The 54,791-nt window shown below is 74.2% G+C and carries 58 protein-coding genes (2 of these 58 running past the window's edge); 25 read left to right on the top strand and 33 right to left on the bottom strand.

Annotated features, from left to right (window positions below):
* The 4 genes from CLV72_RS22965 to CLV72_RS22950 form a co-directional block, all read left to right on the top strand.
* On the top strand, positions 1-522 hold the end of the coding sequence (locus tag CLV72_RS22965; protein WP_106250082.1) for a sensor histidine kinase. It extends 615 nt beyond the left edge of the window; only the last 522 of its 1,137 coding nucleotides appear in the window; its start codon lies off the left edge, out of view; it ends in the stop codon at positions 520-522.
* Positions 519-1,175, top strand: coding sequence for a response regulator (locus CLV72_RS22960; RefSeq protein WP_106250080.1), 657 nt, complete (start codon positions 519-521; stop codon positions 1,173-1,175). The genes CLV72_RS22965 and CLV72_RS22960 overlap by 4 nt, the downstream gene beginning before the upstream one ends.
* A gap of 119 nt (positions 1,176-1,294) precedes the next feature.
* Complete coding sequence (locus CLV72_RS22955) at positions 1,295-2,011, top strand: DUF2306 domain-containing protein (protein WP_106250078.1); 717 nt, start codon at positions 1,295-1,297, stop codon at positions 2,009-2,011.
* Positions 2,008-2,991 (top strand): NAD(P)-dependent alcohol dehydrogenase, encoded by a 984-nt coding sequence (locus CLV72_RS22950; RefSeq protein ID WP_106250076.1) that lies wholly within the window; start codon positions 2,008-2,010, stop codon positions 2,989-2,991. The genes CLV72_RS22955 and CLV72_RS22950 overlap by 4 nt, the downstream gene beginning before the upstream one ends.
* 115 nt (positions 2,992-3,106) lie before the next feature.
* Here CLV72_RS22950 and CLV72_RS32350 read toward each other — a convergent pair whose 3' ends face one another.
* From CLV72_RS32350 to CLV72_RS22925, 6 genes are all read right to left on the bottom strand, one after another.
* Positions 3,107-3,271 carry a hypothetical protein gene (locus CLV72_RS32350; protein ID WP_170141081.1) on the bottom strand — a complete coding sequence of 55 codons (165 nt, stop codon included), beginning with the start codon at positions 3,269-3,271 and terminating at the stop codon, positions 3,107-3,109.
* A gap of 282 nt (positions 3,272-3,553) precedes the next feature.
* Positions 3,554-3,928: a BldC family transcriptional regulator gene (locus CLV72_RS33990; protein ID WP_425428106.1), complete on the bottom strand. Its 375-nt coding sequence runs from the start codon at positions 3,926-3,928 to the stop codon at positions 3,554-3,556.
* A 226-nt stretch (positions 3,929-4,154) separates the two neighbouring features.
* Positions 4,155-4,646: an ATP-binding protein gene (locus CLV72_RS22940; protein WP_106250074.1), complete on the bottom strand. Its 492-nt coding sequence runs from the start codon at positions 4,644-4,646 to the stop codon at positions 4,155-4,157.
* A 163-nt stretch (positions 4,647-4,809) separates the two neighbouring features.
* The gene (locus CLV72_RS22935; RefSeq protein ID WP_106250072.1) at positions 4,810-5,661 is read right to left on the bottom strand and encodes a helix-turn-helix domain-containing protein; all 852 of its coding nucleotides are present in this window, start codon (positions 5,659-5,661) and stop codon (positions 4,810-4,812) included.
* A 3-nt stretch (positions 5,662-5,664) separates the two neighbouring features.
* Positions 5,665-6,192: a DUF6879 family protein gene (locus CLV72_RS22930; protein ID WP_106250070.1), complete on the bottom strand. Its 528-nt coding sequence runs from the start codon at positions 6,190-6,192 to the stop codon at positions 5,665-5,667.
* Entirely contained in the window at positions 6,189-6,578 is a 390-nt protein-coding gene (locus CLV72_RS22925; protein WP_211303050.1) for a hypothetical protein, read from the bottom strand. The genes CLV72_RS22930 and CLV72_RS22925 overlap by 4 nt, the downstream gene beginning before the upstream one ends.
* Before the next feature lie 225 nt (positions 6,579-6,803).
* Between CLV72_RS22925 and CLV72_RS22920 the strand changes: the two genes are divergently transcribed.
* The 4 genes from CLV72_RS22920 (at position 6,804) to CLV72_RS31860 (ending at position 8,347) form a co-directional block, all read left to right on the top strand.
* Positions 6,804-6,980 (top strand): DUF397 domain-containing protein, encoded by a 177-nt coding sequence (locus CLV72_RS22920; protein ID WP_106250066.1) that lies wholly within the window; start codon positions 6,804-6,806, stop codon positions 6,978-6,980.
* A 22-nt stretch (positions 6,981-7,002) separates the two neighbouring features.
* Positions 7,003-7,500 (top strand): hypothetical protein, encoded by a 498-nt coding sequence (locus CLV72_RS22915; RefSeq protein ID WP_211303049.1) that lies wholly within the window; start codon positions 7,003-7,005, stop codon positions 7,498-7,500.
* Positions 7,501-7,794: 294 nt separating this feature from the next.
* Positions 7,795-7,977, top strand: coding sequence for a DUF397 domain-containing protein (locus CLV72_RS22910; protein ID WP_106250064.1), 183 nt, complete (start codon positions 7,795-7,797; stop codon positions 7,975-7,977).
* Positions 7,978-8,101: 124 nt separating this feature from the next.
* Positions 8,102-8,347 carry an N-acetyltransferase gene (locus CLV72_RS31860; RefSeq protein WP_146159534.1) on the top strand — a complete coding sequence of 82 codons (246 nt, stop codon included), beginning with the start codon at positions 8,102-8,104 and terminating at the stop codon, positions 8,345-8,347.
* A gap of 132 nt (positions 8,348-8,479) precedes the next feature.
* On the opposite strand, the gene CLV72_RS22905 is transcribed toward CLV72_RS31860, so the two are convergent.
* From CLV72_RS22905 to CLV72_RS22875, 7 genes are all read right to left on the bottom strand, one after another.
* Positions 8,480-8,971, bottom strand: coding sequence for an SRPBCC family protein (locus CLV72_RS22905; protein ID WP_106250061.1), 492 nt, complete (start codon positions 8,969-8,971; stop codon positions 8,480-8,482).
* Positions 8,968-9,624 carry an SRPBCC domain-containing protein gene (locus tag CLV72_RS22900; RefSeq protein WP_106250058.1) on the bottom strand — a complete coding sequence of 219 codons (657 nt, stop codon included), beginning with the start codon at positions 9,622-9,624 and terminating at the stop codon, positions 8,968-8,970. Before CLV72_RS22900 ends, CLV72_RS22905 begins: the two co-directional genes overlap by 4 nt.
* 28 nt (positions 9,625-9,652) lie before the next feature.
* Positions 9,653-10,030, bottom strand: a complete 378-nt coding sequence (locus CLV72_RS22895; RefSeq protein ID WP_106250055.1) for an ArsR/SmtB family transcription factor — start codon at positions 10,028-10,030, stop codon at positions 9,653-9,655.
* A 466-nt stretch (positions 10,031-10,496) separates the two neighbouring features.
* Complete coding sequence (locus CLV72_RS22890) at positions 10,497-10,745, bottom strand: hypothetical protein (protein ID WP_146159533.1); 249 nt, start codon at positions 10,743-10,745, stop codon at positions 10,497-10,499.
* Between the two features lie 52 nt (positions 10,746-10,797).
* A complete protein-coding gene (locus CLV72_RS22885; RefSeq protein ID WP_106250050.1) occupies positions 10,798-11,763 on the bottom strand; it encodes a threo-3-hydroxy-L-aspartate ammonia-lyase in 966 nt (321 codons plus the stop codon).
* 177 nt (positions 11,764-11,940) lie between these two features.
* Positions 11,941-12,465, bottom strand: a complete 525-nt coding sequence (locus CLV72_RS22880) for a DinB family protein (protein ID WP_245930386.1) — start codon at positions 12,463-12,465, stop codon at positions 11,941-11,943.
* A gap of 175 nt (positions 12,466-12,640) precedes the next feature.
* A complete protein-coding gene (locus CLV72_RS22875) occupies positions 12,641-13,213 on the bottom strand; it encodes a TetR/AcrR family transcriptional regulator (RefSeq protein WP_106250044.1) in 573 nt (190 codons plus the stop codon).
* Between the two features lie 84 nt (positions 13,214-13,297).
* Here CLV72_RS22875 and CLV72_RS22870 point away from each other — a divergent pair, with 84 nt between their 5' ends.
* Positions 13,298-14,248 carry an NADP-dependent oxidoreductase gene (locus CLV72_RS22870; RefSeq protein WP_106250041.1) on the top strand — a complete coding sequence of 317 codons (951 nt, stop codon included), beginning with the start codon at positions 13,298-13,300 and terminating at the stop codon, positions 14,246-14,248.
* 210 nt (positions 14,249-14,458) lie between these two features.
* Here CLV72_RS22870 and CLV72_RS22865 read toward each other — a convergent pair whose 3' ends face one another.
* Together CLV72_RS22865 and CLV72_RS22860 are read right to left on the bottom strand one after the other, a co-directional pair.
* The gene (locus CLV72_RS22865) at positions 14,459-15,040 is read right to left on the bottom strand and encodes a dihydrofolate reductase family protein (RefSeq protein ID WP_106250039.1); all 582 of its coding nucleotides are present in this window, start codon (positions 15,038-15,040) and stop codon (positions 14,459-14,461) included.
* 65 nt (positions 15,041-15,105) lie between these two features.
* Complete coding sequence (locus CLV72_RS22860; RefSeq protein ID WP_211303048.1) at positions 15,106-15,939, bottom strand: helix-turn-helix domain-containing protein; 834 nt, start codon at positions 15,937-15,939, stop codon at positions 15,106-15,108.
* A 204-nt stretch (positions 15,940-16,143) separates the two neighbouring features.
* On the opposite strand from CLV72_RS22860, the gene CLV72_RS22855 reads away from it, so the two are divergent.
* Both CLV72_RS22855 and CLV72_RS22850 read left to right on the top strand, forming a co-directional pair.
* Positions 16,144-16,590, top strand: a complete 447-nt coding sequence (locus CLV72_RS22855) for an Rrf2 family transcriptional regulator (RefSeq protein WP_106250033.1) — start codon at positions 16,144-16,146, stop codon at positions 16,588-16,590.
* Positions 16,591-16,682: 92 nt separating this feature from the next.
* Positions 16,683-18,161 (top strand): MFS transporter, encoded by a 1,479-nt coding sequence (locus CLV72_RS22850; RefSeq protein ID WP_106250031.1) that lies wholly within the window; start codon positions 16,683-16,685, stop codon positions 18,159-18,161.
* A gap of 12 nt (positions 18,162-18,173) precedes the next feature.
* Here the strand turns inward: CLV72_RS22850 and CLV72_RS22845 are convergent, their stop codons facing one another.
* Entirely contained in the window at positions 18,174-19,061 is an 888-nt protein-coding gene (locus CLV72_RS22845) for a TIGR03620 family F420-dependent LLM class oxidoreductase (protein WP_211303047.1), read from the bottom strand.
* Between the two features lie 100 nt (positions 19,062-19,161).
* Here CLV72_RS22845 and CLV72_RS22840 point away from each other — a divergent pair, with 100 nt between their 5' ends.
* On the top strand, positions 19,162-19,734 hold the full coding sequence (locus CLV72_RS22840) for a TetR/AcrR family transcriptional regulator (RefSeq protein ID WP_106250028.1): 573 nt from the start codon (positions 19,162-19,164) through the stop codon (positions 19,732-19,734).
* A 9-nt stretch (positions 19,735-19,743) separates the two neighbouring features.
* On the opposite strand, the gene CLV72_RS22835 is transcribed toward CLV72_RS22840, so the two are convergent.
* Positions 19,744-20,625: an SDR family oxidoreductase gene (locus CLV72_RS22835; protein WP_106250026.1), complete on the bottom strand. Its 882-nt coding sequence runs from the start codon at positions 20,623-20,625 to the stop codon at positions 19,744-19,746.
* A gap of 76 nt (positions 20,626-20,701) precedes the next feature.
* Between CLV72_RS22835 and CLV72_RS22830 the strand changes: the two genes are divergently transcribed.
* A complete protein-coding gene (locus CLV72_RS22830) occupies positions 20,702-21,292 on the top strand; it encodes a TetR/AcrR family transcriptional regulator (protein ID WP_106250023.1) in 591 nt (196 codons plus the stop codon).
* 30 nt (positions 21,293-21,322) lie between these two features.
* On the opposite strand, the gene CLV72_RS22825 is transcribed toward CLV72_RS22830, so the two are convergent.
* On the bottom strand, positions 21,323-22,120 hold the full coding sequence (locus CLV72_RS22825) for a siderophore-interacting protein (protein WP_106250021.1): 798 nt from the start codon (positions 22,118-22,120) through the stop codon (positions 21,323-21,325).
* Positions 22,121-22,289: 169 nt separating this feature from the next.
* Here CLV72_RS22825 and CLV72_RS22820 point away from each other — a divergent pair, with 169 nt between their 5' ends.
* From CLV72_RS22820 to CLV72_RS22805, 4 genes are all read left to right on the top strand, one after another.
* Positions 22,290-22,988 carry a FadR/GntR family transcriptional regulator gene (locus tag CLV72_RS22820; protein ID WP_106250019.1) on the top strand — a complete coding sequence of 233 codons (699 nt, stop codon included), beginning with the start codon at positions 22,290-22,292 and terminating at the stop codon, positions 22,986-22,988.
* Positions 22,985-23,758, top strand: a complete 774-nt coding sequence (locus CLV72_RS22815) for a creatininase family protein (RefSeq protein ID WP_245930385.1) — start codon at positions 22,985-22,987, stop codon at positions 23,756-23,758. The genes CLV72_RS22820 and CLV72_RS22815 overlap by 4 nt, the downstream gene beginning before the upstream one ends.
* A 145-nt stretch (positions 23,759-23,903) precedes the next feature.
* Positions 23,904-24,887 carry a CE1 family esterase gene (locus CLV72_RS22810; RefSeq protein WP_106250016.1) on the top strand — a complete coding sequence of 328 codons (984 nt, stop codon included), beginning with the start codon at positions 23,904-23,906 and terminating at the stop codon, positions 24,885-24,887.
* A 27-nt stretch (positions 24,888-24,914) separates the two neighbouring features.
* Positions 24,915-26,471: an AbgT family transporter gene (locus CLV72_RS22805; RefSeq protein WP_106250014.1), complete on the top strand. Its 1,557-nt coding sequence runs from the start codon at positions 24,915-24,917 to the stop codon at positions 26,469-26,471.
* Positions 26,472-26,527: 56 nt separating this feature from the next.
* Here the strand turns inward: CLV72_RS22805 and CLV72_RS22800 are convergent, their stop codons facing one another.
* Positions 26,528-27,523: a zinc-dependent alcohol dehydrogenase family protein gene (locus tag CLV72_RS22800; protein WP_106250011.1), complete on the bottom strand. Its 996-nt coding sequence runs from the start codon at positions 27,521-27,523 to the stop codon at positions 26,528-26,530.
* A gap of 210 nt (positions 27,524-27,733) precedes the next feature.
* On the opposite strand from CLV72_RS22800, the gene CLV72_RS22795 reads away from it, so the two are divergent.
* Positions 27,734-28,657, top strand: coding sequence for an AraC family transcriptional regulator (locus CLV72_RS22795; RefSeq protein WP_106250009.1), 924 nt, complete (start codon positions 27,734-27,736; stop codon positions 28,655-28,657).
* Here the strand turns inward: CLV72_RS22795 and CLV72_RS22790 are convergent.
* The 3 genes from CLV72_RS22790 to CLV72_RS22780 form a co-directional block, all read right to left on the bottom strand.
* Complete coding sequence (locus CLV72_RS22790) at positions 28,615-29,160, bottom strand: GNAT family N-acetyltransferase (protein WP_106250006.1); 546 nt, start codon at positions 29,158-29,160, stop codon at positions 28,615-28,617. The two genes, CLV72_RS22795 and CLV72_RS22790, sit on opposite strands and share 43 nt — an antisense overlap.
* Positions 29,161-29,174: 14 nt before the next feature.
* On the bottom strand, positions 29,175-30,215 hold the full coding sequence (locus CLV72_RS22785) for a cytochrome P450 (RefSeq protein WP_146159532.1): 1,041 nt from the start codon (positions 30,213-30,215) through the stop codon (positions 29,175-29,177).
* Between the two features lie 670 nt (positions 30,216-30,885).
* The gene (locus CLV72_RS22780; protein WP_106250000.1) at positions 30,886-33,597 is read right to left on the bottom strand and encodes a helix-turn-helix transcriptional regulator; all 2,712 of its coding nucleotides are present in this window, start codon (positions 33,595-33,597) and stop codon (positions 30,886-30,888) included.
* Between the two features lie 156 nt (positions 33,598-33,753).
* On the opposite strand from CLV72_RS22780, the gene CLV72_RS22775 reads away from it, so the two are divergent.
* Positions 33,754-34,542: a DUF2306 domain-containing protein gene (locus CLV72_RS22775; RefSeq protein WP_106249998.1), complete on the top strand. Its 789-nt coding sequence runs from the start codon at positions 33,754-33,756 to the stop codon at positions 34,540-34,542.
* A gap of 9 nt (positions 34,543-34,551) precedes the next feature.
* Here CLV72_RS22775 and CLV72_RS22770 read toward each other — a convergent pair whose 3' ends face one another.
* The 4 genes from CLV72_RS22770 to CLV72_RS22755 form a co-directional block, all read right to left on the bottom strand.
* On the bottom strand, positions 34,552-36,408 hold the full coding sequence (locus CLV72_RS22770) for a helix-turn-helix domain-containing protein (RefSeq protein ID WP_106249996.1): 1,857 nt from the start codon (positions 36,406-36,408) through the stop codon (positions 34,552-34,554).
* 11 nt (positions 36,409-36,419) lie between these two features.
* Positions 36,420-37,751, bottom strand: coding sequence for an MFS transporter (locus CLV72_RS22765; protein WP_106249994.1), 1,332 nt, complete (start codon positions 37,749-37,751; stop codon positions 36,420-36,422).
* Positions 37,752-37,849: 98 nt separating this feature from the next.
* A complete protein-coding gene (locus CLV72_RS22760; RefSeq protein WP_106249991.1) occupies positions 37,850-38,635 on the bottom strand; it encodes a 3-hydroxybutyrate dehydrogenase in 786 nt (261 codons plus the stop codon).
* A gap of 144 nt (positions 38,636-38,779) precedes the next feature.
* A complete protein-coding gene (locus CLV72_RS22755; protein ID WP_106249988.1) occupies positions 38,780-39,163 on the bottom strand; it encodes a winged helix-turn-helix transcriptional regulator in 384 nt (127 codons plus the stop codon).
* 101 nt (positions 39,164-39,264) lie between these two features.
* Here CLV72_RS22755 and CLV72_RS22750 point away from each other — a divergent pair, with 101 nt between their 5' ends.
* Positions 39,265-39,666 (top strand): RidA family protein, encoded by a 402-nt coding sequence (locus CLV72_RS22750; protein WP_106249985.1) that lies wholly within the window; start codon positions 39,265-39,267, stop codon positions 39,664-39,666.
* Positions 39,667-39,669: 3 nt separating this feature from the next.
* Here the strand turns inward: CLV72_RS22750 and CLV72_RS22745 are convergent, their stop codons facing one another.
* Positions 39,670-40,923 carry an MFS transporter gene (locus CLV72_RS22745; RefSeq protein ID WP_170141080.1) on the bottom strand — a complete coding sequence of 418 codons (1,254 nt, stop codon included), beginning with the start codon at positions 40,921-40,923 and terminating at the stop codon, positions 39,670-39,672.
* A 142-nt stretch (positions 40,924-41,065) separates the two neighbouring features.
* Complete coding sequence (locus CLV72_RS22740) at positions 41,066-41,539, bottom strand: nuclear transport factor 2 family protein (RefSeq protein ID WP_106249983.1); 474 nt, start codon at positions 41,537-41,539, stop codon at positions 41,066-41,068.
* Here CLV72_RS22740 and CLV72_RS31855 point away from each other — a divergent pair.
* Entirely contained in the window at positions 41,538-41,720 is a 183-nt protein-coding gene (locus tag CLV72_RS31855; RefSeq protein WP_146159530.1) for a hypothetical protein, read from the top strand. The genes CLV72_RS22740 and CLV72_RS31855 overlap by 2 nt on opposite strands.
* A gap of 22 nt (positions 41,721-41,742) precedes the next feature.
* Here CLV72_RS31855 and CLV72_RS22735 read toward each other — a convergent pair whose 3' ends face one another.
* Positions 41,743-43,134 carry a glutamine synthetase family protein gene (locus tag CLV72_RS22735; protein ID WP_106249981.1) on the bottom strand — a complete coding sequence of 464 codons (1,392 nt, stop codon included), beginning with the start codon at positions 43,132-43,134 and terminating at the stop codon, positions 41,743-41,745.
* A 317-nt stretch (positions 43,135-43,451) separates the two neighbouring features.
* Between CLV72_RS22735 and CLV72_RS22730 the strand changes: the two genes are divergently transcribed.
* The 3 genes from CLV72_RS22730 (at position 43,452) to CLV72_RS22720 (ending at position 49,196) form a co-directional block, all read left to right on the top strand.
* Positions 43,452-46,988 carry an aminotransferase class I/II-fold pyridoxal phosphate-dependent enzyme gene (locus CLV72_RS22730; protein WP_245930384.1) on the top strand — a complete coding sequence of 1,179 codons (3,537 nt, stop codon included), beginning with the start codon at positions 43,452-43,454 and terminating at the stop codon, positions 46,986-46,988.
* A gap of 2 nt (positions 46,989-46,990) precedes the next feature.
* Positions 46,991-47,752, top strand: a complete 762-nt coding sequence (locus CLV72_RS22725) for an SDR family NAD(P)-dependent oxidoreductase (protein WP_106249979.1) — start codon at positions 46,991-46,993, stop codon at positions 47,750-47,752.
* 61 nt (positions 47,753-47,813) lie between these two features.
* Positions 47,814-49,196 (top strand): flavin monoamine oxidase family protein, encoded by a 1,383-nt coding sequence (locus tag CLV72_RS22720; protein WP_245930383.1) that lies wholly within the window; start codon positions 47,814-47,816, stop codon positions 49,194-49,196.
* Between the two features lie 76 nt (positions 49,197-49,272).
* Here CLV72_RS22720 and CLV72_RS22715 read toward each other — a convergent pair whose 3' ends face one another.
* From CLV72_RS22715 to CLV72_RS22700, 4 genes are all read right to left on the bottom strand, one after another.
* The gene (locus CLV72_RS22715; protein ID WP_106249977.1) at positions 49,273-51,162 is read right to left on the bottom strand and encodes a calcineurin-like phosphoesterase C-terminal domain-containing protein; all 1,890 of its coding nucleotides are present in this window, start codon (positions 51,160-51,162) and stop codon (positions 49,273-49,275) included.
* Between the two features lie 151 nt (positions 51,163-51,313).
* Complete coding sequence (locus CLV72_RS22710; protein ID WP_245930382.1) at positions 51,314-52,600, bottom strand: RNA polymerase sigma factor; 1,287 nt, start codon at positions 52,598-52,600, stop codon at positions 51,314-51,316.
* Positions 52,601-52,984 carry a YciI family protein gene (locus tag CLV72_RS22705; RefSeq protein ID WP_106249974.1) on the bottom strand — a complete coding sequence of 128 codons (384 nt, stop codon included), beginning with the start codon at positions 52,982-52,984 and terminating at the stop codon, positions 52,601-52,603.
* A gap of 74 nt (positions 52,985-53,058) precedes the next feature.
* Positions 53,059-53,772, bottom strand: coding sequence for a DUF998 domain-containing protein (locus tag CLV72_RS22700; RefSeq protein WP_106249972.1), 714 nt, complete (start codon positions 53,770-53,772; stop codon positions 53,059-53,061).
* A gap of 289 nt (positions 53,773-54,061) precedes the next feature.
* Here CLV72_RS22700 and CLV72_RS22695 point away from each other — a divergent pair, with 289 nt between their 5' ends.
* A protein-coding gene (locus tag CLV72_RS22695; protein WP_170141079.1) for a sugar phosphate isomerase/epimerase family protein crosses the window boundary here: on the top strand, positions 54,062-54,791 show its 5' portion. The gene runs 8 nt beyond the window's last position; the window shows 730 of its 738 coding nt (coding positions 1-730); the start codon lies at positions 54,062-54,064; the stop codon falls past the right edge of the window.

Genomic DNA, 54,791 nt, shown 5'->3' with positions numbered 1-54,791 from the left:
CCCGCGCGGCCCGAGGCCGCCGTCGAGGCGCTGCGGGTGATCGAGGCCGAGGCGTCGCGCACCCTCACCGAGATGCGCGCGCTGGTGCGGGTGCTGCGCAAGGACGAGCCGGCCGAGCTGGAGCCCGGCCGGGGCCTCGCCGACCTCCAGCGGCTCGCGAGCCGCGCCGGCGCCGGCCCTGCCGTCGACGTGGAGGTCTCCGGCGACCTCGACGGGCTGCCGCCGCCGGTCGGGGCGGCCGTCTACCGCGTCGCCCAGGAGGCGGTCACCAACGCGCGGCGGCACGCCAGGCACGCCACCCGGATCCAGGTCCGGGTGGCCGCCGACGACAGCTCCGTGCGGCTGAGCGTCAGCGACGACGGCGAGACCGGCACCGCCCGCCCGGCCGCCGCGCCGGGCTACGGGATCATCGGCATGATGGAGCGCGCGGGGCTGCTCGGTGGCAGCTGCGAGGCCGGGCCCGGCCCCGACCGGGGCTGGACCGTGACCGCCGTGCTGCCCAGGAACGGGACGGCGGCGTGAGCATTCGGGTGGTCGTCGCCGACGACCAGGAGATCGCCCGCACCGGCCTGGCGATGATCCTGGACGCGCAGCCCGATATCGAGGTCGTCGGCCAGGCGGCCGACGGGCGGCGGGCCGTCGAACTCGCCCGGCGGCTGCGCCCGGACGTGTGCCTGTTCGACATCCGGATGCCCGTCCTGGACGGCATAGCGGCCACCCGCGCCCTGGCGGGGCCGGGCGTGGCCGACCCGCTGGCCGTCGTCGTCATCACCACCTTCGACCTGGACGACTACGTCTACGCCGCCCTGCGGGCCGGTGCCCGGGGCTTCCTGCTCAAGGACGCGGGTCCCGCGCTGCTCTCCCAGGCGGTGCACGCCGCGGCCACCGGCGACGCGCTCATCGCCCCCAGCGTCACCGCGCGGCTGCTCGGCGCCTTCGCCGCCGCTTGGCCCGCCGCGCCGCCGGCCCGGCCCGTCGAAGCGCTCACCGAGCGCGAGGAGCAGGTGCTGCGGACCGTGGCGCGGGGGAGGACCAACAGCGAGATCGCCCGCGACCTGCACATCTCGCTGAGCACCGTCAAGGCCCACATCGCCAACCTGATGGCCAAGCTGGGCGCCCGCAACCGGGTCGAGATCGCCATGTGGGCCTACGAGACGGGGCGCGTCCGCGACTGACGGCACCCGCCGGGCGGCGGCACCGGCCGAAAGTACGAGCCGGCCGTCGGCCTAAGGTCCGCTCCGGGTCGCGCCTTTCCACCGATGGGCCGCGCCGCTCCGGCGAGCATGCTCGGAGCATGACCGAAGAGAGAACGTCGGCGGGCCGGCGGCCACCCGGCCGGGCCGGGCGGCGCGGCCGCACCACCCCGGCGGACTGGCTGATACCCGCCGGGCTGCTCCTGCTCAGCGCCGTGCCGGCGGCCGGCGGCGTCCTCCGGCTGACCGACCTGGCCGGCGGAGAACTGACCCCGGAGAACGCGCGCTTCGTCACCGCGCCGCTGCCCGTGGTGGTGCACGCCGTCAGCGCCACCGTCTACTGCGTCCTGGGCGCCTTCCAGTTCGTCCCCGCCATCCGGCGCCGCCGGCCCGGATGGCACCGCGCGGCCGGGCGGCTGCTGGTGCCGTGCGGGCTCGCCGCGGCGCTCACCGGGCTGTGGATGACGCTGACCTACAGCTTTCCCGCCATCGACGGCGAGCTGCTGGCGGCCTTCCGGCTGCTGTTCGGCTCGGCCATGGCCCTGTTCATCGTCCTCGGCCTCGCCGCGGTCCGGCGGCGCGACTTCGCCCGGCACCGGGCCTGGATGATCCGCGGCTACGCGATCGGCCTGGGCGCCGGCACCCAGGCGTTCACGCCGATCCCGTGGCTCCTGCTCGTGGGCCCGCCCGGCGAGACCGGCAAGGCGCTGCTGATGGCGGCGGCCTGGGTCATCAACCTCGCGGTGGCCGAACTGATCATCCGGTGGCCGTCCCGGCCGCACCACCTCTCCGCACCAGACATGAGGAGACCCCGATGAAGGCGTATGTACAGCGTTCCTATGGCTCACCCGACTCCCTGCGACTCGAGGACGTCCCCAGGCCGGTCCCCGGCGACGACGAGGTCCTGGTGCGGGTGCACGCCACCTCCGTGAACCCCTACGACTGGCACAACATGCGCGGCGAGCCGCGCGTCGCCCGCGTCCTGGGCGAGCTGGGGCTGCGGCGGCCCAAGATCCCCGTCCTGGGCGCCGACCTGGCGGGGACGGTGGCGGAGGCCGGCGCGAAGGTGACGGAGTTCGCCCCCGGCGACGAGGTCTTCGCGATGGTGGAGGGGGGCGGCTTCGCCGAGTACGCGTGCGTCCGGGCGGAGCTGCTGGCCCGCAAGCCGCGGAACCTGTCCTTCGAGCAGGCGGCGGCGGTGCCGCTGGCCGCCAACACCGCCCTGGTCGCCGTGCGCGACGACGGCGGCGTCCGGTCCGGGCACCGGGTGCTGGTCAACGGCGCCTCGGGCGGGGTGGGCACCTTCGCCGTCCAGATCGCCCGGGCGCTCGGCGCGAGCGTCACCGGCGTGTGCGGCCCCCGCAACGTCACGATGGTCAAGTCGATCGGCGCCGACGATGTCGTGGACTACACCGTCGCCGACTTCACCCGCACCGGCCGGCACCACGACCTGGTGGTGGACATCGCGGGCAGCCGCTCCATGCCCGCCTGCCGCCGGGCGCTCGCCCCGAAGGGCGGCTACGTCGTCGTCGGCGGGCCGCCCGGCCGCTGGGTGCAGCCGATGGGCCACGTCATGGCCGGCCTCGCGCTCGCCCCGCTGCTGTCCCAGCGCGCCGCCCTGACCAATGTGCTCAGCCGCACCGACAAGAAGGCCATGCTGGAGACCCTGACCGGGCTCATCGAGTCCGGCGAGGTCACCCCGGTGATCGACCGCACCTACCCCTTCGACAAGATCCCCGCCGCCGTCGGCTACCTGGAGCAGGGGCACGCCTCCGGGAAGGTCGTCGTCACGGTGTGAGCCGGTGGGTGCGGAGCGGCACCCGGTTGCCGTCCCGCCCCCGGCCGCCGCACCCCACGGTGCGGCGGCCGAACGGTGCCGCGGGCGGCCCGGTGGCTGCCGCCCGCGGCACCGTTCATTCGGCGACGCAGCCGTTGAGGGTCGAGTCGCCGCCCAGCATGCCGCAGATGAGGTGCGAGGCGGTGATGTCGACCAGTTCCCCGGCGGCGGCCGGGGCGGCGGTGAGCGCGGCCAGCGCGCAGGCGGCGAGCAGAGCGAGGGCCGCGGCGCAGCGGTTCATACGGTGTCCCTTCGGACGGACGGGTACGGGAGCGCGCCGCCCGCGTGCGGCCGGCGCCTCGCCAAGCGTGCGCCGCGACGCGCCCCCCGAACCGGCGGCCGCGCGGCGCCTTGGCCGAGTCTTGGCCGGACCATGGCGCGGTCGGGCGGTTGGGCTGGTCAGGGCGTCAGCCGGCGGGGTCGTCGGTTAGTCGGGGGATGGCGAGGGTGAGGGTGAGGTGCTGGAGGGTGGTGGCGAGTGCTCCGTGGGGGTGGACGGCGTGCAGGGGGCGGGGTTCTTGGATCATGATCGGCCTTCTTCCTCGGTGTGGTGTTGTTGGTTGAGGAGGTGGTGGACGTCGTCGGCGGTGTAGCGGCGGTGTCCGCCGAGGGTGCGGATGTAGGTGAGCTTGCCTTGGCGGGCCCAGCTGGAGACGGTCTTGGGGTGGACGCGGAACAGGTGCGCCACTTCTTGGGCGGTCATCAGCTCGGGCAGCTCGCCCTGGAGCTCTTCGGGCAAGGCAGGTCGCTCGGGCAGGCGGTCGGGGTCGAAGTAGTAGTGGCCGCTGACGTGCACGGCGAAGACCTCACCGGCCTCGGCCATCTCCTTGATCGCCTGCGGCGTGCGTCCGGTCAGGCGAGCGGCCTCTCCCAGCGGCACCAAGTCGGGAACGGGCATACGGGTTTCCTCAGGGACTCGGGCATGGGTGGGCATGCCGGAAGTGGACGGATCGTGGGTGTGGTGGTCCCGGTCGCGGGGGAGCCTCCCCCTCGGGCCGCGCCGCCCCCGTTCTGGGGCAGGACAGGGGGCGGGCGGCCGCTCGACCCCCGCGACCGGGACGATTACGGGGCCGCGCCATGCGTGACGGCAGCGGCGGATCATCGAGAGACCGGTCAAGGACCGGTCAGACGGCGCCGGTCAGGGATACCGGGCGGATGGTGCCGGTGGCGGTCAGTTGGGCCGGTGCACGGGGAAGTGGTCGGGGTCGCAGCCCTCCCAGTCCAACTCGAAGTAGACCGTGGTCCCTGAGGAATCGAAGTGGTAGCCGTGCGCGGTCGACATGCACGACCTTGGGCAGGTACCCGTCTGCGGGCCCTTCGTCCTTCACCGCCACCCGCACCCGGCTGCGCTCACGCTCCACATGCACCGCGAACATCCCGCCGGTGCGGAAACTGTCACTGTGCTGGACGGCATTCGCGGCCAGTTCCGCCACCAGCAGGACGCCGAGATGCACCACATCCACCGGCACCGCCGACAATCCCGCCCGCTCCGCGACCAGCTCCCGCTGCACCCAGGCCCGAACCAGACCCACCGACTCGGGGTCGCCCGGGAATTCGCACACCGATTCCACGGCCGCCGGTACCGGCGCCAGGACGGCCGACTCCGCCGCGATCACCGGGACACCGCCGCGGCCAGCTGCGCACGCTCATGAGCGAGCAGGTACGGACGCACCATCGCGGGACGACCCTTTTATATTCGGCTTGCTCAGACGAGGTGCCAGTTGGTGCTCGCCATGACCCGAAGGTATGGCGGTCTGAGGAAGCCACTCAAGGAGTTTGCTAATGTTTGCGCGAAGTCCAGTCGGCAAGTGCCTGTGAGATGAGTTGTTTGGCGGCTCCGCCGTAGACGGCCATCTCCGCGTAGATGGCATGGGCACGTGCGTACAGGGCGATCTCTCGGGGCTGGGTGATGGTCATCTCCGCCGACAGCGTCTCGGCCATGACCATCCGGTCGTCGAACATGACGAATCCGTGTTCGACCGTGAGCCGATGGGGCGCCGCTGCTGGCACGATGCCGAGACTGAGTCGAGGCAGGCTCATCACGGCGAGCAGCCGGTCGAGCTGGCCGACCATCACGTCAGAACCGCCGATGTTGGTGTACAGCGCGCGTTCGCTGATCAACGCACTGAAGCGACGGTGCCCCCGGTACAAGTACTGCTGCCGCTCCATCCGGGCGGCCACCCCTTCATCGACGTCGTCGGGCAGCTCGTAGAACCGGACAGCATTGCTCAGCACCACGCCTGCGTACTCGGCGGTCTGAAGCGTTCCCCAGATGAGGAAGGGTTCCCACACCCGGAAGTGGGTCGTGCTGTCGTACAAGGCGATGGACCTGTACTGGCGGCGGTGGGTTCCGGTCTGGAGGGAACGGCGCCACTCCATCCACATCGCGTCAAGGTGCCGTACCGTCGCGATCAGGTCCGGCATCTGCTCCTGCGCATCGCAGTACTGGCACCAGATACGGACGTCGTCCTCGGTGATGTTCTGCTTGCCGTGCTCGATGCGACTGATCTTGGACAGGTGCCACCCGGTGTGTCGGGCCAGGGCCTGACCGGTGAGTCCAGCGCCCTTGCGGATCTCCCGCAACCGGGCGCCGAACTTCTCGCGTGCTTGATGAGCGCTCGTACTAGACATGGTTCAGCGCAGGGAGTAGTCGTCGTGCGGGATTGCAGAGTCCCACAGCAGGTCTCGAAGGCGCACGCACTCGGCGACGACAGGTCTATGGCGTACCACCTCTACCCCGGCGATCCTGCCGTCGCCGTCGACGTGGCTGACCGCCACCATCCGACCGTCGAGCAGCCACCAGTCACGGCCGCCGCACGGCCAGACGACACCGGCCGGAACCGTATGGCGTGGCAGCCACCGGATGTCCTCACCGGCGGCCAGATTGACCGGAGTCGTCTCATGCTCCCAACGGATGTAGTCGGTCCACGGCTCGGTGACCACACGAACCCGGCGCACCCGGGCACCTCGCCCCCTGATCCGCCGGATCCGCGCCAGCCACGGTTCCATCCACGCATGGTCATCAGGCCGCCCCGCCAGCCAATCCGCATACGGGCCGTCTTCCAACGACACCTGGTAGGTGTCGCGCAACTCCAGCCGGAAGGCGTCCAACTCGACTCTGTCGATGAGAGCATCGCGCTGCTCACTGCTGACCAGGTTCACCTGGTGCGCTCCCGGACGAGAGCCGCGAACTGGTCGCGCGGGATCTCAACGCAGTCTTCGTGGTCGGGGATTCGCATCTGCGACCTGGTGTCGCCGTCCGACACCACGGCGCCCTGGACGATGCACCTATCACCGGACTCACGGACGATCGGCGGTTCCATCCGCACGCCTCCGACCAGGCCGTCCTTCTCCAGGTGAGTGAGCAGCCGTGTGTAGATCTCCACGCAGGTCTGACCAGTGGGTACTCGCAGCGACTCCAGCAGGTCTGTGCCAACCCGGTACCCCTGCACGATGTAGGTGCCCTGGTCACTGGCGTAGAGGGTGGGTGACTCGCCCACGTTCGATTCTTTCCCGAGGAACCTCAGTCGCATGGCCGCCGTCTTCATGGATTTGCGAATCTTTGCTTGCCAAATATGGTCGTGGCGCAAACCTGCGGCGTCAAGGCCGGCCGGACAACTACCAGCAGGCGCAGTCTGTGAACAGCGCCCGCCCCACACCGACCCCCGGCCTCGGCCGGGGTCGCACCTGCTGTAGGCCGTGGGGTTCTCCGAGCTGGCAGCGGGAACATTTGGAGGTGCCGCCACACCGACTCGCCTGACGAGAGGCCGCCCATGAACGACATCCAGTGGCACAAGTCCATTTACAGCGGCTCTGGTGGCAGCTGCGTCGAAGTGGCTGAAGGACCGACCGTCCTGGTCCGGGACACGAAGAACCGGGACCAGGGACACCTGGCGATCCCGGCTGCCGAGTGGGCGCGGTTCATCGAACACGTCAAGACCGCACACTGACACCGGTAGCGCAGGAAGCACCATGGAGTCCACACCGACCGCAGGCCCCACAGAGAACGCCTCCCCAGCCGCTCAGAACGCCACCACCAGCGGCCACACCGACTATTCCGGCGTCTGGCTCTCGCGTTACGAGTACTACAGCTCAGGACGAGGAACAGCGCATACCGGTCTCCACTACGCGCTGGTCCGCCAAGAGGGCGACCGCCTGACCGTGCGAAGCCTCCCCGAGTCCTCCGCCTCACCCATGACAATGGACCTCACCGTGAGTGGCAAGGTCGCGACCGGAACCTGGACCGAGCAGACCGAACGCGAAGGCTACTACCAGGGCGCCCTCTACCACGGTGCGATCCAACTGCTCGCCGACCCTACCGGCCGCCGGATGCAGGGAAAATGGATCGGCTTCGGAAAAGAGTTCGAAGTGAACACCGGGCCATGGGAACTGGTCTTCCAGAGTTCATCGACGGACCAAGGAACACTCGACCGCTTCAACCACCCTTCCACGGCCAGCGACGAGCAGTAGGGGCGGAGCTGTTCCGCAAGGTCAGACAGAAAACCGCGTACCAGATCCGTCGTCCGCGCCGACCGTCCTCACCCCGATGAAGAGCTGGCAAGCCTTCGTCACGGACTTCAAAGCGGGCAAGTGCGATCTATGACGGGTTTGACGAGCCTGACTCGCGTCCTCTGATGGATACGCCCGCGCCCCTGGCTTCGGCCGGGGATTTCATCATGACCGAGAGTTGCCCGATTCTCTGACATGGCAGCGGGGAACATCTGGAGGTGCCGCCACACTGACTCACCTGACGAGAGGCCACCCATGAACGACAACCAGTGGCACAAGTCCAGCTACAGCAACGGCGCCTCGAACTGCGTCGAGATCCGCGAGCACGCCGACCGCGCCGACGTCCGCGACACCAAGAGGCGAGAGGCCGGCCACATCACCTTCGACCGGGCGGAATGGTCGGCGTTCCTGCGTGCCGTGCGGAACGACGCCCTGTAGCACCCGCGTATGAAGTCGGTCCCCGACCAGATCGGGCGGGGACCGTCCTTCCCGCCCTCGGCCGACACCACGTCGAAGCGGACAAGAAGCTCGTGATCTCACCACCGAAACCGGTTCGCGCACGGTGGCGATCAGTGAAATACTGGTTCGCGAGACTTGGAAGCGACAAGGAATCGCCCGAGTATTGCATGATGAATTTCTAGCTGGACGCCCCGAAGAGCGGGCAACTCTGCTCGTCAGGCCCAGAAATGTCGCAGCCGAACGCGCTTACTGGAAATGGGGCTGGGTGACCGTCGGCACCCTGGATCCGGGCTGGGAGAATGCGCCGACCTACAACTCCCTCATCCTGCCGAAGCTGAAAGAGCGTTGATCGGTCGGAGCGAAGCGCCGCACATCTGCCCTCGTCGATGCACGAGGACACGCGCGTCGGAGAACTCGAAACCTCCGTTCTTCCGTACACCCACCCCGACCTCGTCCGTCCGGGCAACGCGACCGCCGAAGATCAGTTCGTCCCGTGGCGGACGTCCGTCCCGTGTTCGGCGAATGCCTTGAAGTCCTGCATGTGCTGTCGCGACTGCTTGCGGAAGGAGCCGGGCATCAGCAGCGCCACCAGCCGCATCAGCAAACCGTCGAACCGGAACTCGCTCTCGCTCTCCCACAGCGTCTTGTCCGGACCGGCTTCGAACAGCCGGTCGCGCTGGGCCTGCCACATGCCCTCGGCGGCGATCTCGCGTTCGTAGTGCACGACGACCGAGCCGGGCACTGCATGCAGGTCCGCGGGCTCCAGGCGCGTGATGGTCTCGGTGGCCTCCATCCGCTGCTTGCCCATCTGCAACACAACGCGCGAGGTGGTGCCGATCTGGCCGTGTGCCCCGTTCACCGGCTCGTGCAGCACCAGGCCCCGCAGCCACTTCGGCATCTGCGCGGGGTCGGCGATCAGCTGGAGCACCTTGTCGCGCGGCAGCGCGATCTCGATCGAGGTGGTGTACTTCATCGCGCGTCCCCAGTGGCCAGGTAGAACGCGGTAGTGGCCTCGACCGCGGCCGCGACGTGGTCCGGTTCGCCGCCGCCGGCCAGATGGGCCTCGCCCCAGGCGGCGGCGCTGCGCCGGCTGAACTCTTGTCCGGCGGGCGATGCCCGGAACTCCTCGTGGTCGAGAGCCTCGCCGTCGCCCAGGAACTTGGCGAGGGTGAGGAGGTGCAGGTCCCAGCCGACGCCGCCGGCACCAGGGCCGTAGGTGGGAAACATGGGCTCTCCGACGGCCGCGGCGTGGACCAGCTCGAACTCGGTGTCCCCGGCCGGGCCAGGAGACAGGCGCACCTCGACCTCGCTCGTGCCTGGCCACTCGTCGGCCCCGGGCCCGAACATCCAGGACACCCGCAGCAGGCGCGGCGGCTCGCAACGGAGGATCTCGCCGTGCTCGCCGCCGTCCAGCTCGAATGTCCCGCCGAGGCGCAGGTCGCCGGTGACCGGCTTCATCCAGCGGCTCAGCCGCTCGGGGCTGGTGATGGCGTCCCACACGTCGTCGAGGTGCGCGTCGTAGCGACGCCTCAGCTCCATGGTGTAGGCCTCACCGGCGGGCAGGGTCGCCGTGCCCATCTTCCGGCGGGCGGCGGCCAGTTCGTCGAGTACATCCTTCATCGTCATGCTCCGTCCGCTAGGGAATCGCTCGTGCCTACGCTTCTTCGCCGGGCCTGGGCGGCCGGCCGGGCCCGGCGTCGGCGGGCCGCCGGGCGGCACGCCTGCCCCGGGCCAGCTCAGTCTCCAGTGCGTCGAGTCGCTGGTCCCAGGACCTGCGAAATCGGTCCAACCACGCGTCGACCTCGCGCAGCGGCCCGGCCTCGACGGCGTAGAACCGGCGAGCCCCCTCAGCCCGGACCGACGCGAACCCGTTCTCACGCAGAACGCGCAGATGCTGGGAGACGGCCGGTTGCGACAGTGCGAACTCGACCCGGACCACGTCCGTGACCGCGCCAGAGGTCTGCTCGCCCTCGGCGAGCAGCTCCAGAATGCGCCGGCGCACCGGGTCGCCGAGCACATCGAACGCGTGCACGAGACCGCATTCTACCAGGACTCACTTATATAAGTACAACCCAATGTCTCTCCGTGGTGTCGACGTCAATCGACATCCGGTACGCCTCATCGATGCCGGTGCCGAACGAGACCGACATCCGTTGCCGGGTGGGAGCGACGTAGCCACCCCAGCCGCAGAACGCCACTACCAGCGGCTACACCGACTACTCCGGTGTCTGGCTCTGGTGCTACGAGCACCGCAGCCCAGGGCGAGAAGCAGCGCGTGCCGCTCTTCACTACGCGCTGGTCCGCCAAGAGGGCGACCGCCTGACCGGGCGAAGCCGGCCCGAGTCCCACAGCAGGTCCCGAAGGCGCACACATTCACCACAGACCAGGGCTGTTCCTCCAGCCGCGCAGTTCGGCAACCGGTGTGCGTCGATGCTGCCGCCCGGGATCACGCCGATGCGCGGCTCGGTAGCCGAGTCGAACTCGGCTGCGCGGGTCCGTCAGCCGAGGTAAGGACCGTCCCCAGAGATGGCGGCATGGTGCAGGCGCAGCCGCTGGGTGTGGTGGACGGGGAGGTCGGCCAGCTCGCCGGGGCCGATCCAGCGCACGTCGAACATACCGTCGTCGACCCGGCGCCTGTGGCGGAAGACCGGGTCGGCATAGGCGTTGACGGGCAGTTCGCCGTCGGCCCGGTGGATCGAGTTGTCGAGCGTGGTGGGCGTGCTGCGCGATCCGGATGCCGCCGGCATCATCGGAGCGCGCGAGGAGGACGGGTCCAAAAGCCCGCCCGCCGCCCGTCCCTCACCCGCACAGCTCCGCGAAGCGTCCGGTGTCGATGTTGCCGCCCGAGATGATCACGCCGATGCGCGGCGGCACGTTCTCGACGCGTCCGGACAGTAGAGCGGCCAGGCCGCTGGCGCCGCTCGGCTCTATGACGAGTTTCAGCCGTTCGAAGGCGAAGCGCATCGCGTGGCGCAGTTCGTCGTCGGTGACCAGGGCGATGGTGTCGACCAGGCGCTGGTTGACGGAGAAGGTCAGCTCGCCCGGGGTGGGGACGGCCTGGCCGTCGGCGATGGTGCGGGGGACGTCGATGGTGACGCGGTGGCCTGCTGTGAGCGAGCGGGCGGTGTCGTCTCCGGCCTCGGGTTCGACGCCGACCATGCGGATGCCCGGGTGCAGGGCGGTGGCGGTGATGGCGCAGCCGGCCATCAGGCCGCCGCCGCCGACCGGGGCCACCAGCATGTCGAGTTCCCCGGTCTCCGCCAGCAGTTCCAGGGCGGCGGTGCCCTGGCCGGCGATGACGTGGGGGTGCTCGTAGGGCGGGATGAGGGCCAGGCCGCGCTCGGCGGCCAGGGCCTCGCCGATGGCGGTGCGGTCACCGCTGTAGCGGTCGTAGGTGACGACCTCGGCGCCGTAGCCGGTGGTCGCCGCCACCTTGGAGCCGGGTGCGTCCTCGGGCATCAGGATCACCGCCTTGGTGCCCAGCTCCCGCGCCGCCAGGGCGACGGCCTGGGCGTGGTTGCCCGAGGACCAGGCCGCGACGCCCGCCGCCAGCCGCTCGCGCGGCAGCCGCGCGGCCGCGTTGTAGGCGCCGCGGAACTTGAAGGCCCCCACCCGCTGGAAGTTCTCGCACTTCAGGAACACCTGCGCGCCCACCAGCCGGTCCAGGGTGCGCGAGCGCAGCACGGGGGTGCGGTGCGCCACGCCCTCGATCCGGGCGGCCGCGTCGCGCACGTCATCAAGGGTGACCGGCGGCTTGGACGTCATGGGCTCACTCCTGTCTGCGGTTTCCCCTCATGGCCGGGGCCGTGAGGCGTCCCCGGCTCGATGACGGGCCTTCAAGCGATGGGGCGACGAGGGGCGGCCCCGTACGCGCGGCGGTGCGGCCACGCCTTGGCGGAACTCCGACGCTCACGCCACCTCGCGGCACCCGGCGCACACCGGCTAGTCGCGCCGCGGGGCGCCGCCGAGGATCTGCTCGCGCAGGATCTCGGCGTGGCCGCAGTGCTGGGCGAGTTCGCGCAGCATGTGCAGGTAGATCCAGCGCATCGGCAGCGGCCCCCGCCGGTTGCCGTGCACCACGTCGTCGAGTGCCAAGGCGGCCGCGGCCCCGCGCGAGGCCGCGCACACGCGCCGGTACTCCTCCTGGACGGAGGCGACGGTGTCGCCGTCGTCCAGGTCGAAGCTCTCGTCGGGCGTGCCGGGGATGCCGATCTCGGCGCGGGACCGGCAGGTGATCGCCTCGTCGAACCAGACCTGCTCCACGAAGGTGACGTGCTTGACCAGCCCCAGCAGCGTCGTCTTCGACGCGACCAGCGACCGCCGCGCCTGCTCCTCGGTCAGCCCGTCCAGGCAGCGGTGCAGCGCGGCGCGGTACTCGTCGAGGAAGGCGTCGAACTGCTCGCGCAGCGGCGCCTGGAGGACGGCGGGGGTCGCCGAGGGCGGGTCCATTGGGGGAGAGGTGGCCACGATCCAACGATAGGCGGATCCGGGACGGTCCCGGCCGCCCGGGGTACCCGGAGCTCAGCGCTCCAGCCTGGCCAGGGTCTTGGCGGCCTCCCCGCGGACCCATGAGGGAGCCCAGCCGATCCCGCTGGAGGGGGCGCGGCCGGCCCGGTGGGCGCTGCTCCTCTTTGCGGCGGACTCAGCGGACCGACGGAGCCGGCGGCGCGACCACTTCGCACAGCTCGGCGGCGGCCTGGGCGACGAGCTCGGAAAGCGTCGCGTCGGGCTCGGTCAGCCAGCGGGACGTGGCGCGCCGGGAGATCGCGATCGCCACGTCGACGATGAAGCGTGCCTTGCCGGGCTCGACGCCGCGGCGCTCGAGCGCCCGCGCCAGCGCGTCGGCGATGTCGGCGAGCTTGATCAGATCGCGCTCGGCCAGTGCCGGGTTGGCGGCGATCACCTTGGTGCGGCGCAGCAGAAAATCGCGCGGGCGGAAGATCGCGTCCGCGGTCCCTAGCGCGGTCAGCAGCGCCTCGATCGGCCTGAGGCTTCGGTCGGCCGCCTCGACCTGGGCGACGAGGTGAGCCTCTAGCTCGTTGTCGGCGAAGAGGACCTCCCGCTTGTCGGGGAAGTAGCGGTAGAAGGAGCGCTCGGTCAGACCGGCGGTGCGCGCGATCTGCGCGACTGAGGTGCGCTCGTACCCCTGCGTCTCGAACAGCTCGAGCGCCGCGCGCTCGAGCCGGCCTTGCGCGTCGGATTCCCATCGTGGCATGCCCGCCAGGATATGACAGCAGACGCTGTCATCACGGTGCTAGAGTCAATGACAACAGATGCTGTCATCACGCAGGAGATCATCTTGAAGGCTCTGCAGTTCGACCGATCCGGTTCCCCGGACGTGATCGTGCTCCGCGACGTCCCGAAGCCGGAGCCGGGCCCCGGACAGATCCGGATCGCCGTGCGGGCGTGCGGCCTGAACCCGGCTGACTGGGCGCTCGTCGACGGACTCCTCGCCGACCAGCTGCCGTCGCTGCCGCGCGGGCTCGGCCTCGAGATCGCGGGCACCGTCGACGCACTCGGCGAGGGCGTCACCGGCATCGAGATCGGCGACCCCGTGTTCGGCCCGGCCACCTTCGACGGCCCGACGGCCGGCGCCGCAGAGTTTGCGCTGATGGCGGCCTGGGCGCGCATCCCCGAGGGTGTCACCGCCGAGCAGGCCGCCGCGCTGCCGGTGGCGGCCGAGACGGCGTGGCGCGCGCTCGACGACCTCGGCGTCCAGCCGGGTGAGCTGCTGCTCGTCCACGGCGCAGGCACCACAGTGGGTGAGGCGGCGGTGCGCTTCGCGCTGCACCGGGGTATTCGGGTGATCGCCACCGCCGGGCCGACCCGGGCCGCCGCCCTGGAAGAGATCGGCGCCCAGGTGACCGGCTACGGCGACGGTATGGCCGAACGCGTTGCCGCACTGGCCGGAGGCCGCGTCGACCGCGCCCTGGACACGGCCCCGACCGGCGGACGGATCGACCGCGCCGACCAGCCCAGCCCGGCCGGCGGCTCACTGCCGACCCTGATCGAGCTGACCGGTGATCCCGACCGCGTCCTCACCGTCTCGGACTTCGCCGCCGCGGCCGAACTGGGGGCCCGGATCACCACCGAGATCCGCTACGACCAGTTGGGCGAGTTCGCCCGGCTGGCCGGCGAAGGCGTCCTGGCCGTATCGGTCGCCCGCACCTACACGCTCGACCAGATCCGGGAAGCGGCCAAGCTCAGCCAGTCCCGCCGACCCGGCGGCAAGCTCCTGCTCGTCCTGTGATCGCCTTACCGCCCTGGTCAGGCAGAAGGAGCCCGCGCAACCCCGATGACCACGCGGTGGCCGTACCCGTTCCCGACCTGGGTTCCCGACAAGATTGCGAAGTCGCACCGGAGTACTGACCGGCCAGGAAGGGCGATGCGCAGACCCAGCCGGAGGCCCGATCCCGTGTCGCCGTTCGCGGTGACTTCTTCGCACATCCGCTCAGACCGGTCAGCGGCGCACCCGGTAGCACAGGTGCAGCACCCGGTCGCCCTGGATCACCACGTCGGGATCCTCCAGCAGGTGCTGCGCGCGGACCGAACCGAAGTAGCGCTTGCCGGACCCGAACACGACGGGGACGACGTCCATGCGCACCTCGTCGACCAGGCCCGCGGCGAGCACCTGGCCGCCGACGTCGCCGGCGGCGACCTCGACGATGCGGTCACCCGCGAGCTCCTGCGCCTTGGCCACGGCCGCCTCGACGCCGTCGACGAAGTGGAACGGCGCCTCGGGGTGCCAGCCCTCGGGCCTGCCCCGGTGGGTCACCACGACGACGTGGTCGATCCCGCTCGGCGGCGTCCCGTCCCAGCCGTCCGTCATGTCGAAGACGTGGCGGCCGGCGATCGTCGCCCCGATCCGGTCCCAGTACGGCCGGGTGTGGTCGTAGGAGGTCTGGGACACCTTCAGCTGGCCGCTGTCGTCCAGGGGGACGTCACCGCTGGTCAACCAGTCGAACAGCGGTCCGGGCCGGTCATTGTCGTCCGCGATGAAGCCGTCCGCGGACACCGAGCTGTACATGACCACCTTGCCCACGGGGCCCTCCTCTGCTTTGGGTCGCCCCAAAGTAGCGTTTCGTGAGCCGCCGCTCTTGTAAGAAATCAATCGGCGGGCAGCGGCCAGCCCTCCAGCGCGTGGCCGGGATGTTCGCGCAGGAAGCGCCGCCGGACTTCGAGGTACCGGGTCGGGGTGAGCCCGGTGAACGCCCGGAACTCGTGGCCGAAGTGGGCCTGGTCGAAGTAGCCCGCGCCACCGGCCAGTTCGCCCCAGTCGATCGGTCCGGCCGGGTCGATCGCGAGCATGGCGGCGGCGAAGCGGCGGGTGCGGGCCAGCCGCTTCGGCGTGACGCCGATGAGCTCCTTGAACCGCTGCGCCAGATGAGTGCCGCTGACACCGGCCGCCTCGCTGAGCTCACCGACCGGAACCGCCCCGTTGCGCGCCGCGATGACGCCGCTGGTATGGCGGACCAGCCCCAGGCCGGGGGTCTCGCGCAGCCGCCGCGTCAACTCCTGTTCGAGCAGCGTCAGCATCTCGCGCGGTCCGGCCGCCGCGGCCAGCCGGTCCCGCAGCTCGGCGGTGGCGGACCGGCCCCAGACCTGCTCCACCGTCACCGGCCGGTCACTCAGCTCGGCCGCGGGCATCGGCAGGAACGGCGCCAGCCCCCACGGCTTGGCGTGCGCGCCGACCGACCGGGTCCAGGGCGGATAGCCGAAGTCCCACGCCCGGGTGGGCATGGTGGCCACGCAGCCGTCGGCGTACTCGGCGGTCTCGGCGCCGGCGCGGATCCGGAACGGCGCCCCGAGGTTGACGATGAGCAGCGCCGATGGCGCCGGCGGCAGCGTCAGCCGGGCGTACGGCGGCGCACCCTCCAGGTAGTAGAGGTCGTCGATCAGCCCGTCCAGCGGCGGTCGCGGCACTCTGGACACGTACTCCACGCGCACAGTATCGCCGACGCACCGCCGGCATCGAGCGGAAGTGTCCAGGTCAAAGGAGGGACATGGTGCTGCCGTTCGCCGTCACCGGTCCGCTCGGGGCGCCGGCGCCCATCCCGGGCCGCTCCGGGCGGCGGGATTGACGGGCGCCTGAACTGCAACTACCGTTGTTGCGGTTCCAGTGGCGGTGCGAGCGGAGGGAGTGCGGTGAGTCTCAGCAGCAGGAGCGCGGTCGCCATCCACGGGCTGACGATGCTGGCGCGCTCGGACGGCTTCCAGCTGACCTCGGCGGAGATCGCGGAGAGCCTGGCCAGCAATCCGGTCCTGGTGCGGCGCGTCCTCGGCGGCCTGCGCGACGCGGGGCTGGTCCGGTCGACCGAGGGGCGCGGCGGCGGCTGGTCGCTCGCCCGTCCCGCGCGGGAGATCACGCTCTACGACGCCTACGCCGCCGTCGAGGCGGGGCCGGTGCTGTCGCGGCACCCCCATCCGCCCAGCGAGGCGTGCCTGGTCGGGCGGCACATGCAGGTGCTGCTCGAAGCGGAGTTCCGGGACGCCGAGCAGGCCATGGAGGAGCGGCTGGGCCGGACGACCATCGCCGACCTGCACCGGCAGGTGCTCGACCGGGAGCGCGAACTCGCCTCCCGGAGCCGCTAGCCGGAACCCGGCGGAGGGAGACCTCCGCCGTTCTTTCCGCCCTAACTGTAACTACAACGGTGGCAGTAAATGCCGCGTGGAGGACACTCCGAATGACACCCCCATCGACCGCGGCCGGGCGCACCGGCTCGCAGGCGGCCCTGCTGGCCGTGCTCATGCCGGCCGTGCTGGTCACGGTCGTCGCCAGCGACATGGTCAACCTCGTGCTCCCGTCGATCGGAACACAGTTCGGCTCCTCCGAGGCGGAGCTGGCCTGGGTGGTCACCGGCTTCCTGCTGGTGTTCGCGGTCGGCATCCCCGTCTACGGCCGGATCTCCGACCGGGTGAGCCTGCGGCGCCTGTTCGCCTTCGCCCTGCTCACCTACGCCGCGGGCAGCCTGGTCTGCGCGCTCGCCCCCGACCTGCTCGTGCTGGTGCTCGGACGGATCGTGACGGGGGTGGGCGCGGCGGCCATCCCCGTGCTGTCGGTCGTCGCCGTCACCCGGCTGGTGCCGGCGGACCGGCGGGGGGCGGCCTTCGGCGTCATCTCGGCGGCCTCGGGCATCGGCACCGCCGCCGGGCCGGCCATCGGCGGCGGGGTCGGCCAGTTCTTCGGCTGGCCCGCGCTGTTCTGGCTGATGCTGGTGGCCGCGCTGGTCCTGCTGCCGGCGGCGCTGCGCGTGCTGCCCGGCGAGACCCCGGCGGGCGCGGCCCGCTTCGACCTCCTCGGCGGCGCCCTGCTGGGCCTCGGCGCCGGCCTGCTGCTGTTCGGCATCACCCAGACGCAGACGGCCGGCCTGGGCGCCGCCCCGTCCTGGGGCAGCCTCGCCGCGGCCGCCGCGGCGCTCGCGCTCTTCGGATGGCGCACCATGCACGCCGCGCACCCCTTCGTGCCGCCCGCGCTCTTCGCCAACCGGGTCTTCAGGGCCGCGGTCGTCATCGTGCTGCTGGCCATGGTCGTCAACCTCGGCGGCCTGGTCCTGGTGCCGCTGCTGGTGGTCGACGTGAACGGGCTCAGCCCGGGGGCCGGCGCCCTGGTCATGGTCCCGGCCGGGCTCGCCGTCGCCCTCGTCTCGCCGCTGATCGGCCGGCTCGCCGACCGCGCCGGCGTCCGGCCGCTTGTCGTCGCCGGCCTCGCCGCCATCGGAGCGTCCGCCCTGTTCCTGTCGGCCTTCGCCGGAGGCGCGTCGGTGGTCCCGGCCGGGGTGGGGATCCTGGGGATCAGCGTCGGCTTCATCCTCGTGCTGGCCCCGCTCATCACCGCCGCGTCGGGCGCCCTGCCGCCCGGCGAGGTCGGTGTGGGCATGGGCATCCTGCAGGGCGCCCAGTTCCTCGGCGCGGGAGCCGGCCCCGCCCTGTTCGGCGCGCTGGTGACCGCCCGGCAGCACGGCGGCGGCGCCCTCAACCCGCTGCACACCGGGCAGGAGGCGGCCGCCTTCTCCGACGCCTTCCTGGCCATGGCCGCGGTCACCGTGCTCGCGCTGGCCGTCGCGGCCCGGATCCGCCCGGCGCCGCCCGCGGCCGCGCCGTCCGCCGGTACGGACGAGGCGGCCCGACCTGCCCCGGGTGAGACGGCGCCCCGGACGCCGTGAGCCCGCCCGCGCCTAGCGCATGAGGCGCGGGGCGAGCCGCTCCAGCTGGTCGACCGCCGGGCCGAGGCCGTCGGCCAGCGGGTGGAGCAGCACGTGGTCGGCCCCGGCGTCCAGCTGCGCGTCCAGCCGCGCCGCGACCGCGCCTTCGTCGCCCCAGGCCAGGACGGCGTCGACCAGCCGGTCGCTGTAGCCGTCCGCGAGGTCCGCGTCGCCGTACCCGAGCCGCCGGTAGCTGTTGGTGTAGGGCGTCGCGGCGCTGTGCGGCCCGGAGCCGACGATGGCCCGGATCCCCGCCCGCGCCGCCGCGGCGTCGCGCTCCAGGACCAGCATCTGGTGCGGGAGCAGCAGCGGACCGGGCCCGAGCGCCGCACGCGCCGTCCGGGTGTGCTCGACCGGCTGCATGAACGGGTGGGCCCCGTCGGCGCGCTCGCCGGCCAGCCGCAGGACCCGGGGCCCCAGGGCGGCCAGGACGCGCGGATAGCGCACCTGCGGCAGCAGCCGCCCGGCCGCCTCGTCCATGGCGTCGAGGTAGCCGCGCAGCCGGGCGAGCGGCCGGTCGCCGCCGTGGCCGCCGAGCCCGAGGACCAGCCGCCCCGGGTACGCCTCCGCCAGGGTGGCGGCCCCGCTGTGCATCGCCGACGGGTCGCGCATCGCGATGTTGGCGACGCCCATGCCCGCGACGAGCCGGTCCGTCGCCGCCAGCACCACGGCCAGCTGCGCGACGGCCTCGCGGCCCGCCGCCGGCGAGCCGGCCGGCGGCTCGCCGGTCCACACCGACCCGTAGCCCAGCGCCTCGATCCGCGCGAACTGCTCCCGCTGCACCGCCACCGGCGTGCCCAGCAGCGTCACCGGCGCGATCCACACCCCGAAGCGCCCGAGCCGCCGACGCGTCTCCGCCACGGCCACCACCCCCTCCCATCCAACCGGAGCTGGCCTCCGGTTGTCTGCCGGCTACCATACGGAGGATGGCTCCGCTTAGGCAAGTTCGGAGGAGGAGCGGGTGGACGGTACGGCGCGCCCCCGGCGGGCGGACGCCCGGCGCAACTACGACCGGCTGCTGGCCGAGGCCGACGCCGCCTTCCTCGACCACGGCACCCACGCCTCGCTGGAGGAGGTCGCGGCCCGCGCCGGAGTGGGCATCGGCACGCTCTACCGGCACTTCCCGACCCGCGACGCCCTGCTGGAGGCCCTGCTGCGCTCCCGCTTCGACGGCCTCACCGCCCGCGCCGCCGAGGTGCTCGACGGCCGGTCCGCCCGTGCCGCGCTGACCGCCTGGGCCCGCGCCTTCGTGGAGACGACCACCGTCTACCGGGGCCTCACCGCCGCCCTCATGGCCACCCTCCAGGACGAGGGCTCCGCCCTGCACGCCTCCTGCACCGCCATGCGCGGCGCGGCGAAGGACCTGCTGGTCCGCGCCCAGCGGAGCGGCGAACTCCGCTCCGACCTGGACCCGACCGAACTGCTCACCCTCGTCTCAGGCGTCGCCTGGGCCTGCGAGCAGACGGCCGGCACCCCCTCCCGCCACATCGAGCACTACCTGGACCTGCTCTTCGACGGCCTCGCTCCGCGCTGACCGCCGCGCTCAGCCGGTGTAGCGGCCCGCGGCCAGGTCCTCGATCAGCCCCGGCCCGTCCGGGCGCCAGCCGAGCAGTTCACGGGTCAGCGCGCTGGACGCCGGCTGGTCGACGGCGAGCATCGGGCCCAGGAAGCCGAAGTCCTCGGGTGGGGCCGAGGCGGTCGGCAGGTCCAGCCGGCGGCCGATCTCCGCGGCGATGTCGCGGACCGGCACGCCTTCGTCGGCCACCGCGTGCAGCACTGATCCGGCCGCCGCCTGCTCCAGCGCCAGGCGGAACAGGCGCGCGGTGTCGTGCACGTGCACCGCGGGCCAGCGGTTCGAACCGTCGCCGACGTAGCCGGCGACCCCCTTGTCGCGGGCGGTGCCGACCAGCAGGGTGATGAAGCCGGGGTCGCCCTCGCCGTGCACCGTCCGGGGCAGCCGCACGACGGAGGCGCGCACGCCCCGGTCCACCAGGGCCAGAGCCGCCCGCGCATTGGCCTCCCGCCCCGGCGCCGAGGGGCCGGGCGCCGACCAGTCGCGCTCGGTCGCCACGCCGCCGTGCGCGGCCACGGGTGTGCCGGAGGTGACGAGGAAGGGCTTGCCGGAGCCTTCGAGCGCGGTGCCCAGCGTCTCGATGGCGCGTGCGTCGACCCCGACCGAGTCGGTGAAGCGGCTGAAGTCGTGGATGAACGCGAGGTGGATGACGCCGTCGCAGTCCGCGGCCCCGCGGCCGAGTGCGTCCGCGTCCGCCAGATCGCCGCGGAGCACCTCCGCGCCCGCGGCGGCGACGGCGGCGGCCGAGGCGTCGGACCTGGCCAGCCCGAGGACCTGGTGGCCCGCGCCGATGAGTTCGGGGACGACGGCCGAGCCGACCCAGCCCGACGCGCCCGTGACGAATACCCGCATGACGACCTCCTGATGTCAGTGACTGTCGTCAGCATAGCAAGCGATGACAGTGACTGCCATCGCGTATCATCGCGCCATGGGTCGATGGGAGCCGAACGCGCGGGGACGGCTGGCGCAGGCGGCGATCAGGCTCTATGCCGAGCAGGGCTTCGAGCGGACCACGGTCGCCCAGATCGCCCGGCAGGCGGGACTGACCGAACGGACCTTCTTCCGGCACTTCGCCGACAAGCGCGAGGTCCTCTTCTACGGCACCGATCTGGCGCGCGAGCTACTGGCGCGCGCCGTCGCCGAGGCGCCGGCCTCGGCGGGGCCGATGGACGCGGTGGCGGCGGCGCTGCACGCCGCGGCCGCCGTCTTCCAGGAGAATCCCGAACGCGTCCGGCTGCGCGACGCCGTCGTGTCCGCCAACGCGGAACTCCGGGAACGCGAGCTGATCAAGCTCGCGGCCTTCGCCTCGGCCATCGCCGGCGCACTGCGCGAGCGCGGCGTCCCCGAGCCGGCCGCGGGCTTGGCCGCCGAGACGGGGGTCGCCGTCCTCAAGACCGCCTTCACCCGCTGGATCGGCGAGCCGGACGGGCCGGACCTGGACCACATCCTCCGCGAGTGCCTGCGCGACCTGTCCGGCATGCTCGCGGACCGGCTCGCCGACCAGGGCTCTCCCGGCTGACCGCTCAGCGCGCCCGGCGGCCGCCGCCCCTCAGCCGTGTCCCTGCCGCCAGTAGCCGCAGAAGGTGACCCGCGACTTGTCCACGCCGAGGTCGCGCACCAGCCAGCGGCGGACCCCGGTGGCCAGGGACGACTCGCCGGCGGCGAAGGCGTAGGGCTCGCCGGCCGGGCGGTCCAGGGCCTTGGCGGCCGCCAGTGCGGTCTGGCCGGGGGGAGTGCCGTGCGGCCGGACCACCCAGTGCACCCGCATGCCCTCGGGCGCGCCGGTGGGCTGGGCGTCGGCGGCGTCGGGCAGTTCGACCACGGCGTGGCCGACGGCGTCCCTGGGCATGTCGCGCAGGATGCCGGCGACGGCGGGCAGGGCCGACTCGTCGCCGACCAGGAGCTGCCAGTCGGCGGGGACGGGGGAGTAGCCGCGGCCCTGGTCAAGCAGGGCGACGGACTCGCCGGGCCGCGCAACGCGCGCCCACGGGCCGGCCACCCCCTCGTCGCCGTGCACGACGAAGTCGATGTCCAACTCGCGGGCCCCGGCGCGGTAGGCGCGGGCGGTGTAGTTGCGCAGCACCGGGCGGGTGCCCTTGGGCAGCGCGAGGTAGCGCAGGTAGCCGGGCATGTCGATGCGTTCGGGCAGATTGTCGAAACGGGTGCCGCCGCCGACCGGGATCGCCAGCCGGAACCACTGGTCGAAGCCCTGGAAGGTGTAGCGGGCCAGGTCGTCGCCGCCGACCGTGACGCGGACCAGGTGCGGGGAGATCTGCTCGGAGCGCAGCACCTCGGCGGTCACGAAGCCGCCGGGAGCGTGCTTGACGGCGATGTTCGTACTGCTCATCCGGGTTCCCATCGACGGGGCGGCCGCGGCGGCGGAGCCGCCAAATCTTAGGAAAGCCTAGCCTTACCATCTGATCGGCGCCAGGGGCTCCGGCGGGTTCGGTCCGTCCGTCCGAGTGTGGCGACGTGACGGTTGACACACTAAATGAATAAGTGATTTAGTCACTTCCATGACGCGAAGCGAAGCCTCCCTCTCCGAGCGGCTGGCCGACGACATCGTCGGCATCATCCGAGCCGAGCGGCTGACGCCGGGCGACCCGCTGGCCTCCTCGCGCGATCTGGCCCGCCGGTTCGCGGTGACCACCCCCACGGTGCGCGAGGCGCTGCGCCGGCTGGAGGCGACCGGCGTGGTGGAGCTGCGGCACGGCTCGGGCACCTACGTCGGGGCCGGCTACGACCGCAGACTGCTGGTGAACCCGCACCGGCCGCCGACCGAGCCCGAATCGGTCCTCGAACTGGTCGAGGCGCGGCTGGTGATGGAGCCGGCCATCGCCGCCGCGGCCGCGCGGGCGCGCACCCCCGAGGCGCTGGCGCCGCTGGAGGCCGCGGCCACCAACGCGCTGCACCCGCCCTCCGGCGACGCCCGTCCCGACCTGCACTTCCACGTCGCCCTCGCCGCCGCCAGCGGCAACGGCCTGCTCCGGGAGACGGTGGAGGCGCTGCTGCACGTCCGGGCGCGCGAGCAGATCGAGATCCGGCACCGCTACGACGACCGCGAGCGCGACCACGCCGAGCACCTCGCCATCTTCGCGGCCGTGCGCGACGGCGACGCGGCCGCCGCCGAGCGGCTGACCCGCGAGCACCTGGCCTCCATCAGGGACGCCATCGCCGGCCGCGCGGCCCGCGCGGCCGCCGGGGACGGCGCGTGAGCGCCCCGCACCCGGTGCGGCTGGCCGAGATGACCACCCTGGAGGCCGCCGACGCCGTCGCCGCCGCCCCCGTGGTGATCATCCCGGCCGGCGCCTTCGAGCAGCACGGCCCCGGCCTGCCGCTGTCCACCGACTGGCTGCGCGCCGAGCTGGTGGCCGAGCGGGTCGCGGCCGGCCTGGCCGGGCGGGCGGTGATCGGCCCGCCGCTGCCCGTCGGCGTCTCACCGCACCACCTCGGCTTCGCCGGCACGGTCAGCCTGAGCACCACCACCTTCGCCGCCGTCGTCCGCGAGTACGCCGAGAGCCTGCACCGGCACGGCTTTCGGAGACTGCTGGTCGTCACCGGGCACGGCGGCAACGCCGCCGCGCTGGGCACCGTCGCCCAGGACCTGCTCGCCCTCCGGCCCGAGCTGGAGTTCGCCTGGACCCCGCTGAGCGCGCTGGCCGCCGACGTGATCGCCGGCCAGCGGCCCAGCGAGGTGCACGGGCACTCCGGCGAGGCCGAGACCGCCCAGATGCTCCACCTGGCGCCCCACCTGGTGCGCACCGAACGGCTCGCCGCCGGGACGACCTCCCGCGCCGAGCTGGACCCGCTGTCCCGACTGGCCCGGCGCGGCGGCCACCCCACCCTGGCGGTGCGCTACGACCGGCTCAGCCGCAACGGCGTGCTCGGCGATCCCCGGCGCGCCACCCCCGAGGACGGACGCGCGATCGTCGACGCCGTCGTCGCCCGCATCACCGCCTTCGTCGAGGAGTGGCTGGCGGCCTGACCCGCCACCCCGGCACCCGCACCCCATACCGCACAGCACCCCGAACCGCAGCGCCGGCCGCCGTCGCGCCCGGCGCGGGGCGAGCACGCCCCGAAACCCCGCACGCAGCCGCGGGCCCCCGGCCCCGGCGGAACGGAAGCGACCCATGACCGCACGGAAACCGGGCACCGCCCTGCGCCGCGCCCCACGCGCCACCGCCCTGCTCGCCACCGCCCTGGCCGCCCTCGCCCTGCTCGGCGGCACGCCCGCCCCGGCCGCCGCCGACCGGGGCCCGGTGGCGGGCTCCGACGGGTGCGGCAGCGCCGCGCCGCACCGGCCGGGCACCAGCGCGACGTACCGCACCACCAGCGGCGGCATCGAGCGCACGTACCAGCTCCACCTGCCCGAGGGCTACCAGCCGCGCCGCCCCTGGCCGGTGGTCCTCGCCTACCACGGCCGCGGCAGCACCGGCACCGAACTCCAGGGCTTCTCCGGCCTGTCCGCACTGCCCGCCGTGCTGGTCTACCCCGAGGGCGTCGTCGGCACCGGCGAGGGCGAGCGGCAGGCCTGGCAGGGCGCGCCGTACTCCGCGCCGGGCGTGGACGACGTCGCCTTCACCGAGGACCTGATCGACCGGCTGGCCGACCGGCTCTGCCTGGACGAGCGGCGGATCTACGCCACCGGCAAGTCCAACGGCGGCGGCTTCACCGCCCTGCTCGCCTGCCGGGCCGCCGACCGGATCGCGGCGATCGCCCCGGTCGCCGGCGCCTTCTACCCCACCGGCGAGGAGTGCCGCCCGTCCCGCCCGGTGCCGGTCATCGAGTTCCACGGCACCGCGGACGCCACCATCCCCTACACCGGCGACGCCGACCGCGGCCTGCCGGCCGTGCCGGAGTGGACCGCGGCCTGGGCCGGGCGGGACGGCTGCCGGCCGCGGCCGTCGGTGCGGCGGATCGAGCCCGACATCGAGCTGTCGCGGTGGAGCGGCTGCGCGGCCGGCACCGCGGTCGCCCACGTCGCGATCGACGGCGGCGGGCACACCTGGCCGGGCGCCGACGCCTACAGCGGCGGCGGCCACACCACCCAGACCATCGAGGCCCACCAGGTGCTCTGGCGCTTCGTCGCCCGGCACCGGCTCCCCGTCCGCTGACGGCGGCCCACAACCCGAGGACTCAGCATGAGCACAGCACACCCCACCGGGCCCGCGACCGAGGCCGCCGAGCCGCCGCTGCCCCGCATCGTCCGCGCGATGGCCGTGGTCGAGCGGGTCGGCAACGCGCTGCCGCACCCGTTCTGGCTGTTCTGGATCCTGTCCGCCATCCTGGCGCTGACCAGCGCGGTCCTGGCCGCGCTCGGCGTCTCGGTGGTCTCGCCCAGCGACGGCGAGACCGTCACCGTGCGCAGCCTGCTCAGCGGCGACGGGCTCGCGATGGCGCTGTCCACGATGATCGACAACTTCGCGTCCTTCCCGCCGCTCGGCACCATCCTGGTGGTGATCATGGGCGTGGCGGTGGCCGAGCGCAGCGGCTTCCTGGCCGCGCTGATGCGCGTCAGCGTCTCGCGGGTGCCGGCCGCCTGGGTGGTCTTCGCCGTCGCCTTCGCGGGCACGGTGGCGCACGTCGCCTCGGCCGCCGCCTACATCATCCTGGTGCCGCTGGGCGGGCTGGCCTTCCGGGCCGTGGGCCGCTCGCCGATCCTCGGCATCGTGGTGGCCTACACCGCCATCGCCTCCGGCTACGACGCCAGCCCGGTGCCCACCCCCAACGACGCCATCTTCGCCGGGATCACCACCGCCGCCGCGCAGATCATCGACCCCGACATCTACGTCTCCCCGCTGAGCAACTGGTTCTTCAACATCGCCTCCTCCGTCGTGCTGGCGGCGGTGATCACCGTGGTCACCCGCTTCGTGCTCAGCCGCCGCCCCGACCTGGACCCCGACCCCGACGCCGAACTCGACGACATCGCCGCGCTCAGCCTCGGCCCGCGCGAGCGCTCCGGACTGCGCCGCGCCGGACTCGCGCTGCTGCTGGCGCTGGCCGCGCTGCTCGCGGTGGCGCTGCCGGCCGGCTCGCCGCTGCGCGGCGAGGGCGGCGCCATCGCAGAGTCGCCGCTGCTGGACGGCATCGCGGTGGTGGTGGCCTTCATGTTCGGGCTGGTCGGCATCGTGTACGGGTGGACCGCCGGCACGGTGTCCCGGCCCGCCGAGGTGCCCAGGCTGATGGTCGAGGGCATCAAGCAGATGGCGCCGGTGCTGGTGCTGTTCTTCGCGATCGCCCAGTTCCTCGCCTACTTCGAGTGGTCGCACCTCGGCGACGTGCTCGCGGTGCGCGCCGCCGAGGCGCTGCAGACCAGCGGGGTGCCGATCGTGCTGGTCTTCCTGCTCATCCTGGTGCTGCTCACGCTGGTCAACGTGATGGTCACCAGCGGCTCGGCCATGTGGTCGATCGCCGCCCCGGTGCTGGTGCCGATGCTGATGCTGCTGGCCGTCCCACCGGAGACCACCCAGGCGCTGTTCCGGATCGCCGACTCCGGCTCCACCGCGATCACCCCGATGAGCCCGTACTTCGTGATGGCCCTGGGCTTCCTCCAGCGCTACCGCAAGAGCGCCGGCATCGGCACCCTCGCCTCCTACACCCTCCCGCTGGCCGTGGCGATGACGGTGGTGTGGACCCTGCTGTTCCTGGCCTGGTGGGCCCTTGGCATCCCGCTGGGCCCCGGCGCCCCGGTCCGCTGAGCGGTCCGGCGGCGGGTCCGTGCGCGTACACGGACCCGCCGCCGGCGGTCCGGCCGTCAGTGCCGGACCGTCGCCACGATCTTGCCGAACTGCCGGTCGGACTCCAGCCGGCGGTGCGCCTCGGTGATCTCGTCGAGATCGAAGGTGCGGTCGACGTGCGGCCGGAAGGAGCCCGAGCGCAGGCCGGCGGTGATGAAGCGCTCGGCGCGGCGCAGCCGCTCGGGGTCGGTGCTGATGTCGAACATCGCGTGGAAGCGGGTGTCCACCCCGCGGAAGTCCGGCCTGAGGGGGAGGGGGACCGGGCCCTCGTCGAGCCAGCCGTAGACGATCAGCCGGCCGTCGGGGACGACGGCGCGGGCGAGTTCGTGGATCCCCGGGCCGGCCACGCAGTCGAAGGCCAGTTCGGCGCCGCGTCCCCCGGTGGCGTCCAGCACCCGCTGGACCAGGTCGTCCTCCCCGGTGACGATGACCTCGGCGGCTCCGGCGTCGAGCAGCCGCCGCCGCTTGGCGCCGGCGCGGGTGGTGGCGATCGGGACCGCGCCGAGGTGGTTCGCCACCTGGATCGCGGCGAGTCCCACCGTGCTCGCGGCGGCCGTGATGAGCACGGTGTCGCCGGCGCCCAGGCGGGCCACGTCCACCAGCGCGCCGTACGCGGTCACGTAGGCCGTCCACACCGCCGCCGCGGTGACGGCGTCCAGGCCGTCCGGTCGGTGCAGGACGGCGCGGGCCGGGACGATCGCGCGCTCGGCGTAGACCCCGTAGTCGCGCATGGAGAAGGCCGGCAGGGTGCAGACGGCGTCGCCGGGGGCGAAGCCGTCCACGCCCGCGCCCACCGCCTCCACCACGCCGGCCGACTCGGTGCCGATGCGCGAGGCGGGCAGCTCGGGCAGCTCGTAGTAGCTGCCGCGGCGGAACAGCGCCTCGCCGCGGTTGAGGCCGATGGCGTCGACGCGGATCCGCAGCTCGCCGGGGCCGGGTTCGCCGATGGGCAGATCGTGGATCCTCAGGACCTCGGGTCCGCCGAGTTCGTCGAAGAGCACTGCTCGGACCATGGAGGGGCCGTCCTTTCGGGCCAGGGGGCACCGGTCGCCGGTCCGGCCGGCGACGGTGGTGCGGCGGACGGGCGCGGAGCGCTCGACGCGTCCGTCCGCCGTGATGACGCTGACAACGGTAGAACCGGCCGACAGAGACGGACAATGATCTGGAATCTTGATTCATGTCTGAACGTCTCACCTGATTGCCGGAATTGATATGTTCTGCTGGTGGACGTGCTCAGTGACGCGATCGCCGCCATGCGGACCGGGCGGCCGCACTCCTCGCGCACCCGCTTCCAGGCCCCGTGGGGCCTGCGCTTCCCGCCGACGGAGGGCGCCGGCTTCCACGTGGTGCTCCAGGGCGCCTGCTGGCTGCTGCCGCCCGACGGCGAGCCGCTCGCGCTGGGCCCCGGCGACGTGGTGTTCCTGCGCAAGGGCGGCGGCCACGGCCTGGCCGACGACCCCGCAACCCCGCTGGTGGACTTCCGGCCGGACCGGGCGGACGCGGAGGACCCGGACCGGGGCCGCGCGTCGGCCGTCGTCCTGTGCGGGGCCTACCGGCTCGACCGGGCGCGGCCGCATCCGGTGCTGAACGACCTGGCCGACGTGGTCCACCTGCCGGCCCGGGTCGGCCGCCACCCCTCGCTGCGGATGGCCGTGGACCTGCTCGGCAGCGAACTGGAGCGGCCGCGCCCGGGAGCCGACGCCATCGTCCCGGCCCTGCTCGACATGCTGCTGCTGTACATCCTGCGCGCCTGGTACGAGGACCGCTCGGGCGAGCCCGGGGCGAGCGGCTGGGCGGCGGCCTTCAACGACCCCTCCGTCATGGCCGCGCTGCGGTGCGTCCACCTCGATCCGGCGCGGCAGTGGACCGTCGCGGAACTCGCCGCCGCGGCCGGGCTGTCCCGGGCCGCCTTCGCCCGCCGCTTCGCCGCCGCGGTCGGCGAGCCGCCGCTGGCGTACGTGACCCGCTGGCGGATGACCACCGCGGCGAGGCTGCTCCGCCAGGAAGACGCGCCGCTGGCCGAGGTGGCGCGGCGGACCGGCTACACCTCGGAGTTCGCCTTCGCCAAGGCGTTCAAGCGCGAGTTCGGCACCGCGCCCGGCCGCTACCGGCGCGAAGCGGTGTCGGTCGGCGCGGTCCAGCGGTAGTGCCGCATCAGCCTGCCGCTGTGAGGGAACGGCTCCTCGCCGGTGGCGGCGAAGCCGTGGCGGAAGAGGACCTGCCGCTCCACGTGCACGATGGCGGGGTGGGCGGTCTCCATCCGGGCGCGGATGACGGGGAAGCGCGGATCGCGCTGGGCGAGGGCGAGGCAGGCGGCCAGGGCCTCGCCGCCGTAGCCGCCCCGCCAGAAGGCGCGGGCCAGCATGCAGCTGAGTTCGGGATCGCCGTTCTCGTCGGGGGACAGGCCGACGAGCCCGGCGAGCCCGCCGCCGTCGCGCAGCACCGCCGCGGCCAGGCCGTAGCCGTGCTCGCGGTGGTCGGCGATCCACCTCTCCAGCAGCCGGCCCGTACGCTCGCGGTTCCAGGCGGCCTGGGTGCCGATGTGCTCCAGGGCGACGGGGTCCGTGTAGAGCGCGTGCAGCGGGCCGAGGTCGGCGGGTTCGGGCACCCGCAGCAGCAGCCGCTCGGTGGTGATGGGCAGGGTCAGCATCGTGCGAGCCTCCTTCAGCCGCGACGGTGGAAGACCAGGCGCAGGTCCTCGGGGCGGAGCGCGCCCTCGGTCTCCAGGCGGAAGGGCCAGGGGGCGGGGCACGACAGGCGGTGGTGCCGCGCCGTCCACGCCAGCACCAGGGAGAGCTCCATGGAGGCCAGCGCCGCCCCCGGGCACAGCCGGGGCCCCGCACCGAAGGGCAGGTAGGCGCCCGCGGTGCCCGGGCCCCGCGCCGCCAGCCAGCGCTCGGGCCGGAAGGCGGCGGGCTCCTCGTAGTGGCGGGCGTCGCGGTGCAGCAGGTAGGGCGAGACCATGACCCGGTCGCCCGGCCGCAGCCGGTGCCCGTCGAGTTCGGTGGGCTCGACCACCACGCGCGAGGTCAGCCAGTTCGGCGGGTACAGCCGCAGCGTCTCGCGGACGAAGGCGTCGGCGAGGGCCAGCCGGGCGACGTGGCCGGCGCCGACCCGGTCCGGGTCGGCGGGCAGCGCCGCCGCCTCCGCGGCGATCCGCTCGGTCCACTCGGGGTGGCGGGCCAGGTTGAACAGCAGCCAGCCGCCCGCGCGGGTGGACATCTCCTGGGTGGCGACCAGGATCGTCGCCAGCAGATGGGTGATCACCGGCCCGGGCGGGACGTCGTGGGCCTGGGAGGCGACGATCATGGCGTTGAGCAGGTCGGGCTCCGCGGTGCGGCCCTCGGCCAGCCGCCGGTCCATGACCGCGCCGATCCGCCCGGCCAGCGCGCCCAGGCGGTGGCGCAGCCGGACCCGGGCGGTGGTGGGGACCCACCGCGGCAGGTACACGGTGCGCGGCGGGGCGCCGTCGCGGGCCCGGGACAGCGGGACCTCTGCGTGGGTGAGGCCCGGGGCGTCGGCGCCGAAGCAGAAGCGCGCGCCCATGCGGGAGAACGCCCGCTTCAGCCGGGGCAGCACCTCGCACGGAGCGTGCTGCGGCCAGTCGGCGGCCAGCGCGCGGGCCTCGGCGGCGATCATGGCGGTGTGCCCGGCCACCGCGCTGTGGCCGAAGCCTCGCCGCGCCGCCTCCAGACTTTCCGGCAACAGGTGTCCCGGACGCAGAGCACGGCGCACTCCGCGCGGGAGCGGAAACAGGCCCGGTGGGGGCGAGAACTGCGCTCCGGTGCGGCGGAAGACCTCACGGGTCGGTTCGGAACCCGCGACCACATAGATGTGCGGGGCGAACTCCCAGAAGTCGCCGTAGTGCGCCGTGCTCTGGGACAGGAAGGCGATCCTCGCCGCCTTCTCCGTCGGATCGTTGAGAATGCCTCCGGAACCGACTCCGGAACTCCGATTCGTCACAGCCGGTCCTTATCGGCGTCCGCCGGCCGGCCGTTCCGTGCGATCGAAGCGGCCACCGGAATGCGGTCCGAACCATTCTCGCTACCAGTAATACCAGTACGCGCCGGCCTTCGCGGCCCGCACATTGAGCAGGAACCTCTTGACGGATGTCATCCGATCCACCTCCTCCCATGGATCGAATCCTTATGCCGATGAAAGGTCTACCCGCCGCTCTAACAGGAATAACAGTGGTACCGGCCGACGGCTGACGGGCGAACGGATCCGCGGGTCCATTATCCGCCGGGAGCATTGCGAGCCTTCTTCTCAAATCGTGGGACATCCCGGTCGATAACAGGGATATCGAGATTCGCGTTTCCGGCTTTCGGATCGGGAAATCGGCTCGCTGTGGTCGGTGGAAAACCGCCGCGCCGCCTCAGCCCAGGTCCAGATCGCGCAGCTGCGCCCGGGCGGAGATCCCGAGCTTGGGGAACATCCGGTACAGGTGCGAGCCGACCGTGCGCGGGCTGAGGAACAGCCGCTCGCCGATCTCGCGGTTGCTGTAGCCGTCGGCCGCCAACCGGGCCACCGCCCGCTCCTGCGGGGTGAGCAGTTCGGCTGCCGAGCCCGGGTAGGGGGCCGCGCCGCCCGCCGCGGTCAACCCGGACCTGGCCCGGCGGGCCCACGGCTCGGCGCCCAGCGTGTCGAAGAGCTGGGTGGCGGTCCGCAGCCGGGTGCGCGCCTCGGTGTAGCGGCGGGCGCGGCGCAGCCACTCGCCGTAGCGCAGCGCGATCCGCGCCCGGGCGAACGGCAGCTCGCCGACGCCCGCCCCGGCCAGGGCGCGCTGGTAGTGGCCCTCCGCGGTGCCGTCGGCGGCCAGCAGGGCGCGGCACTGCTCCAGCTGGATGCGCGCCCAGGGCGTGGCGCCGTCGGCGCCGGTCCACTCCTCGAAGGCGGCCACCACGGCGGCCGCCGTGTCGGCCCTGCCGACCTGCACCGCCGCCTCGACCAGCTCGGGCGCCGTGCCGGTGGCGGCGTAGCCCCTGCCGTGCGGCGAACCGGGCGCGTACAGCTCCGAGAGCCGGGCGTAGGCATCCTCCACATCGCCCTCGGCCAGCGCCAGCAGGCCCAGCGCCGTGTTGGTCGTCACCTCCGCGAGGCGGTGCCGCAGCGGGACGGCGATGGCGAGCGCGCGGTCGGCGTAGCGGCGGCAGGCCGCGCCCTCGCCGCGCACCGCGGCGAAGCGGGCCAGCAGCGCCAGCAGGTTCGTCATCCAGCCGCGCTGCCCGGTCTCGTGCGCGAAGCGCAGCCCCTCCTCGGCGTGCGCGATCCCCTCGGCCCACCGGCCGAGGCGGTACTCGATGTCGGCCTGGTAGTACAGCAGCTCGGTGAGCGGGGCGGCCGAGCCCGCGGCGCGCAGCCGCTGCCCCGTCGCCTCCGCGAGCCTGCGCGCCTGGTGCTGGTCGGGCCCGGCCCAGGCGATCACGGTCGCCCACATCCACGGGCGCCCGCCGCCCTCCGGCTGGCTGCGGGCCAGCGCTTCGGGCAGCTGCCACAGCTCGGTGCCGCTGAGCGAGCCCTCCAGCGCCCGCGCCATCCCCCGGCCGGCCCGCCGCGTCGCCGCGGAGCAGTCCAGCTCGGCGATCCGCCGCGGCGCGCGCTTGGCGGCCGCCAGCTCGCCGGCGTTGAGGGCCGCGCCCGAGGCCAGCATGTACAGCCAGGCCGCCTCCTCCGGGTCGGCCTCGGCCAGCAGCTCCGCGCAGCGGCTCAGGTGCTCGTAGGCGACGGCCGGATCGCCGCTGTAGAGCTCGATGGTGCCGGTCAGCCGCGCCATCGTCGCGGTGGGCACCGGTTCGGCCATGATCTCGTCGACCAGCCTCCTGGCCAGCTCGGGCTGGCCGGAGTCCAGGGCGACGAAGGCGGCGGCCACGGTGCGCCGCAGCCGCCCCTCGGTGGTCTCGCTGAGCCGGGCGGCCCGCTGCAGCACCGAGGCGGCCGCCGCCTCGCCGCCGCGGCGCCGCGCCGCGTCGGCGCTGCGCTCCAGGGCGCCGGCCAGCTCCTCATCGGCTTCGGTGGCGACCAGCGCGCGGTGCCAGGTGGCGCGGTCGTGCTCGTCCTGGTCGGCCAGGTGGGCGGCGAAGGCCAGGTGCGCGGCGCGGCGGCGCTGGAAGGGCGCGTCCGCGTAGACGGCCGAGCGCACCAGCGGATGCTGGAAGCGCAGCCGCGGCCCCGCCACCTCGATCAGGCTGGCCTCCTCCGCGGGCGTGAGCGCGTCGGCGGACAGGCCCAGCCGGTTGGCGGCCCCCAGCACGGTGGCGGTGTGCCCGGTCTCCTCGGCCGCCGCCACCACCAGCAGCTCGCGGCTGTCGGACGGCAGCGTGCGCACCCGCCGCAGGAAGGCAGCGCGGACGCGGGCGCCCGCCGGCACCGTGCCGGTCAGCGCAAGGTCAGCCGAGACGGCGTCGGGGTCGCCGAGCCGGGCCAGCTCGATCAGGGCCAGCGGGTTGCCGTGCGTGGCCGCGTGCACCGAGCGCAGCCACCGGCTCGACAGCTGCCGGCCGAGCGGGCTGAGCAGGCGGGCCGTGTCCAGCTCCGACAGGCCGCCCAGCGCCAGGTGCGGGAGGTCGCCGATGTCCACCGTGGCCGGTTCGGAGTCGCGCACCGCGATGAGCACCGCGATCGGGTCGGCGGCCAGCCGCCGGGCCGCGAAGAGCAGCGCGGCGGCCGAGGCGCGGTCCACCCACTGGAGGTCGTCGACGGCCACCAGCAGCGGACGGTCCGCGGCCGCCTCGGTCAGCAGGCCCAGCACCGCGGCGGAGACCAGGAGGTCCGACGCCGTGGAGTCGGTGATGCCCAGCGCGCCGCGCAGCGCCGCCGCCTGCGCCGCCGGCAGCGCGTCCAGGTGGCCGAGCACCGGGCCGAGCAGCTGGTGCAGCGCGCCGAATGCCTGCTTCACGTCGGACTCGATGCCGGCGCACGACAGCGGTCGCATCGGCTCGCCCTGGAGGGCCAGTTCGGCCGCGTGGCGCAGCAGGGCGCTCTTGCCGATGCCGGCCTCGCCGCTCAGCACGAGGACGCCGCCGCGCCCCGCCCTCGCGTCAGCGAGGAGTCTCGATACCGCCGCCGACTCCGCCTGACGCCCGAACATCACGCCTTGAGGTTACCTACCGCAGTCCCCGAGTCACAGACCGGGGCCGAATGCAGTCATTTCGACTTAGTCGCGGTCGACCGGCCCGGGTGACCATGTTCGGGCGGATGGCCGCCCTTGGACCCGCGTTGCCGCGACCAGACAGGGAGAACACACGTGACGACGCTCCTCGGTGAACCGGACCGCACCGGACCGGCCGAGTCCGAGCAGGAGAAGACGCCCGAGCGCCGGTCGCGCCGCCCGGGCGCCAGGCGGCACCTGGCCTGGCTGGTCCCGATGTCGATGGCCGCCTTCGCCTTCGTCTGCTTCTCCATCCCGCCGTACCTGACCTTCGACCCGGCCCAGGCCAGGTTCCCGGTGCGGGAGGACGTGTTCTTCCACTATCCGCTGCTCGTCTCGCACGTCATCTTCGGTTCGCTGGCGCTGCTGATCACCTGCGTCCAGATGTCGCCCTGGGTCCGCCGGCGCCGTCCCGCGCTGCACCGGTGGAGCGGGCGGGCCTACGTCCTGCTCGGCGTGCCCTTCGTCGGGGTGTCCGCCCTGATCCTCGTCCCGCTCAGCGCGACCAGCATCGTCGCCCAGGTCGGCAGCTTCATGTGGGGCCTGCTGTGGCTGTCCACCACGATCGTCGGCTACCGGATGGCGCGGCGGCGCAGGTACGCCGACCACCAGGAGTGGATGGTCCGCAGCTTCGCGCTGATCTGGGCGATCGTGCTGAACCGGCCCTGGTCCATGGGCTTCTTCCTCGCCCTGTCGCCGCAGGTGGACACCCTGTACGGCGGCGACATGAGCGCCATGATCGCCGACGTGGGCGCCGTCAGCGTCTGGATCAGCTGGGTCGTCAACCTGATCGCCGCCGAACTGTGGCTGCGCTACCGCCGCACCGGCCGCAGGCCGGCCCGCCCGTCCCGGCAGGGCGCCCAGGCCGGCGCCGCGTCGGCCTAGCCGCGGGGCTCAGCCGCGCAGTGCGTGCACCCGCAGGGCCACCCGGAGTTCGAGTTCGCGGTCGGGCGAGTTCCAGTCGGCGCCCAGCAGCCGGGCCACCCGGTCCAGGCGCTGCGAGACCGTGTTGACGTGGACGTGCAGGGCGGCCGCGGTGCGGGTGAGGCTGCGGCCGTGGGCGTAGTAGCTCTCCAGGGTCCGGCGCAGCGCGGTGCCGCGGCGGGCGTCGTGGTCCAGCAGCGGGCCGAGGACCGCGCGGACGTAGCCGCCCGCGTCCGCATGGTCGCCGAGCAGCATGCCGGCGAAGCCGAGGTCGGCGGCCGCGGCGCCGCGGCCGGTCAGGCCGAGGGCGCGCATCGCGTCCAGGCAGCGCCGCGCCTCGGCGTGGGCGCCGGGAACCCGGCCGAGCCCCTCGGCCGGGCCGCCCGCGGCCACCGTGACGGGGACGCGCAGCGCCTTCGACAGCTCGGCCGAGGCGCGCCGCGCCGCCTGCGCGGGCTCGGCGTGCGGCACCAGCAGCAGCGCGAGTTCGCGGTCGGTGCCGCTGATGCCGCCGCCGTCGGCCGCCAGCCGCCTGGCCCGCTCGGCCAGCCGCCCGTGCGCGGCGGCGGGCGCCCAGGCCAGCAGCAGCGTGTGCGCGCGGCCGGGGTCCAGGCCCAGGCGGCGGGCCCGCTCGGCCAGCGCGGCCGGGTCGCGGCCCGCGCTGGCCACCAGCTCGCCCACCAGCTCCCCGCGCAGCCGGTCCTCGGCCTCGGCGGTGGAGCGGCGCAGCATCAGCAGCAGGGCCGTCACCACCGCCGCCCGCTCGAACAGCCGCCGGTCGGCCTCGCCGAGATCGGGCCGGCCGGTCAGCACCAGCCCGCCCAGCTGCTCGGGCCCGGCCATGACCGCGCAGACCCACGCCCCCGCGCGGCCGATCGCCCGCCGCCGCGTCCGCGACTCGGCGACGGCGCGGACCGCCTCCGCGGGCGGCGCCGTCCCCACCTGGACCAGGACCGCGCCGCCGGCGTCGGTGACCGTGACCCCGCCGGCCAGCACCGTGCCGACGGCCGAGGCCACCTCGGTGAGGTCCGCCCCGCGCAGCACCAGGTCGGTGAGGCGGTCGTGCGCCTCCTCGGCCCGCTGCACCGCCGCGTTCTTGGCGCGCAGCCCGGCGTGGGCGGCGCGCGTCTCGGCCAGCAGCTTCGTCGCGTCGATCGCGACCGCCGCGTGCGCGGCGAGCGAGGACAGCAGCGCAACCTCGTCGGGGGTGAAGGCGCGGGCGGCCCGGTCGGCGGCGAAGAGCACCCCGATGACGCGCTCGCCCAGCAGCAGCGGCACGCCGAGGATCGCCACCAGCCCCTCCTCGCCGACGCCCCGGTCGATGGCCGCGGTGTGCGCGAAGCGCGGGTCGCTGAGGTAGTCGGCGCTGGCGTAGGGCTCGGCCGTCTTGGCGACCAGCCCGCCGAGCCCTTCGCCGTAGCCCAGCCGCAGCCGCTGGAAGACCGGTGAGACGGATCCGTCGGTGATGCGCATGTAGGTGTCGCCGCGCTCCTCGTCGTCCAGGGTCAGGTAGGCGGTGTCGGTGCCGAGCAGTTGGCGCACCCGGCGCACGATGGCGCGCAGCACCGTGTCCAGGTCGCGGGAGGCGGCGAGGTCGCCGGAGGTCTCGAAGAGCGCGGTCAGCTGCGCCTCGCGCCTGCGGTGCTGGGCCAGCGCGCCGTGCACCCGCAGCGCCTCCAGGGTGGCGGCCTCCACCTCCGCCACCTCGGCCGGGTCGGCGCCGGCCGCCCGCAGCAGGGCGGCCGGCTCCCCGAACCGCTCCACCGGCGCGTTGTCGGCGAGCAGGGCGAGGAGCCGGCGCAGGGCGGCGGCGGATGTGGCGCGCATGGCGCCGATCGTTACACCTGACCGGTGGTGGCGGACACCCCGGGCGGGGCGGCCAGGTCGCGGCCGCGGGTCTCCCGGGAGGCCCAGACCGCGACCAGGGTGAGCGCCCCCGCGAGCGCCACGTACACCGAGATCGGCAGGCTGGAGCCGAAGGAGGCGAGCAGGGCGGTGGCGATCAGCGGGGCCACCCCGCCGGCGCCGATGGAGGCGAGCTGGTAGCCCACCGAGGCGCCCGAGTAGCGGACCCGGGTGCCGAACAGCTCGGAGAAGAAGGCCGCCTGCGGCCCGTACATGGCGCCGTGCAGCACCAGCCCGCCGGTGGCGGCGGCCACCACCATGAGCGGCGTGCCGAGGTCGAGCAGCGGGAAGAAGGCGAAGGACCACAGCGCGACGCCGCCGGCGCCGATCGCGATCACCGGCCGGCGGCCGAGGCGGTCCGAGAGCGCGCCCCACAGCGGGATGGTGACCAGGTGCGCCGCCGAGGCGATCAGCAGCGCGTTCAGCACGGTGCCGTCGTCCAGCCCGACCTGCTGGGTGGCGTAGACGAGGATGAAGGCGGTCAGCACGTAGTAGGAGACGTTCTCGGCCAGCCGCACGCCCATCGCCACCAGCACCTCCCGCCAGTGGTGGACCAGCACGTCCACGATCGGCGCGCGCTCGCGGCGCCCGGCGGCCTCGGCCCGGGCGGCCGCCTCGGCGAACACCGGCGACTCGGTCACCGCGAGCCGGACCCACAGGCCGATCACGACCAGCACCCCCGACAGCAGGAAGGGCACCCGCCAGCCCCAGCCGAGGAAGGCGTCCTCGGACAGTACGACCGCCAGCACGGCGAGCACCGCGGTGGCCAGCAGGTTCCCGCAGGGCACCCCGGCCTGCGGCCACGACGCCCAGAAGCCGCGGTGCCGTCGCCCGCCGTGCTCGGAGACGATGAGCACGGCGCCGCCCCACTCGCCGCCCAGCGCGAAGCCCTGCACGACCCGAAGCAGCGTGAGCAGGACCGGCGCGGCCAGGCCGATGGCGGCGTAGGTGGGCAGCAGGCCGATCGCGAAGGTGGCGCCGCCCATCATCAGCAGGCTGAGCACCAGCAGCTGCTTGCGGCCGATCCGGTCGCCGTAGTGGCCGAAGACCAGCCCGCCCAGGGGCCGGGCCACGAAGCCGACGGCGTAGGTGGTGAAGGCCAGCAGGGTGCCGACCAGCGGGTCGGCGTCGGGGAAGAACACCTGGTTGAAGACGAGCGCGGCGGCGGAGCCGTACAGGAAGAAGTCGTACCACTCGATCGTGGTGCCGATCAGGCTGGCCACGACGACCCGGTGGAACGGGGTGCGTGAGTCGGGCTGCGACATGGGGATCACCGTCTTCGGGGGGTGCGGATGGGGGTAGGCCGCCGCCGGGCGGCGGCGGGAGGGGCGGGGGAGAAGCGGGGCGCGGGGCGGCGCCGGGGTCAGGTGGCCGTCCAGCCGCCGTCGACGGTGAGGCTCGCGCCGGTGACGGCGGCGGTGTGCGGGCCGCAGAGCCAGGCGGCGGTCTCGGCGACGTCGGCGGCGTCGACCAGCCGGCCGAGCGGCGAGCGGGCGAGCAGCACCTGCTCGGTGACCTCCTCCCGGCTGATGCGGTGCGCCCGCGCCAGTTCGGCGATCTGCCGCTCCACCAGCGGGGTGCGCACGTAGCCGGGGCTGACGCAGTTGCTGGTGACGCCGCGGCCGGCCGCCTCCACGGCGATGACCTTGCTCAGCCCCTCCAGGGCGTGCTTGGCCGAGACGTAGGCGGACTTGTAGGCACTGGCCCGCAGCCCGTGCACCGAGGAGATGTTGACGATCCGCCCCCACCCGCGGCCGTACATGTACGGCAGTACCCGGCGGGCGAGCAGGAAGGGAGCGTGCACCATGAGCGCGTGCATGCGCCGGAACTCGGCCGGCGGGAACTCGGGCACGGGCGCGACGTACTGCACTCCGGCGTTGTTGACCAGCACGTCGACCTCGCCGGGCAGCGCCGCGGCGGCCGCCTCGTCGGTGAGGTCGACCAGGTGCGCGCGCCCGCCGGTGGCCGCCGCCGCCTCGGCCAGCCCTTCGGCGTCCACGTCGGCCAGGTGGACGTGCAGTCCGGCCGCCGCCAGCCGCTCCGCGCAGGCCCGCCCGATCCCGCCGGCCGCGCCGGTCACCAGCGCGGACCGGGCGCGCGGATCGAGAGGAGCCGGAACGGGCGCGGTTCCACCGCTGCTCACTGCCATGCCCGGCACGCTAGACGCGCGATGTGACCTGGCCCATGGGCGCGGCCGCCACAGGTCCGGCCGGACCGGTGTGGGCCGCGCACATGCCCGGCCGCGCCGCCTGCGCGAGCGTGCCCGGGGCGGCCGGCCGTCCGCGGGTGCCGGTCAGCCGTCGAAGCGGCGGCGGGCGGCCTCGATGTCACCGAGGTACCGGTGGGTCCAGCCGCACATCTGGTCGACGGTGGCCCGCAGCGCGCGGCCCGGCTCGGTGAGGGTGTACTCCACCCGCGGCGGCACGGTGGGGTGCACCGTCCGCTCGACCAGGCCGTAGCGCTCCAGCATGCGCAGGTTCTGGGTGAGCATCTTGTGGCTGACGCCCTCGACCTCCCCGCGCAGCTCGCTGAAGCGCAGGGTGCCCTCGCCCAGGGCCTCGATGATCAGGAAGGCCCACTTGTTGGCCACGTCCGAGAAGATCTGCCGCGCCAGGGAGTCGGCGCGCCGCAGGTCGGCGTCCTCGGGCGAGCCCGTGAACTGGTGCTTGGTCACCATGAGGTTCCTCAGTCACTGAAAAGTGCGTTCTTCCAGGTCAGCATCTACTCTCCTATAGTTTCCGAGTAACCGCAAGAGAGCACGACAGAAGGACGGGAACCATGGCCACCACCGAGGTGTACGAGCACGGCGTGCCGGCCGAGAGCGAGTTCGGCTACGCGCAGGCGGTCAGGTCCGGCGACCTGATCCACGTCTCCGGGCAGCTCGCCTTCGACGACGCGGGCGGGCTGTTCGCCCCGGACGACTTCGCCGCCCAGCTGGAGCGGACCCACGCCAATATCGACAGGGTCCTGGCCCACTACGGCGCCACCCGGCGGCAGATCGTCTCGCAGGTCCTGTACGTGGTGGGCCTGGTGCGCAACGCGGCGGCGGTGGCCGAGGGCAACCGGGCGTACTTCGGCGGCCACCGCGCGGCCGCCACGGCCGTCGGCGTCACCGAGCTGACCTTCCCCGGCCAGCTCGTCGAGATCAGCTGCGTCATCGACACGAGCCTGCCCGCCTGAGCCTCAGCCGCGGCCGGGCGCCGGGCGCGGGCGGGCGGTGTAGGCGACCGCGGGCAGGATGGCCAGCGCGATGACGCCGCCGAGCAGTGACAGGACGGTGTAGCCGCCGGCGGCCACGATGGGGCCCGAGGCCATGCCGCCGCCCGCGCCGGCCACGGCGATGGCGACGTCGACCATGCCCTGGGTCCGGGCGCGGGTGGCCAGCGGCACGCTGTCGGTGACGATCGCGGTGCCGCTGACCAGGCCGAGGCTCCAGCCCAGGCCCAGCAGGGCCAGCGCGAGGGCGAGCAGGGGGACGGAGCGCGGCGGCGCCAGGGCGGCCAGCAGGCCCGCCGCGACCAGGGTGAGTCCCGCGGCCGCGGCCACGGGCGGCGCCCCGTAGCGGTCGACCAGGAATCCCGACAGCGGCGAGGGCAGGAACATCGCGCCGACGTGGATCGCGATGACCAGCCCGGCCGCGCCCACCGAGTGGCCGTGGTGGGTCATGTGGACGGGGGTCATCGTCATGATCGCGATCATCACGAGCTGGACCAGGACCATGACGGCGGCCCCCAGCACCAGGCGGCGCCGGTCGGCGGCACCGCCGCCGGTCTCGCCCGGGTCCGGGGTGTCGGCGGCCTCGTGGGCGGCGGCCAGGGCGCGGGCGGTGGTGAGCGGGTCGGGCCGCAGCAGCAGCCACAGGACCAGCGCGGCCGCGGCGTAGGCGGCCGCGGCCAGGATGAACGGCCCGGCCAGCGGCGGGATCCCCCAGGCGCGGGCCAGATCGCCCAGCGGGGTGACCAGGTTGGGGCCGGCCACGGCGCCCAGGGTGGTGGCCACCAGCACGGTGCTCACCGCCCGGGCGCGCAGCCCGGGGGCGGCCAGGTCGGCGCCGGCGTAGCGGGCCTGGAGGTTGGTGGCGCTGCCCGCGCCGTAGACGAACAGCGCGGCGAACAGCAGCGCCGGCGCCTCGGCGACGGCGGCGGCGACCACGCCCAGCGCCCCGGCCGCCCCGGCGGCGTAGCCGCCGGCCAGCCCGGCGCGCCGGCCCAGCCGCTGCGAGGTGCGTCCGATCAGGACGGCGGCGGCGGCCGAGCCGATGGTGAACAGGGCGGTGGGCAGCCCGGCCAGGCCGGTGGAGCCGAGCATGTCCTGGGCGAGCAGCGCGCCCACCGTGATGCCGGCGGCCAGCCCGGCACCGCTGAGGACCTGGGCGGCCACCAGCACGGTCAGGACGCGTCGCTGCGCGGGATGCGCCGGGGCGGGGCTGGCGGTCACGGGCGGCCTTTCGCGGGGCGGTGGCGGTCTCAGGCCATCGCGGGCGGCCCGGTGCCGCCTGGCGGCCGGGACGGCGACCAGGCGCACGGCATCATAGGACAGCGCCCCGCGCCCGCACCCCGCCGGGCCGCGGGAACCCCGCCTACTCGAAGGCGCGCATCGCGTCCTCGCCGTCGGTCCACCAGACGCCCAGCCCCTGGCGGACCAGCCGCCAGCCGTCCGGCCCCCGGCGGAACTCCCAGTCGTAGGGGCCGCCCATGGCGTAGGGGGCGGAACTGCGCCCGGGCGCCGTGACGGCCACGAACCACATGTAGCCGACGCCGGTCGCGCGGTCGCCGTCCACCTCGAAGTGCGAGTTGAGGATGTGGTGCTGCATGGCCGGGTACGCCGCTTCCGCCGCCTCCACCCTGGCCCGGACCGCGTCCCGGCCGCGGATCGCCTCCCAGGGGCCGAACTCCAGCACCGCGTCCTCGGCCCAGCACTCGATCCAGCTCTGCCAGTCCTTGCGGTCCAGCGCCCGCCAGCCCCGGATGAGGAGTCCGCGCAGCGCCTCCTTGTCCTCCAGGGTCCGCAGCCGGCGGACCAGGTCGTCGTGCTCGGTGGGACGGTGCGGCATGTCGGTTCCTCCCGGCTGGTGGCGGTCCGTCCTGCCCGAGTCTGCTCGCGGCGCCGACCGCGGGCCAGGACGCGCCGTGCCGGGGTGCGCCGCACCCCGGCACGGCGCCTGCGCCGTCGACACCGCCGCCCCCGGCCGGGGCTTCGGGCCCTTCGGCCGGACGATCCTGGCCTGCGCCTGAGCCGGGCTCCCGGCCGGCCGCCTCAGCAGCCGGCGTCGCGGTACTCGGCCAGCTCCCAGTCGGTGACCGCCCGGCGGAAGCGCGCCCATTCCGCGGACTTCAGCTCCGTGAAGAGCTCGGCGGTCTCCCGGCCGAGGGCGCCGGTGATGACCGGGGAGGCGGTGAAGAGCTCCAGCGCCTCGCCCAGGGAGGCGGGCAGGCCCGGGAAGGGCTCTGCGGCCGCCGGAGGGCCGCACCCCTTGGCGGGGCCCGGGTCGATCTGGTTCTTGATGCCGTCCTCCACGGCGGCCAGCAGGACGGCGTGCGAGAGGTAGGGGTTGGCCATCGCGTCCGGCACCCGGTACTCGATCCGCCCGTTGGCCGGCACGCGCACCGCGCAGGTCTTGGTCTCCCAGCCCCAGTCGACGCGCGAGGGGGTGAAGCCGCCGGCCTGGTCCAGGCGCTTGTAGGAGTTGACGGTGGGGCAGACGACCGCCGCCATGGCCGCGGTGTGCCGCAGGACGCCGCCGACGGCGTGGCGGCCGGTCTCGGTCAGGTGCAGGGCCGTCTCGCCGGGCTCGCTGAAGGCGTTCTCGCCGCCCCGCCACAGGCTGAGGTTGTGGTGGAGGCCGTTGCCCAGGGAGTTCGCGGCGGCCTTGGGCATGAAGGTGACGGCCGCGCCGGACTCGCGGGCGACCTGCCGGCAGATCGTGCGGTGCACCACCAGGCGGTCGGCGGTGCGGTCGGCGTGGTCGTACAGCCAGTTCATCTCCAGCTGCCCGTCATCGCCCTCGTGCCCGCCCTCGATCATCTCCAGGCCCAGCGCCTGCCCGTACTCCACGACGCGCTGGTAGACCGGGCGCAGCCGGTCCATGGCCGCGCAGTCGAAGGCCGGCGACACCCGGTGGCCCTCGGGGCGCTCCAGCCCGGGCCCGCTCCAGGTCGCCTCGGGCTCGCAGCCGCTGCGCAGCTCCAGGCCGGTCCGTGCGGTGAAATCGGCGTGCAGCCGCCGCAGCGCGCCGCGAGCGTCGGTGGCCAGCGGCCGACCGCCGACCCCGTCGGGCCGGTGCCCGGGCTCGTAGAGGCGGCACAGGAACCAGGCCGACCGGGGGTCCCAGGGCAGCACGGCGAAGGTGTCCAGATCGGGCATCGCGGTGAACTCCGCGGCGTCCTCGCCGCCGCCGAGCGGCGCGCCGGCCGCGTCGGTGCGCAGGTCGGCCAGGACCGAGCGGAACATCTGCACCCCCGTTTCGAGGCCGCGCCGCAGCTGCCGGGCCGGCACGGTCTTGCCCACGAGCCGGCCGGTGAGCGTCACCGTCTGGAAGTGGACGTACTCGACGCCGGCCTCCGCCGCGCGCTCGCACAGCCCGGCCGCGGCGGTGCCGTCCGTGTTCAGTTCGCGGTGCTCGTCCAGCGGCGTCCGGCCGGTCGTCATCGTGCTCCCCATTTCGCGGACCGCCGCTTCGCGGCGGCAGGTGATCGCTCATCGGTCAAGGCGGAACAAGGCCGCGAGTCGAATCCTGCCGCAATTCCCAATGCGGTGGCGGCGCGACACGGAAAACGGCTGTACGTCCGAGTCCACCTGGAAGTTCGTCATTGTCGGCCATGAGAACTATTTCCGTCGAAACGGCGTTCTTCGGGAAATGCCGGACCTGGAGCGATGAATTGTTACCAGCGCCACGGTGCCGCCTGCTTTCTTTATCGCGCCGCCGGGAGAATGATTCTTCCGGGAGCCTGTAGGGGAGTGGCCAGGTGCAGGATGACGACCCGATACCGCCGGACGGCGTCCGGGAGGACGCCGGTCCCTCGCCTCGCGCGGCCGCCCCGGCGCCCGCCGGGCCGGGCGACCGGGCCGTGCACCGCTTCTCGGTCGGCCTGGGCAAGGACGACGCGCTGCGTGCCGTCCGCGATCTCCACGCGCTGCTCGACGCCGCCTTCCCGGGCGAACTCGTGGTGGTGGGACGGGTCCCGGCTCCGGCCGGCGCGGGCGGCTCCGGCCCGGTCCACGCGATCGTCGACGCCGACGCGGCACCGGCCGGCCTGCTGGACCGGCTCGCTCCGCGCACCGCCGTCGTCCTCGCGTCCGCGCCCGCCGGCACGCGGGTGGAGGTGCGCGTCCCCGCGGCGGAACGGGTGCTGGAAGGGCTCGGGACGGTGGTGGAGACGGCCCTGCGCGCTCTGTCCGCCCTGCCCGGGCACGAGTCCGGCGACGCCGGTCGGCGCGAGGCCGCGATCCGGCGGGCCTTCGCGGCGCCGGAGGCGCCCGGGCGCCCGGAGGACGGCGCCGGGGCGCCGCCGGGCTTCGTCGCCCGCTTCGAGAGCCTGGCCGAGCGCCACCCCGACCGCCCCGCCCTGCACACGCCCGACGGCACCGTGTCCTACGGGGAGCTCGCCCGGCGGACCGGCGCCCTGGCGGCCGCCCTGCGGGAGCGGGCACCGCAAGCGGGCGCCCGCGTGCTCGTGCTGCCGCGGCGCGGGCCCGAACTGGTGACGGCCTTCGTCGCGGCCCTCAAGGCCGGGCTCGCGGTATCGCTGGTCGACCCCCGCCACCCCGACGGCTACATCGACGCCTGCGCCGCCGTCCTCGGGCCCGCCCTCGTCATCGACCTCGCCGGCCGCGCGGGCACGCCGGCGGCCGGCGCCCCCGTCATGGACGAGCGCGAGCTGGCGGCGGCCGCCGGGGCCGACCCGCCGCACCCGGCGTCCGGCCCGGAGCCCTTCGGCCCCGACGACTGCGCCATCGTCACCTTCACCTCGGGCACCACCGGCGAGCCCAAGGCGGTGGCCGGCCGCTACAGCTCGCTCGGCCACTTCTACGACTGGATGGACGCCCGATTCGGGCCGCTGGCGGACCTCCGCTTCGGCCTGTGCTCCAGCCTCGGGCACGACCCCCTCCAACGCGACATCATGACCCCGCTCTACCTCGGCGGCGCCGTCGCCATCCCCGGGGAAGGGGTGCTCGACGAGCCCGCGCGGCTCGCCGAGTGGCTGCGGCGGGAGCGGATCGGGGCGGTCTGCCTCAACCCCGTCCTCATCCCGTCCCTGACCGGCTCCGGCGCGGACCTGCCCGAGCTGCGGCTCTACCTGTCCGTGGGCAGCCCGCTCACCCGCGACCAGGCGCTCCGGCTGCGCCGGGCGGCGCCCGCGGCCAGGATCCTCAACCTCTACGGCTCCACCGAGACCCAGCGCGCCGTCTCCTACTTCGAGGTCCCCGGCACGGCCGCGGAGATCGCCGCGCTGCCGGCGGTCGTCCCGCTCGGCCGGGGCATGCGGGACGCGGTGATCGGCGTCGCCGCACCGGGCGGCGGCGCGCCCCGGCTGCCCTTCGAGACCGGCGAGATCACCCTGAGCAGCGAGCACATCAGCCTGGGCTACCTGAACAGCCCGGAGCTCGCGGCGGAGCGCTTCCGCGCCGCCGCGCCCGGCCGCCCGCTGCCCACCTACCTGACCGGCGACCTGGGGTACCTGAGCCCGAGCCTCGGCGTGATCAGCTCCGGGCGGGCCGACGGCCAGGTCAAGATCGCCGGCTACCGGGTGGAGACGGACGAGGTCAGCGCCGCCTGCCGGGCCCACCCGCAGGCCGCCGACGCGGTGACCGTCATGGTGGAGGCCGACGGCCTGCCCACCCTCGCCGCCTTCGTGGTGCCGGCGGACCCGGCCCTGGAGTTCGCCGCGGCCGGCTTCCGGGCCTTCCTCCAGGGGCGCCTCCCGCACTACGCGGTCCCGCAGCACATCATCACGCTGCCCGCCGTCCCGATGACCCTCAACCGCAAGATCGACTTCGCGGAGCTGCGCCGCCGGGCCCGGCTCCGGATCGACGGCGCGGAGCCCGCCGCCCGGGGCGGCGATCCCGTGCTGGACTTCGTCCGCCGGCACACCGGCATGGACGCTCCCCCCGACGACGTCCCCCTGCTCGAACTCGGCGTCGACTCACTGCGCTTCATGTCCATCGCGAGCCGGCTGGCGGACGGCCCCGCCGGGCGGCGCGCCCTGGAGCTGAGCCCGGCGATGTCCCTGGCCGAGGTGCGCGCGGCGCTGGACGGGGCCCCGGAGCCGCCGGCCGCGCCCCCGCGCCGCGCTCCCCAGGGGCGCGCGGCGCCCCCGCGCCCGGCGGCGGCCGCCGCGCTGGGTCCCGTGACGCGCGTGTCGAACACCTCGATCACCTTCGGGACCCGCACCTTCGCGCACTGCTGCTCCAACGACTACCTCGGCCTGGGCACCCGCAACGCCGGACCGGCGGCGCTGGACGAGTTCTGGGCCTCCGGCCTGCCGCCGCACTCCCACGGCTCGGCCGAGGTCAACGCGTACACCGTCTGGCACGAGAGCCTGGCCGACGCCCTCCGCGAACTGCACGGGACCGAGGCGGCGGTGCTGTTCAGCTCGGCCTACCTGGCCAACACCACGGCCATCGCCGCCGTCGCCGGCCCGGGCGACCACCTGTTCGTGGACGAGAGCGCGCACCGGTCGATCCTGGACGGCTGCCTGCTCAGCGGGGCGCGCCTGCACGTCTTCGGCCACAACGACCTCGAAGAGCTCGACCGGCTGCTGAGCGAGGCCGCTGCCCCGGGCCGGCGCAGGGCGGTCGTCACCGAGGGGCTCTTCGGCGTCGAGGGCGACATCGCCGACCTGCCCGCCCTGCACCGGCTGGCCGAGCGGCACGGCTGCCTGCTGATCGTCGACGAAGCCTGCTCCCTGGGCCAGCTCGGCCCGTCCGGACGCGGCGCGGCCGAGCACTTCGGCGCCCTGGACACCGCGGCACACCTGCGCGTCGGCACCCTCGCCAAGACGCTCGGCTCCAGCGGGGGCTACGCCACCGGGCCGCGGGAGCTCATCGACCGGATCCGCCCGCAGCGCGGGGCCGCCTTCTCCACCGGCCTGTCGCCGATCCACGCCTTCCTCGCCCACCGCGCCGCCAGGACGCTGCTGGACGAGGGCGCCGTGCTCGCGGAGCGGCTGCGGGTCAACGCCGGCATCTGGCGGAACGCGCTGCGCGCGGCCGGCCTGGCGATCGGCGGCACCCAGTCCGCCATCGTGCCGCTGGTCTTCGCCGGCCCCGAGGAGGCCGAGCGCCACCACGCCGCGCTGCTGGCCGCCGGCGTCTACGGGGTCCGCATCACGCCCCCGTGGTCGGGCACCGTCAACGCGGTGCGCACCACGGTGACCGCCGCCCACGACCACGGCGACATCCTGCGCCTGGCGGCGCGGGTGGGCGATGCCGTCGCCGGCACCGGCGGGCCGGGCGGCGTGCTGCAGGCCTCGTCGTCGGCCGCACCCGAGACCGGAGGATGATCGTGAAGTACCTGGTGGTCGGCGGTACCTCCGGTATCGGCGCCGAGACCGTCCGCCTGCTGGCCGGGATCGAGGGCGCGACGGTCGTCTTCAGCGGCCGCGACGAGGCGGCGGCCGCGCGGCTGGCCGACTCGCTGGAGCCGGCGCGGCGCGCCCGCACCGTGTTCGCGCGCTCCGACGTCACCTCGCCGTCCGACACCGACGCGCTCTTCGAGCGCGTCCGCGCCCTCCCCGGTGACCTGCACGGCGCCTTCAACGCGGCCGGGGTCGCGGGGGCCGACGGCCCGCTGCGCGGCGTCCCCTTCCACCAGGCCGACGAGCGCGCCTTCGACCGGGTGATCGAGGTGAACGTCAAGGGCACCTGGCGCTGCCTGCGCGCCGAACTGGCCGCCATGGCGCCCCAGGGCTTCGGCTCCATCGTCAACTGCGCCTCGGTCGCCGGCCTGCGCTCGGCCGACAGCATGTCGGCCTCCTACACCGCGAGCAAGCACGCCGTGGTCGGCCTCACCCGCAGCCTCGCCGCCGAGTACGCCGCGAGCGGCATCCGGGTCAACGCGGTCTGCCCCGGCGTCATCGACACCCCGATGCTCGGCGGCATGCGCGAGGAACTGCTGGCGGACCTGCGCAGGAAGAACCCGGCCGCCCGCATCGGCACCGCCCGCGAGGTCGCGGAGGCCGTCCTCTTCCTGCTGTCGGACCGGGCCGGCTACATCAGCGGCACGACCCTCACCGTGGACGCGGGCGGCCTGACCGGCGCCCTGTGAGCGCGGCCGGAGGCGGCACTCCGGCACCGGCCGGCGCGTTGTCCCCGCAAGAAGCCGGTCGATGGAGAGGGCGATGATGGAGCACGTGGCGGTCGCGATCGTCGGGGCCGGGCTGTCCGGGCTGGCGGCGGCGCGATACCTGCGTTCAGAGGGCGTGGACTCGCTGGCCGTGCTGGAGGGCTCCCCGGAGCCCGGGGGCCGGGCCGGGCTGCTGCCGCCCACACCGGGGGCGCGGCCCGACGACGACGCCGCCCCGGGGCGCATGTTCGTCCGCCACTCCGACCGCGCGGTACTGGACCTCGCCGAGGAGCTCGGCGTCGGAGCGGAGGAGGCCGAGCCCGCCCAGGCGCTGGACGCCCTGCGCGTCGACGAGTCCGGCGAGACCGCGGTGAGCACCGAGAACATCCCCCTGGGCACCTCCTGGTGGACGCGGCTGCGCAACGAGTGGGTCCTGGGCCGGCTCGCCCGGCTCACCGGCGACCTGGATCCGGCCGAGCCGTGGCGGTCCGCCGGCGCGGAGGAACTGGACGCCCAGACCGCGCACACCTGGCTGCGGACCCACTCCTCCGACGACGACGTGCTCGAACTGGTCGAGGAGCAGCTGACCTTCGAGGCGGGCCTGCCCGCCGACCGCATCAGCATGCTGTGGCTGCTCGCCCACGTCGGCCCGGTGCTGGACGACGACCGGGAACCGCTCCGGCTGAGCCCCGTCGAGCTGCTGGAGCGGCTGGCCGACGCGGTGGGCGGCGTCCGCACCGGGCACCACGTCGCGCGGATCGAGCAGGACGCCGAGGGGGCGCGCCTGTCCGGCTCCTGGGGCTCGCTCAGCGCCGACCGGGTCATCCTGGCGCTCTCGCCGGCCGACGCGCAGCGCGTCGACTTCGCCCCGGGCCTGCCGTCGAGCCGGGTGCGGATGCAGCGGCAGTGGCCGCAGGCGGAGATCGTCCGCACCGACATCACCTACTGGCGGCCGTTCTGGCGCAACCGCGGCCTGTCCGGCGAGGCCGTCTTCGACGGCGGCATCCCCGCCTGGACCTTCGACGACAGCCCCGCCGACGCCTCCTTCGGCCGCCTGGTCGCCCACACCTACACCTTCGGCGACGCCGACCCGCTCGGCGCCGACCAGAGCGTCATCGACGCGCCCGAGCGGCACCGCAGCGTGCTGCTCGCCAGCCTGGAGCAGGCCTTCGGCCCGCTGGCCGCCGACCCGCTCGCCTTCGTCCGCTCCTCGGCCGGCCCCGACTCCTACAACCGGGCCTACCAGTCCCCGACCCCGCCGGGCTTCCTCACCGAGTTCGGCCCGCTGCTGCGCCGCCCGGCCGGGCGGATCCACTGGGCGGCCACCGAGACCGCCGCCTTCCCCGCCAACGGCACCCTGGAGGGCGCGGTCACCAGCGGGGTGCGCGCCGCGGCCGAGGTGCTGAAGGCGCGGGCCGCGAGCTGACGGACGGGCGCGGCGGCCGCGGACGGCCGGGGCCGCCACCGGACGCGGTGGCGGCCCCGGGACGGGCGGGCGGCGGCTACCGCTCCTCGACGACGTGGAAGTCGATCACGTCGGTGAAGGCGCGGCCGTGGGCGTCGGTCGCGGTGACCACGGCGCGGTGCGGGCCCGCGTCGAGGTCGGCGGGGAGCTCGTAGCGCCAGATGTGCATGGCGCGGTCGGCGAGGCTGCCGCCGTTGACCAGCTGCTGGGCGGCGGCGTACGGGTCCGACCACTCCGGGCCGATCCGCTGGTCCTCGCCCTGGAGCGGCTGGGTGCGGGTGGCCGGGCGGGCCCGGCCGCGGTCGATCGAGACCTCGACCGTGGAGCCGGTGGAGCCGATCCAGAAGTTGGTGGTGAGCCAGGTGGTGCCGGCCAGGTCCTCGCGGTCCACCACGAGCGGGTCGCCGAGCTCCGGCGCCTCGCCCACGGGCTCGTCGTTCCAGTCCTGCCGCTCGGCGTACCACTCGCGGTAGGTCGGGCTGTTGATGCCCAGCTGGGTCTGCTCGCCGTCGTCCCTGCCGGTCGCGGTGTAGCGCTCGCGGAAGGAGTCGCGCCGGATGTCGAGGGTGAGCAGGCCGGGAGGGGCGCCGTCGCGGCCGACCGCGAGGGGGTAGCCGTGCTCGGTCAGCTCACCGGAGTACCAGTCGCCGGAGATGGCGCCGGCGGTGATGTGCGGGAAGGGCAGGCCCTCGATGCCGAAGAGCTCGTTCCAGCCCTGGACGAGGTCGCCGGTCCGCATGTTCTCCACCGAGTGGCTGTGCCCGGCGATGGCGACGGCCCTGCGCCCCTCAAGCAGCTCGTAGACCTCGCGCACCTGGGCGACCTGGTGGACCGCGCTGCCCTCGTCGGCGAAGTTGAGCAGGCCGATGTGGCCGGCCACCACGACCAGCTTGTCCTCGTCCACCCGGGCCAGGTCCCGCTCCAGCCAGGCCAGCTGCTCCTCGTCGAGCCAGCCGATGTAGCGGGGGGTGTTCTCCGGGTCGTCGCAGTGCGCGCCGAGCCGGTCGTTGATGTCGTCGTCCGGGGTGCACGGGTAGCGCACCGTGTTCAGCGCCACGATGTGCACATCGCCCACGTCGTAGGAGTAGTAGGTGGGCGCGAGCTGGGCGCGGAAGGTGTCGAAGGCGTGCTCGGGGCTCGCGGAGTCGAAGTCCAGGTCGTGGTTGCCGGGCAGGAAGCGGGCGGGCCCGTTGGTCAGGCCGGTCAGCTCCCGCACGTCCGGGTAGAGCGACAGGTCGTCGCCGACGACGTCGCCGACGAACAGGGTGCCGCAGCCCTGGTAGTCGTGCCGTCCGGCGAGGTCGCTGATCGCGCCCCGGCGGGCGTACTCGACCTCGGTCTCGTTGTAGGTCTGGAGGTCGCCGGCCATCACGCAGTGCTGCTCCGCCGCCCGGGTGAGCCCGCTGCGCACGAGGGGGAAGTTCACCGCGTCGGGGAGCGGCCCGGTGGGGGCGAGACCGCCGTAGCGCAGCTGCGGGGAGCCCTCGGGCAGGTGGTGGTAGTGGAACTGCGCGACATTGGCCTCGTCCACCGGCACCTGGTAGCCGGACGGCTGGGTGACGAACACCGTCATGTTGTCGTAGACGGGCAGCTCGTAGCGGCCGCGCCGGTCGGTGGTCACCACGTCGCGCCCGTTGGAGACCACGACACCGGCGAGACCGCGCTCGTTGCGGTCGGCGGTGCTGTCGCGGTCGCGGTCGACGAAGACGTGGCCGGTCAGCACGGAGGGGTCGGCCGGGCCCTCCGGCGTGCGGACCACCTCGACCTGGCCGCGGTAGGCGGTCGCGTTCCAGCCGGCGGCGAGGGGGTCCGCCGCGGTGTCGGCGGCGGCGGGGAGCGCCGCGGCCGAGCCGGCGACCGCGAGGACGGTGAGGGCCGTCAGGGCCGCGCGGAGCTTACCGCGTCGCCGCGGTGAGTTTCTCAACATGCACTGTCTCCGGTTGGTGGGGGGGTGCCGGCCCCGTGGCCAGCGGAGACCGATCCTGCATAACGGAACTGAACTGGGTCCCCCACTCGGCGTGAACATCGGTTGCAGTGGGGGTCGGCCTGCGGGTGGCCTGCGGCTCGACCCTTCCGCCTCAGCTCGGAGCGGTCGAGGCGGCTCGCCGCAGCAGCAGCCGCCGTTCGGCGGCGTTGGCGGTGAGCTCGGCCGCGCGCCGGTAGGCGGCGCCGGCCTCGCCGCGCCGTCCCGCCCACGCGAGCAGTTCGCCCTCGACGGCGTGGCGCTGCGGATAGCGGTCGAGCGAGCCCGCGGGCAGGGTGGCGAGCACGGCCAGCCCGGCCGCGGCGCCGTGGGCGCGGCCGTGCGCGGCGGCGCGGTTGAGGGTGACGACGGGGGTGGGCTGGTGCCGCTCCAGCGTGTCGTAGAGCCCGGCGATGCGCGCCCAGTCGGTGTCCTGCGCCGACGGGGCGGCGGCGTGGCAGCCGGCGATCGCGGCCTGCAGCACGTAGGGCCCGACCGAGCCGAGGCGGTGCGCGCGGGCCAGCGCGGCGAAGCCGCGGCCGATGAGCAGCCGGTCCCACCGGCCGCGGTCCTGGTCCTGCAGGAGTACGGGCGCGCCCTCGGCGTCGTGGCGGGCGGCGGCCCGGGACTGGGTGAACTCCAGCAGCGCCAGCAGCCCCTGCGCCTCGGCGTGCCCGGGCACCAGGGCGGCGGTGCGCCGGGCCAGGCGCAGCGCGTCGTGGCACAGCTCGGGGCGCATCCAGTCCTCGCCCGAGCTGGCGCTGTAGCCCTCGTTGAAGATCAGGTAGATGACCTCCAGCACCGACGACAGCCGCTCGGGGAGGTCGGCCGGCTCGGGCATGTGCAGCCCGATCCCCTTGTCGCGGAGGGTCTTCTTGGCGCGCGACACGCGCTGGCCGACCACGGAGTCCGCCACCAGGAAGGCCCGCGCGATCTGAGGGGTGCTCAGCCCGGCCAGGCAGCGCAGCGTCAGCGCCACCCGGTACTCGCGGCGCAGCTCGGGGTGGCAGGCGGCGAACAGCAGCCGCAGCTCGTCGTCGCCGACCGGGTCGTCGAGGGCGGCGTCGGCCTCGTCCGCCGGGCGCACCGAGGGGTCCTCGCCCTGCCGGTAGACCTGGTGGCCGAGGCCCTGCACGGTGCGCCGGTGCAGGGCCTCGCGCCGGAAGCCGTCCACGGCGCGGTTCTTCGCGGTGGTCATCAGCCAGCCTCCGGGGTTGGGCGGTGTTCCGGTGGCCGGCCACTGCTGGAGCGCGGCGAGCAGCGCGTCCTGCGCCAGGTCCTCGGCCAGGCCGATATCGCCGGTGAACCGGGCCAGCGCCGCGATCAGCCGGGCGGACTCGATCCGCCAGACCGCTTCGACGGCCTCGCGCCCGGCCACCGGGTCCGGGGGAGCGGCGGGCACTCAGGCCCCAGCGCCCTCGGGGGCGGGCAGGTCCTCGGGCCCGAACACCCGCAGCACCGTCGCCTCGCCCTGCCACGCGGGCCAGTGCTCGGCGTGCAGCGCGACGAAGCGCCGCGCCCACTCCACCGCCTCGGCCTTGGTGCGGGTGTCGTAGAGGGCGTAGCTGATCATCTCCTTGGACTCCGCGAACGGGCCGTCGGTGACCGTGACGGCGTCGCCGTCGAGCGTCACCCGGGCGCCGTCGGCGCTGGGCGCCAGGCCCGCGTTGTCGAGCATCGCGCCGGAGGCGACGGCCTCCTGGCCCAGCCGCATGATCGCGGCCATCAGCTCGGCGGGCGGGGGCTCCTGCGGCGGGGCGGCCTGCAGGATGACGAGGTAGCGCATGGCCGGATCTCCTTCTGGTCGGTTCGTCGGCAATGATGGCGGATCGGCGCCGGTAGCTGCGTGCGCCGCACCGGTCATCCGTTGGTGTCGGGCATCTGGCGGTAGCGGTGCACCGCCAGCACGGCGAGCAGCCCGAGCGCGGACACCGCCCCGGCGGTGAAGACGGGGATGCCGGCGCCGCCCAGGGCGCCCGACGCCATCCCCGCGAAGGAGGCCAGGAAGAACGCGCCGGTGATCCGGGAGGCCGCGGCCAGCCGGGTGAAGCCCTCGCGGCCCAGCCGCCGGGCGAGCACCCACAGCCCGGCCGCCAGGCACGGGAAGCCGACGGCGCCCGAGGCCAGGTGGACCAGGGCGCCGGCGCTCATCGCCGCGGGCGCGGGGACGCCGGCCGGGAAGCCGCCGCCGGCGTCGACGGGGAAGATCCCCGCCACGACCATGCTGAGCCCGAAGACCCCGATCAGGACCGGCGCCCACAGCGCCGCCGGGCCGCTCCGCAGCGCCCGGCGCAGCCCCACCGCGAAGGCGATCACCATCGCCCCGCTGAGGACGAAGTTCGCGACCTGCACCCAGCCGAACTCGCCGAGCGCGAGCTGGCTCCAGGCGTGCCGCGCCGGGTCGAAGCCCTCCCGCAGCACGGCCTGCGCCGAAGAGACCGCGACGTACACCGGCCCGGCGAGCACCCCGTATCCCAGCAGCGACTTGGTGACCCGGTCGGCGGTCAGCTCACCCGGCGCCGAGACCGTCCCGGCGCGGGTGGGGATGGTGCCGGTGATCGCGGACGTGTTCATGGCGGACCTCCTGCGGTTCGGGACCGGCCGTTCCGGCCCCACACCCCCTCCACGAACGGGCTCTTGCGTTTTTGCAGCGGTGCCGGAGAAATTTCTTCAGTGCTCCGGATCGCGGGGTGCCGGGTGGGGAACGCGTGCACCGCCGGGCGGAAAGTCCCCTCCCGACCTCGCCTGGATGAATCTTCCAATGTAAGAATTCGGATGTGCGCACCCCCCGTGCCGCACTACCGTGGTCGGCGCGCGTTCGAGCACCGGCGTACGGGCGACGCGCCTGACGAGAAGGGTTCCGATGCCGACGACATCCGTGCAGCTGTACTCGGTCCGCGACGCGGTCGCCGACGACCTGGACGGCGCGGTCGCGCGCCTGGCCGGGATCGGCTTCGCGCACGTGGAGCCGTACGCGTTCCACCTGCGCGCCGAGGACTACCGCCGCGCCTTCGCCGCCGCCGGGGTGACGGCCCCGTCCGGCCATGCGGCGGTCATCGACTCCGACCGGCCCGAGGACGCCTTCGACGCCGCGGCCGCGCTGGGCATGGCGACCGTGATCGACCCCTTCGTCCCGGCCGAGCGCTGGCAGACCCTGGACCAGGTCGCGAGCCTCGCCGACCGCGTCAACGCGCTGGCCGAACTCGCGTCCGCGCGCGGGGTGGAGTTCGGCTACCACAACCACGCCTGGGAGCTGAGCACCCGGATCGACGGCCGCCCCGTCCTGGAGCTGTTCGCCGAGCGGCTGGAGCCCCGGGTCGTGCTGGAGGTCGACACCTACTGGGCCGCCGTCGGCGGCGCCGACCCGGCCGCCCTGCTGCGCGGCCTCGGCGAGCGGGTACGGCTGATCCACGTCAAGGACGGCACGCTCGACGGCGACGTGGCCCGGCAGCAGCCCGTCGGCAGCGGGGAGGTCGACGTGCGGGGCGTCCTCGCCGCCGCGCCGGAGGCGGTCCGCGTCGTGGAGTTCGACGCCTACGCCGGGGACCTGTTCGAGGGCCTTGCCGGGTCGCTCGCGTGGCTCGCGGAGAACG

This window comes from Allonocardiopsis opalescens, assembly GCF_003002095.1.
Lineage (GTDB): Bacteria > Actinomycetota > Actinomycetes > Streptosporangiales > Streptosporangiaceae > Allonocardiopsis > Allonocardiopsis opalescens.
The sequence above is the reverse complement of the archived record's forward strand: the minus strand, read 5'-3'. Positions and strand labels throughout refer to the sequence as shown.

Coding starts and splice junctions, on each gene's coding strand:
- CLV72_RS22955 (WP_106250078.1), top strand. CDS start 1,295: ATGACCGAAGAGAGAACGTCGGCGGGCCGGCGGCCACCCGGCCGGGCC.
- CLV72_RS22950 (WP_106250076.1), top strand. CDS start 2,008: ATGAAGGCGTATGTACAGCGTTCCTATGGCTCACCCGACTCCCTGCGA.
- CLV72_RS32350 (WP_170141081.1), bottom strand. CDS start 3,271: ATGAACCGCTGCGCCGCGGCCCTCGCTCTGCTCGCCGCCTGCGCGCTG.
- CLV72_RS33990 (WP_425428106.1), bottom strand. CDS start 3,928: ATGCCCGTTCCCGACTTGGTGCCGCTGGGAGAGGCCGCTCGCCTGACC.
- CLV72_RS22935 (WP_106250072.1), bottom strand. CDS start 5,661: ATGTCTAGTACGAGCGCTCATCAAGCACGCGAGAAGTTCGGCGCCCGG.
- CLV72_RS22925 (WP_211303050.1), bottom strand. CDS start 6,578: ATGAAGACGGCGGCCATGCGACTGAGGTTCCTCGGGAAAGAATCGAAC.
- CLV72_RS22920 (WP_106250066.1), top strand. CDS start 6,804: ATGAACGACATCCAGTGGCACAAGTCCATTTACAGCGGCTCTGGTGGC.
- CLV72_RS22915 (WP_211303049.1), top strand. CDS start 7,003: ATGGAGTCCACACCGACCGCAGGCCCCACAGAGAACGCCTCCCCAGCC.
- CLV72_RS22910 (WP_106250064.1), top strand. CDS start 7,795: ATGAACGACAACCAGTGGCACAAGTCCAGCTACAGCAACGGCGCCTCG.
- CLV72_RS22905 (WP_106250061.1), bottom strand. CDS start 8,971: ATGAAGTACACCACCTCGATCGAGATCGCGCTGCCGCGCGACAAGGTG.
- CLV72_RS22900 (WP_106250058.1), bottom strand. CDS start 9,624: ATGACGATGAAGGATGTACTCGACGAACTGGCCGCCGCCCGCCGGAAG.
- CLV72_RS22890 (WP_146159533.1), bottom strand. CDS start 10,745: ATGCCGGCGGCATCCGGATCGCGCAGCACGCCCACCACGCTCGACAAC.
- CLV72_RS22885 (WP_106250050.1), bottom strand. CDS start 11,763: ATGACGTCCAAGCCGCCGGTCACCCTTGATGACGTGCGCGACGCGGCC.
- CLV72_RS22875 (WP_106250044.1), bottom strand. CDS start 13,213: ATGCCACGATGGGAATCCGACGCGCAAGGCCGGCTCGAGCGCGCGGCG.
- CLV72_RS22850 (WP_106250031.1), top strand. CDS start 16,683: ATGACACCCCCATCGACCGCGGCCGGGCGCACCGGCTCGCAGGCGGCC.
- CLV72_RS22835 (WP_106250026.1), bottom strand. CDS start 20,625: ATGCGGGTATTCGTCACGGGCGCGTCGGGCTGGGTCGGCTCGGCCGTC.
- CLV72_RS22830 (WP_106250023.1), top strand. CDS start 20,702: ATGGGTCGATGGGAGCCGAACGCGCGGGGACGGCTGGCGCAGGCGGCG.
- CLV72_RS22825 (WP_106250021.1), bottom strand. CDS start 22,120: ATGAGCAGTACGAACATCGCCGTCAAGCACGCTCCCGGCGGCTTCGTG.
- CLV72_RS22820 (WP_106250019.1), top strand. CDS start 22,290: ATGACGCGAAGCGAAGCCTCCCTCTCCGAGCGGCTGGCCGACGACATC.
- CLV72_RS22810 (WP_106250016.1), top strand. CDS start 23,904: ATGACCGCACGGAAACCGGGCACCGCCCTGCGCCGCGCCCCACGCGCC.
- CLV72_RS22805 (WP_106250014.1), top strand. CDS start 24,915: ATGAGCACAGCACACCCCACCGGGCCCGCGACCGAGGCCGCCGAGCCG.
- CLV72_RS22800 (WP_106250011.1), bottom strand. CDS start 27,523: ATGGTCCGAGCAGTGCTCTTCGACGAACTCGGCGGACCCGAGGTCCTG.
- CLV72_RS22790 (WP_106250006.1), bottom strand. CDS start 29,160: ATGCTGACCCTGCCCATCACCACCGAGCGGCTGCTGCTGCGGGTGCCC.
- CLV72_RS22780 (WP_106250000.1), bottom strand. CDS start 33,597: ATGTTCGGGCGTCAGGCGGAGTCGGCGGCGGTATCGAGACTCCTCGCT.
- CLV72_RS22770 (WP_106249996.1), bottom strand. CDS start 36,408: ATGCGCGCCACATCCGCCGCCGCCCTGCGCCGGCTCCTCGCCCTGCTC.
- CLV72_RS22765 (WP_106249994.1), bottom strand. CDS start 37,751: ATGTCGCAGCCCGACTCACGCACCCCGTTCCACCGGGTCGTCGTGGCC.
- CLV72_RS22760 (WP_106249991.1), bottom strand. CDS start 38,635: ATGGCAGTGAGCAGCGGTGGAACCGCGCCCGTTCCGGCTCCTCTCGAT.
- CLV72_RS22755 (WP_106249988.1), bottom strand. CDS start 39,163: ATGGTGACCAAGCACCAGTTCACGGGCTCGCCCGAGGACGCCGACCTG.
- CLV72_RS22750 (WP_106249985.1), top strand. CDS start 39,265: ATGGCCACCACCGAGGTGTACGAGCACGGCGTGCCGGCCGAGAGCGAG.
- CLV72_RS31855 (WP_146159530.1), top strand. CDS start 41,538: ATGTCGGTTCCTCCCGGCTGGTGGCGGTCCGTCCTGCCCGAGTCTGCT.
- CLV72_RS22740 (WP_106249983.1), bottom strand. CDS start 41,539: ATGCCGCACCGTCCCACCGAGCACGACGACCTGGTCCGCCGGCTGCGG.
- CLV72_RS22735 (WP_106249981.1), bottom strand. CDS start 43,134: ATGACGACCGGCCGGACGCCGCTGGACGAGCACCGCGAACTGAACACG.
- CLV72_RS22720 (WP_245930383.1), top strand. CDS start 47,814: ATGGAGAGGGCGATGATGGAGCACGTGGCGGTCGCGATCGTCGGGGCC.
- CLV72_RS22715 (WP_106249977.1), bottom strand. CDS start 51,162: ATGTTGAGAAACTCACCGCGGCGACGCGGTAAGCTCCGCGCGGCCCTG.
- CLV72_RS22705 (WP_106249974.1), bottom strand. CDS start 52,984: ATGCGCTACCTCGTCATCCTGCAGGCCGCCCCGCCGCAGGAGCCCCCG.
- CLV72_RS22700 (WP_106249972.1), bottom strand. CDS start 53,772: ATGAACACGTCCGCGATCACCGGCACCATCCCCACCCGCGCCGGGACG.